Origin of the sequence: Dysgonomonas sp. 520 (assembly GCF_010501095.1) — a bacterium.
Taxonomy (GTDB): domain Bacteria; phylum Bacteroidota; class Bacteroidia; order Bacteroidales; family Dysgonomonadaceae; genus QVMP01.
This window is the reverse complement of record NZ_QVMP01000005.1, coordinates 1-57,671: the sequence shown is the minus strand read 5'-3', so window position 1 is coordinate 57,671 and position 57,671 is coordinate 1. Positions and strand designations below refer to the sequence as shown.

The 57,671-nt window shown below is 40.3% G+C and carries 52 protein-coding genes (1 of these 52 running past the window's edge); 29 read left to right on the top strand and 23 right to left on the bottom strand.

What is annotated here, in order from left to right; genetic code table 11:
• A protein-coding gene (locus D0T56_RS03960) for a sulfatase-like hydrolase/transferase (protein ID WP_163318838.1) crosses the window boundary here: on the bottom strand, positions 1-511 show its 5' portion. It extends 1,109 nt beyond the left edge of the window; the window shows 511 of its 1,620 coding nt (coding positions 1-511); the start codon lies at positions 509-511; the stop codon falls past the left edge of the window.
• Positions 512-888: 377 nt separating this feature from the next.
• Here D0T56_RS03960 and pta point away from each other — a divergent pair, with 377 nt between their 5' ends.
• The 8 genes from pta to D0T56_RS03920 all read left to right on the top strand — a co-directional run bounded on the left by pta (position 889) and on the right by D0T56_RS03920 (position 9,063).
• Positions 889-1,899, top strand: a complete 1,011-nt coding sequence (pta, locus tag D0T56_RS03955; RefSeq protein WP_163318837.1) for a phosphate acetyltransferase — start codon at positions 889-891, stop codon at positions 1,897-1,899.
• Positions 1,900-1,911: 12 nt separating this feature from the next.
• Positions 1,912-2,877, top strand: a complete 966-nt coding sequence (locus D0T56_RS03950; RefSeq protein WP_163318836.1) for a 3-hydroxyacyl-CoA dehydrogenase family protein — start codon at positions 1,912-1,914, stop codon at positions 2,875-2,877.
• A gap of 4 nt (positions 2,878-2,881) precedes the next feature.
• Positions 2,882-4,084 (top strand): acetate kinase, encoded by a 1,203-nt coding sequence (locus D0T56_RS03945; protein ID WP_163318835.1) that lies wholly within the window; start codon positions 2,882-2,884, stop codon positions 4,082-4,084.
• 410 nt (positions 4,085-4,494) lie between these two features.
• On the top strand, positions 4,495-5,145 hold the full coding sequence (locus D0T56_RS03940) for a DUF47 domain-containing protein (RefSeq protein WP_163318834.1): 651 nt from the start codon (positions 4,495-4,497) through the stop codon (positions 5,143-5,145).
• Between the two features lie 11 nt (positions 5,146-5,156).
• Positions 5,157-6,188: an inorganic phosphate transporter gene (locus D0T56_RS03935; RefSeq protein WP_163318833.1), complete on the top strand. Its 1,032-nt coding sequence runs from the start codon at positions 5,157-5,159 to the stop codon at positions 6,186-6,188.
• A 227-nt stretch (positions 6,189-6,415) separates the two neighbouring features.
• Positions 6,416-6,856 carry a type II 3-dehydroquinate dehydratase gene (gene aroQ / locus D0T56_RS03930; RefSeq protein WP_163318832.1) on the top strand — a complete coding sequence of 147 codons (441 nt, stop codon included), beginning with the start codon at positions 6,416-6,418 and terminating at the stop codon, positions 6,854-6,856.
• An 11-nt stretch (positions 6,857-6,867) separates the two neighbouring features.
• Entirely contained in the window at positions 6,868-8,334 is a 1,467-nt protein-coding gene (pyk, locus tag D0T56_RS03925; protein WP_163318831.1) for a pyruvate kinase, read from the top strand.
• Positions 8,335-8,418: 84 nt separating this feature from the next.
• Positions 8,419-9,063 (top strand): O-methyltransferase, encoded by a 645-nt coding sequence (locus tag D0T56_RS03920; protein WP_163318830.1) that lies wholly within the window; start codon positions 8,419-8,421, stop codon positions 9,061-9,063.
• Positions 9,064-9,300: 237 nt separating this feature from the next.
• Here the strand turns inward: D0T56_RS03920 and D0T56_RS03915 are convergent, their stop codons facing one another.
• The gene (locus D0T56_RS03915; RefSeq protein ID WP_163318829.1) at positions 9,301-10,143 is read right to left on the bottom strand and encodes a helix-turn-helix domain-containing protein; all 843 of its coding nucleotides are present in this window, start codon (positions 10,141-10,143) and stop codon (positions 9,301-9,303) included.
• A gap of 375 nt (positions 10,144-10,518) precedes the next feature.
• Between D0T56_RS03915 and D0T56_RS03910 the strand changes: the two genes are divergently transcribed.
• From D0T56_RS03910 to D0T56_RS03900, 3 genes are read left to right on the top strand one after another with little or no spacing between them, the layout of a single operon-like run.
• Positions 10,519-11,301, top strand: coding sequence for a hypothetical protein (locus tag D0T56_RS03910; protein ID WP_163318828.1), 783 nt, complete (start codon positions 10,519-10,521; stop codon positions 11,299-11,301).
• A gap of 10 nt (positions 11,302-11,311) precedes the next feature.
• A complete protein-coding gene (locus tag D0T56_RS03905; RefSeq protein ID WP_163318827.1) occupies positions 11,312-12,070 on the top strand; it encodes a hypothetical protein in 759 nt (252 codons plus the stop codon).
• 10 nt (positions 12,071-12,080) lie between these two features.
• Positions 12,081-12,839 carry a hypothetical protein gene (locus D0T56_RS03900; protein WP_163318826.1) on the top strand — a complete coding sequence of 253 codons (759 nt, stop codon included), beginning with the start codon at positions 12,081-12,083 and terminating at the stop codon, positions 12,837-12,839.
• 116 nt (positions 12,840-12,955) lie between these two features.
• On the opposite strand, the gene D0T56_RS03895 is transcribed toward D0T56_RS03900, so the two are convergent.
• Together D0T56_RS03895 and mutS are read right to left on the bottom strand one after the other, a co-directional pair.
• Positions 12,956-13,420 (bottom strand): hypothetical protein, encoded by a 465-nt coding sequence (locus D0T56_RS03895; RefSeq protein WP_163318825.1) that lies wholly within the window; start codon positions 13,418-13,420, stop codon positions 12,956-12,958.
• 101 nt (positions 13,421-13,521) lie between these two features.
• The gene (gene mutS / locus D0T56_RS03890) at positions 13,522-16,104 is read right to left on the bottom strand and encodes a DNA mismatch repair protein MutS (RefSeq protein ID WP_163318903.1); all 2,583 of its coding nucleotides are present in this window, start codon (positions 16,102-16,104) and stop codon (positions 13,522-13,524) included.
• A gap of 302 nt (positions 16,105-16,406) precedes the next feature.
• Between mutS and D0T56_RS03885 the strand changes: the two genes are divergently transcribed.
• Positions 16,407-17,375 (top strand): hypothetical protein, encoded by a 969-nt coding sequence (locus D0T56_RS03885; protein ID WP_163318824.1) that lies wholly within the window; start codon positions 16,407-16,409, stop codon positions 17,373-17,375.
• 80 nt (positions 17,376-17,455) lie between these two features.
• Here the strand turns inward: D0T56_RS03885 and D0T56_RS03880 are convergent, their stop codons facing one another.
• The 9 genes from D0T56_RS03880 to rpoN form a co-directional block, all read right to left on the bottom strand.
• Positions 17,456-18,673: a DUF6051 family protein gene (locus D0T56_RS03880; protein WP_163318823.1), complete on the bottom strand. Its 1,218-nt coding sequence runs from the start codon at positions 18,671-18,673 to the stop codon at positions 17,456-17,458.
• A gap of 13 nt (positions 18,674-18,686) precedes the next feature.
• A complete protein-coding gene (locus tag D0T56_RS03875; protein WP_163318822.1) occupies positions 18,687-19,952 on the bottom strand; it encodes a DUF2851 family protein in 1,266 nt (421 codons plus the stop codon).
• Positions 19,953-20,026: 74 nt separating this feature from the next.
• Positions 20,027-20,635, bottom strand: coding sequence for a hypothetical protein (locus D0T56_RS03870; protein WP_163318821.1), 609 nt, complete (start codon positions 20,633-20,635; stop codon positions 20,027-20,029).
• A 40-nt stretch (positions 20,636-20,675) separates the two neighbouring features.
• Positions 20,676-21,539, bottom strand: coding sequence for an META domain-containing protein (locus D0T56_RS03865; RefSeq protein WP_163318820.1), 864 nt, complete (start codon positions 21,537-21,539; stop codon positions 20,676-20,678).
• Positions 21,540-21,661: 122 nt separating this feature from the next.
• Positions 21,662-22,267 (bottom strand): SIS domain-containing protein, encoded by a 606-nt coding sequence (locus D0T56_RS03860; RefSeq protein WP_163318819.1) that lies wholly within the window; start codon positions 22,265-22,267, stop codon positions 21,662-21,664.
• Positions 22,268-22,291: 24 nt separating this feature from the next.
• The gene (gene purE / locus D0T56_RS03855; RefSeq protein ID WP_163318818.1) at positions 22,292-22,798 is read right to left on the bottom strand and encodes a 5-(carboxyamino)imidazole ribonucleotide mutase; all 507 of its coding nucleotides are present in this window, start codon (positions 22,796-22,798) and stop codon (positions 22,292-22,294) included.
• A gap of 15 nt (positions 22,799-22,813) precedes the next feature.
• Entirely contained in the window at positions 22,814-23,194 is a 381-nt protein-coding gene (gene gcvH, locus D0T56_RS03850) for a glycine cleavage system protein GcvH (RefSeq protein ID WP_163318817.1), read from the bottom strand.
• Positions 23,195-23,219: 25 nt separating this feature from the next.
• Positions 23,220-23,942, bottom strand: a complete 723-nt coding sequence (locus D0T56_RS03845; RefSeq protein WP_163318816.1) for a hypothetical protein — start codon at positions 23,940-23,942, stop codon at positions 23,220-23,222.
• Between the two features lie 14 nt (positions 23,943-23,956).
• Entirely contained in the window at positions 23,957-25,411 is a 1,455-nt protein-coding gene (rpoN, locus tag D0T56_RS03840) for an RNA polymerase factor sigma-54 (RefSeq protein WP_163318815.1), read from the bottom strand.
• 134 nt (positions 25,412-25,545) lie between these two features.
• On the opposite strand from rpoN, the gene D0T56_RS03835 reads away from it, so the two are divergent.
• Positions 25,546-27,168, top strand: a complete 1,623-nt coding sequence (locus D0T56_RS03835; protein ID WP_163318814.1) for a S8 family serine peptidase — start codon at positions 25,546-25,548, stop codon at positions 27,166-27,168.
• Between the two features lie 2 nt (positions 27,169-27,170).
• Positions 27,171-28,409, top strand: coding sequence for an exodeoxyribonuclease VII large subunit (gene xseA / locus D0T56_RS03830; RefSeq protein WP_163318813.1), 1,239 nt, complete (start codon positions 27,171-27,173; stop codon positions 28,407-28,409).
• Positions 28,410-28,418: 9 nt separating this feature from the next.
• Here xseA and D0T56_RS03825 read toward each other — a convergent pair whose 3' ends face one another.
• From D0T56_RS03825 to prmC, 4 genes are all read right to left on the bottom strand, one after another.
• Positions 28,419-28,781: an MGMT family protein gene (locus tag D0T56_RS03825; protein WP_163318812.1), complete on the bottom strand. Its 363-nt coding sequence runs from the start codon at positions 28,779-28,781 to the stop codon at positions 28,419-28,421.
• A 115-nt stretch (positions 28,782-28,896) separates the two neighbouring features.
• The gene (locus D0T56_RS03820; protein ID WP_163318811.1) at positions 28,897-29,586 is read right to left on the bottom strand and encodes a ComF family protein; all 690 of its coding nucleotides are present in this window, start codon (positions 29,584-29,586) and stop codon (positions 28,897-28,899) included.
• Positions 29,570-30,052 carry a regulatory protein RecX gene (locus D0T56_RS03815; protein WP_163318810.1) on the bottom strand — a complete coding sequence of 161 codons (483 nt, stop codon included), beginning with the start codon at positions 30,050-30,052 and terminating at the stop codon, positions 29,570-29,572. Before D0T56_RS03815 ends, D0T56_RS03820 begins: the two co-directional genes overlap by 17 nt.
• Before the next feature lie 8 nt (positions 30,053-30,060).
• A complete protein-coding gene (gene prmC / locus D0T56_RS03810; protein ID WP_163318809.1) occupies positions 30,061-30,903 on the bottom strand; it encodes a peptide chain release factor N(5)-glutamine methyltransferase in 843 nt (280 codons plus the stop codon).
• A 25-nt stretch (positions 30,904-30,928) separates the two neighbouring features.
• On the opposite strand from prmC, the gene ribD reads away from it, so the two are divergent.
• The 10 genes from ribD (at position 30,929) to D0T56_RS03760 (ending at position 42,338) form a co-directional block, all read left to right on the top strand.
• Entirely contained in the window at positions 30,929-31,996 is a 1,068-nt protein-coding gene (ribD, locus tag D0T56_RS03805; protein ID WP_163318808.1) for a bifunctional diaminohydroxyphosphoribosylaminopyrimidine deaminase/5-amino-6-(5-phosphoribosylamino)uracil reductase RibD, read from the top strand.
• 77 nt (positions 31,997-32,073) lie between these two features.
• Positions 32,074-33,468, top strand: a complete 1,395-nt coding sequence (locus tag D0T56_RS03800; protein WP_163318807.1) for a DUF6242 domain-containing protein — start codon at positions 32,074-32,076, stop codon at positions 33,466-33,468.
• Between the two features lie 81 nt (positions 33,469-33,549).
• Positions 33,550-34,248, top strand: a complete 699-nt coding sequence (locus tag D0T56_RS03795) for a DUF6089 family protein (RefSeq protein WP_163318806.1) — start codon at positions 33,550-33,552, stop codon at positions 34,246-34,248.
• A 22-nt stretch (positions 34,249-34,270) separates the two neighbouring features.
• The gene (locus D0T56_RS03790) at positions 34,271-35,014 is read left to right on the top strand and encodes an isoprenyl transferase (RefSeq protein WP_163318805.1); all 744 of its coding nucleotides are present in this window, start codon (positions 34,271-34,273) and stop codon (positions 35,012-35,014) included.
• A gap of 51 nt (positions 35,015-35,065) precedes the next feature.
• A complete protein-coding gene (locus tag D0T56_RS03785) occupies positions 35,066-37,732 on the top strand; it encodes an outer membrane protein assembly factor (RefSeq protein ID WP_163318804.1) in 2,667 nt (888 codons plus the stop codon).
• 118 nt (positions 37,733-37,850) lie between these two features.
• Positions 37,851-38,366 carry an OmpH family outer membrane protein gene (locus D0T56_RS03780; protein ID WP_163318803.1) on the top strand — a complete coding sequence of 172 codons (516 nt, stop codon included), beginning with the start codon at positions 37,851-37,853 and terminating at the stop codon, positions 38,364-38,366.
• A 49-nt stretch (positions 38,367-38,415) separates the two neighbouring features.
• Entirely contained in the window at positions 38,416-38,913 is a 498-nt protein-coding gene (locus D0T56_RS03775) for an OmpH family outer membrane protein (RefSeq protein ID WP_163318802.1), read from the top strand.
• 86 nt (positions 38,914-38,999) lie between these two features.
• Entirely contained in the window at positions 39,000-40,529 is a 1,530-nt protein-coding gene (locus tag D0T56_RS03770) for a DUF4836 family protein (RefSeq protein WP_163318801.1), read from the top strand.
• A complete protein-coding gene (locus tag D0T56_RS03765) occupies positions 40,522-41,163 on the top strand; it encodes an ATP-binding cassette domain-containing protein (protein ID WP_163318800.1) in 642 nt (213 codons plus the stop codon). Before D0T56_RS03770 ends, D0T56_RS03765 begins: the two co-directional genes overlap by 8 nt.
• The gene (locus tag D0T56_RS03760; protein WP_163318799.1) at positions 41,160-42,338 is read left to right on the top strand and encodes an ABC transporter permease; all 1,179 of its coding nucleotides are present in this window, start codon (positions 41,160-41,162) and stop codon (positions 42,336-42,338) included. The genes D0T56_RS03765 and D0T56_RS03760 overlap by 4 nt, the downstream gene beginning before the upstream one ends.
• Positions 42,339-42,410: 72 nt before the next feature.
• Here the strand turns inward: D0T56_RS03760 and D0T56_RS03755 are convergent, their stop codons facing one another.
• Together D0T56_RS03755 and D0T56_RS03750 are read right to left on the bottom strand one after the other, a co-directional pair.
• Complete coding sequence (locus D0T56_RS03755) at positions 42,411-45,089, bottom strand: outer membrane beta-barrel protein (RefSeq protein ID WP_163318798.1); 2,679 nt, start codon at positions 45,087-45,089, stop codon at positions 42,411-42,413.
• Between the two features lie 39 nt (positions 45,090-45,128).
• Positions 45,129-45,782 carry a response regulator transcription factor gene (locus D0T56_RS03750; protein ID WP_163318797.1) on the bottom strand — a complete coding sequence of 218 codons (654 nt, stop codon included), beginning with the start codon at positions 45,780-45,782 and terminating at the stop codon, positions 45,129-45,131.
• Between the two features lie 805 nt (positions 45,783-46,587).
• On the opposite strand from D0T56_RS03750, the gene D0T56_RS03745 reads away from it, so the two are divergent.
• Genes D0T56_RS03745 through D0T56_RS03735 form a run of 3 tightly spaced genes read left to right on the top strand, consistent with a single transcriptional unit; the run spans position 46,588 to position 48,978 of the window.
• Complete coding sequence (locus D0T56_RS03745) at positions 46,588-47,166, top strand: PspC domain-containing protein (protein ID WP_163318796.1); 579 nt, start codon at positions 46,588-46,590, stop codon at positions 47,164-47,166.
• 12 nt (positions 47,167-47,178) lie between these two features.
• Complete coding sequence (locus D0T56_RS03740; protein WP_163318795.1) at positions 47,179-47,514, top strand: PadR family transcriptional regulator; 336 nt, start codon at positions 47,179-47,181, stop codon at positions 47,512-47,514.
• Between the two features lie 12 nt (positions 47,515-47,526).
• Positions 47,527-48,978 (top strand): PspC domain-containing protein, encoded by a 1,452-nt coding sequence (locus tag D0T56_RS03735; RefSeq protein ID WP_163318794.1) that lies wholly within the window; start codon positions 47,527-47,529, stop codon positions 48,976-48,978.
• A 58-nt stretch (positions 48,979-49,036) separates the two neighbouring features.
• Here D0T56_RS03735 and D0T56_RS03730 read toward each other — a convergent pair whose 3' ends face one another.
• The 3 genes from D0T56_RS03730 to D0T56_RS03720 form a co-directional block, all read right to left on the bottom strand.
• Positions 49,037-49,783 carry a helix-turn-helix domain-containing protein gene (locus tag D0T56_RS03730; protein ID WP_163318793.1) on the bottom strand — a complete coding sequence of 249 codons (747 nt, stop codon included), beginning with the start codon at positions 49,781-49,783 and terminating at the stop codon, positions 49,037-49,039.
• A gap of 10 nt (positions 49,784-49,793) precedes the next feature.
• The gene (locus D0T56_RS03725; RefSeq protein WP_163318792.1) at positions 49,794-51,143 is read right to left on the bottom strand and encodes a peroxiredoxin; all 1,350 of its coding nucleotides are present in this window, start codon (positions 51,141-51,143) and stop codon (positions 49,794-49,796) included.
• 107 nt (positions 51,144-51,250) lie between these two features.
• Positions 51,251-53,338, bottom strand: a complete 2,088-nt coding sequence (locus D0T56_RS03720) for a hypothetical protein (RefSeq protein ID WP_163318791.1) — start codon at positions 53,336-53,338, stop codon at positions 51,251-51,253.
• Positions 53,339-54,751: 1,413 nt separating this feature from the next.
• On the opposite strand from D0T56_RS03720, the gene D0T56_RS03715 reads away from it, so the two are divergent.
• Entirely contained in the window at positions 54,752-56,065 is a 1,314-nt protein-coding gene (locus D0T56_RS03715; RefSeq protein WP_163318790.1) for a YihY/virulence factor BrkB family protein, read from the top strand.
• A 161-nt stretch (positions 56,066-56,226) separates the two neighbouring features.
• On the opposite strand, the gene D0T56_RS03710 is transcribed toward D0T56_RS03715, so the two are convergent.
• On the bottom strand, positions 56,227-57,012 hold the full coding sequence (locus D0T56_RS03710; RefSeq protein ID WP_163318789.1) for an AraC family transcriptional regulator: 786 nt from the start codon (positions 57,010-57,012) through the stop codon (positions 56,227-56,229).
• Positions 57,013-57,324: 312 nt separating this feature from the next.
• On the opposite strand from D0T56_RS03710, the gene D0T56_RS03705 reads away from it, so the two are divergent.
• Positions 57,325-57,671 (top strand): hypothetical protein (locus tag D0T56_RS03705; protein ID WP_221412330.1); only part of this gene is annotated, 347 nt, incomplete at its 3' end.

The window sequence follows — 57,671 nt, the reverse complement described above, 5'->3', positions numbered from 1 at the left end:
ACCCATCGGTTTTGTCGTCCGACTTTAGCTTCACAAATCCAACGAAAGGTATGATAATGATAATGTATATAGATAAGATTAAGGCTGACTTTCTGCGAGAAAGGGCTCTGTTTCTTAATTCCTGTTGCGATTTGAATACAAGAAAAGAAGTAACCATCAAAATCACAACAACACTAATTACGAACAACCCTAGTGTTTCTTTTGCTTCAACAATATCGGTTTCCAACATAGAGCTCAACAAGAATAATGTAATGTAGGTTTGATAATTGAATGCAAAAAAAGCATCAAGACTAATAATAAGGATGAATATGATAGTAAAAGGTAGCGAATAGCGCGTTTTCGCTAAAATATTAACAATGAAGAAAAGAGACAAACTACTTATTCCGGCTACAATTGTGGTCTGACATATCCGTTTTTCCCCAGCCAAAACGGCAATAATACAAAAATAGATCAGCAACAGGATAGTATATTTGTATTTAGTTAGGAAATCCAAAGCCTTTTCTTTCATCATATTTTTCCTTTTTTATTCGACAAAGACAAAATTACTAAAATATGAATAACTTAAAAGAACTATTTTCAATTACCACCTGGTTGAACTAAGTATAAGATAAACAACTTAGTTTCAAATATATTTCTAAGTGTTGTAAATTTATGTAAAAAAGTATTCTTTTTTTCTTAACTTTGCAAACTCAAGATTGCATTTTGCGTATATTTGTGCTATCTATGAAAAATTAGAAAAGGGTTGTTTTGTAAACATTACTCTTTTGTTATTTAAAACATAAGACATTAAGGTCGCAGACCTCTTTATTGCTTTGGTAAGTAAAACAAGCTTAGCAAATTATAACATAGAAATATATCATTAAATTCTATTAACTACTTATTTTAATTATGGATTTGATCAAGGAAATGGTTGCCAGGGCACAAGCCGATAAGCAACGCATCGTATTGCCTGAAGGCACAGAAATAAGAACTATCACCGCGGCAGACAGATTGTTGGCCGATGGTGTCGCAGAAATTATTTTGATAGGCAACCCTACCGAAATAAAAGATCTTGCGAAGTCTTTAGACTTACAAAGCATTGACAAGGCAATTATTATTGACCCTAAAAACCATGCGAAAAAAGATGCGTACATTGACTTGTTAGTTGAATTGCGCAAATCGAAAGGCATGACAACAGAACAGGCTTCCGTTCTTGTAGAAGATCCCCTATATCTGGCATGTTTAATGATCAAGGCAGGAGATGCGGACGGAGAAGTAGCCGGTGCAAAAAACTCGACAGGAAACGTGTTGCGTCCTGCATTGCAACTCATTAAAACATCACCGGGGATAAACGTCGTTTCGGGAGTATTCCTTATGTTCACCAAAAAACAAGAATACGGAAAAGACGGGTTGCTATTTTTTGCTGATTGTGCTGTCACACCCGATCCGTCGGCAGCAGAACTAGCACAGATTGCGGTTTGCACAGGTCAATCGGCACGCACATTTGCACAAGAAGAACCTCGCATTGCAATGTTGAGTTTCTCTACAAAAGGCAGTGCAAAACACCCTATGGCCGACAAAGTGATAGAAGCAACCAAGCTGGCTAAAGAACTTGACCCGACTATGAGCATTGATGGAGAATTGCAAGCGGATGCGGCTCTGGTGCCTTCTGTTGGCTCGAGCAAAGCTCCGGGAAGCGAAGTCGCAGGGAAAGCAAACGTACTCGTATTCCCCAATCTGGAAGTAGGTAATATAGCTTACAAACTGGTTCAACGCCTGGGAGATGCAGACGCAGTAGGTCCAATTCTTCAAGGAATGGCAGCTCCGGTGAACGACCTTTCGAGAGGTTGTTCGATAGATGACGTTTACAAGATGGTGGCTATCACGGCAAATCAGGCAATAGCGGCAAAGAAAAAATAAACAAAAACAGATATGGCTGAAATAAAAGAATCGATAGAAAATTTTGGATTGAGCAAGGGCGAAAAGAAAAGATCCCTGTTCTCGAAAATAGGAGTTGTTGGCTGTGGAAGAGACGGTCGCAACATTGTAAACCATACTGCATTGGCCGGACTTGAAGTTGTCTTCATCGAAATATCGGAAGAAAAAATACAAGAGGCTTTGAGCGAAATAGAACGCAGTTTGGACACTAAAATAGAAAACTGGGGACTCACCCAATCCGAGAAACGCAGCACAATGAATCGCATTGTGGGTTCGTTAGACTACAACGACCTGAAAGATTGCGACTTCGTAATTGAGTGTATCCGCTACGAAACAAATGGAGAACGCAGCACAGAACTGCGCAAAGATGTATTCAAAAATTTAGAATCCATCCTTGCTCCCGACGCTATTATTGCCACCAATGCAACAACGGTTATTATCAGTGAACTAGCAGCCGATTTGGTTCATAAAGAAAGATGCGTCAGCCTTCATTTCCCGATAGCACACTCGGATGCCCGTTTGTTGGAGATAGTAAAAGGAACATTCACTTCTCCGGAAGTTCTTCAGCGTGTTTTGCTTTTCTCTAAACTGATCAAATTCACGCCTATCGAAGTACAGGAAAGCAGTGGTTTGGTTAGCTTAAGATTAATGGCTATCATGCTGAACGAAGCATGCCAGATGCTGATGGAAAACCTTACGTCTATGGAAAATATAGACGAAGAATTCCGTGTGATATATGGTATGCGCCATGGCATATTCGAACTGACGGACATCATCGGTATCGAAAAAATGGTGATGCTGATGGAAGATATGTTCAATGAATATGGCGATCGCAAATACAAGAGTTCTCCTATTTTGTGGAGGTTGTACAGATCGAAACAATATGGACTGTCGACAGGAAGAGGATTCTATGTTTATGATGAAGCCGGAAACAAACTTGAAGCTAACAATTTAATTTAACTACATGAAAATATTAGTATTGAACTGTGGAAGTTCGTCAATAAAATACAAACTCTTCGACATGGAGAGCAAAGAGGTTCTGGCACAAGGGGGAATAGAAAAAATAGGACTGAAAGGTTCGTTCCTTAAAATCCCTCTGGCTAACGGAGACAAGGTAATTTTTGAAGGAGAAATACTTGAACACAAGGCCGGAATTGAATATATACTGGGAGTTTTGACAAGCGAAAAATACGGTTGTTTGAAATCCTTGAGCGAAATTGATGCAGTTGGTCACCGTGTTGTGCATGGCGGGGAAAAGTTCAACCAAAGTGTTCTGATTACGGACGATGTGATGGATAAAGTAGTTGACTGCATCGACATTGCGCCGCTTCATAATCCGCCCAATATTGCAGGTATAAACGCCGTAAAAGAACTGATGGGCGACATTCCACAGGTAGCGGTATTTGATACGGCTTTTCATCAAACAATGCCCGCAAAGGCATACATGTATGGCACCCCATATTCTTTGTATGAAAAATACGCCATCCGTCGCTATGGATTTCATGGAACAAGCCATCGTTACGTAACAAAACGCGCGTGCGAATTTTTAGGACTACCCTACGAAGACCAAAAAATAATCTCTGCCCACATTGGCAATGGAGGTTCTTTGGCTGCTGTTGCCAACGGCAAATCAGTAGATACGTCGATGGGTATGACTCCCGTCGAAGGACTGTTGATGGGTACCCGTTCGGGCGATGTGGATGCCGGAGTATTGTCGTTCATAATGGAAAAAGAAAACATCGGGCCACAAACAATATCTACGGTTGTGAACAAGTTCAGCGGACTTCTGGGTGTTTCGGGTGTTTCTTCCGACATGAGGGAGCTAAGAGCTGCGATGAGCGAAGGAGACGAACGTGCCAAGCTGGCATTCAACATGTTCACTTACAGGATAAAAAAATATATCGGCTCGTATGCCGCCGCTCTTGACGGGTTGGATGTCCTTGTATTCACAGGTGGAATAGGAGAAAATGACTCTAATACACGAAGAGTAGCTTGTGCCGGACTTGAATTTATGGGCGTGAAGCTCGATCTGGAAAAAAATGAGGCTATTCATGGCGATGAAGCAGTAATAAGCACACCCGATTCGAGAGTGAAGGTTGTGGTTATTCCTACTGATGAAGAATACATGATCGCCTCCGATACAATGGAAATTGTTTCAGGTAAATAAACTTTCCTCAAAATAAAAACAGAGCAAAGGCTGCCCGTCGGCAGCCTTTCTTGCTGAATGGCGATAAATTTCATTTCGCACCGTCCGTCATCCCGAATCGGCAAAGCATCAACAAATCACAGAAAAAGGACTTTTTCTTTCAGTCTGAAAACGAAATATATACAAGCAGGAGCAAAAAGTAAGTAATCTCCCTCTCGATCCGGCTATATGACTCCCGCACAACCTTCATTCATTTGGGAATCTACCAGTCATGAAGAATGGCAAAAAACATAAAACGAGAACACATTGTGGATAAGTTTATGTTAAAAAATAAGTAATAATTAGGTTTTTATTTTATATTTGCACGACTTAACAAAAACAGGTGAATTTCTTAATGATTTGTTAAAGAATCGAATATCTATATTGAATATATGACAAAGAATAACTTTTTTGAAAGATTTAAACCAAAAGAAGACAAATTTTTCCCCCTCTTAGATCAAATGGCAGATGCCATTATCGCTGCATCAAACCTTATTACAGAATGTGTACAGGCAAAAAGCCACAATGAAGCAGTAGAATACTTCAAGAAGATTAAAGAACAAGAGCGTTTGGCTGATAAACTGCAAAATCAGATTTTCGACGAGCTTAACAATACATTCATCACTCCATTCGACCGCGAAGATATAAACAACCTGTCGAGCACGATGGACGACGTAATAGATTATATCAACAGTTGTGCTAAGAGAATTATGCTGTATAGCCCGAAAGCTATGCCCGAAAGCGCTACTCAACTAGCCCAATTGGTAAGAGAATCGGCATTATGTTTAGATAAAGCTATCGGCGAATTGAACGTACTGAAAAAGAGTCCGCAGAAAATCACGGAATACTCCAACAAACTAGCCGAACTTGAGCACAAGGCAGATGACGTTTACGAGCATTTCCTCATCAATCTTTTCGAGAACGAAACAGATGCCATCGAAGTTATAAAGCTGAAAGACATCCTCCACGAATTGGAACGAGCCACGGATGCAGCGGAAACAGTTGGCAAAATCATCAAAACCATAATAGTTAAATACGCATAAGAGCCTACAAAATGACAGCGTTAATTGTAATTATTGTTTTAGCTATTATCTTCGACTTTATAAATGGATTTCACGACGCCGCAAACTCAGTAGCGACAGTTGTATCCTCAAAAGTACTCACTCCCCGCCAGGCCGTCCTTTGGGCTGCATTCTTCAATTTTGTAGCACTATTTATCGCAAAATATATGTTAGGCGGTTTTGGTATTGCAGATACTGTGGCCAAAACTGTGGAACCGGATTTCATTACATTCCATGTAGTAATAGCGGGACTTGTGGCAGCCATAACATGGAATCTCATCACATGGTGGTTTGGTATCCCTTCCTCTTCTTCGCACACATTGATAGGAGGCTTTGCAGGAGCAGGTATTGCCAGCGCAGGATTTGGTGCAGTTCATTTAGACACAGTAGGAATTATAGTATTGTTTATTTTTGTAGCTCCACTAATTGGTATCATCGGTGGTAATATTATAACCCTGATAACATTACACTTGGCTAAAAATGTGAAACCGGGCAAGGCTGACTATTGGTTCAAACGATTGCAACTGATATCCTCTGCCATGTTGAGCATTGGACATGGATTGAATGATTCTCAGAAAGTTATGGGTATCATAGGTGTTACTCTGATTGCAGCAACGAAAACCATACCGGATCTTCCTCATTTTATGCAAACCACAGATATAAATACCGATATGCACATCTGGGTTCCTGTGGTATGTTTCACGGCAATAGCACTAGGAACTATGGCCGGAGGATTCAAAATAATGAAAACGATGGGAAACCGGATTACAAAGATCACCCCACTCGAAGGTTTTTGCTCTCAGGTTGCAGGATCTATAACACTGTTTATCACAGAAAAGCTGCATGTGCCGGTCAGTACAACTCACGTTATCACGGGTAGTATTATCGGCGTTGGTTCAGTAAAAAGATTAGCAGCAGTACGTTGGGGTGTTACTAAAAATTTATTAGTAGCCTGGGTAATAACAATACCTATCAGTGCATTTTTGGCAGCCTTCGTATTTTGGCTGTTGAGCTTTGTAATGTAAGAAAATAAAGATTTAATTATAACCTTAAAAAAAGCAAGTCATTTCAAAAAGGCTTGCTTTTTTATTGGCTTCATACAGCCTGCAAATAATAATATTTATTTTTTAATACGACCGAAGCATAATTAGTTAATTTTAAACGGTCAACAAGACAAGAAACTATTTCGTCTATTAAAAAAAATGACTATTTTTGTGAACATTTTTCTAAAAGCATTGTCCAAAACTAAGGTATGAAGAAAATAATTATAATGAATGGTCCAAATCTGAATCTGTTAGGCAAACGCGAGCCAACGGTTTACGGGCATACATCATTCGACGATTACTTTACCTCGTTGCAAGAACAATATAAAGGAAAATGCAATTTATACTACTATCAATCTAACCACGAAGGAGCTTTGATAGATAAAATTCATGAAGTTGGATTCGATTTTGATGGTATCGTACTGAACGCCGGAGCCTACACACATACATCAATAGCCTTGCACGATGCAATAAAAGCTGTTGTAACCCCTGTGATTGAAGTACATATATCGAACATCCATGCCCGTGAAGAATTCAGGCACCGGTCTATGATCGCCGCTGCGTGCAAAGGCTCGATAGCAGGTTTAGGATTGGAATCATACAAACTGGCAATAGACTATTTTATCATAACAAATAATACACCTATTTAAAAACTATTTTTATGTTTAAGAAAACAAAGATTGTTGCAACAATTTCGGACATGCGCTGTGATGTTGATTTTATTCGTTCGTTATACAATGAAGGAATGAATGTAGTGAGAATGAACTCGGCTCACATGACAGAGGAAGGATTTGTAAATGTAATCACAAATGTACGTACTGTATCCAACACTATTGGTTTGATGATGGATACAAAAGGTCCTGAAATCCGTACAACAGCCACTGAATCAGGAGAAAAAATTGTTGTTAAAACAGGCGACAAACTGAAAGTGATCGGAGATATCAACGTAAAATCGACACACGAGCAAATTTCAGTTTCTTACCCAAGCATCGTTAAAGATGTTCCTGTGGGTAACGTTCTCCTTATCGACGATGGTGAAACAGCACTTAAGGTGATAGAGAAAACAGACGCTTATCTTCTTTGCGAAGTTCAAAATAACGGAACAATCGGTAGCCGTAAAAGTGTGAACATTCCCGGAGTAAGTGTAAACTTGCCTTCAATCACAGAAAAAGACAAAAAGTGTATTGAAATAGCTATCCGCAACAATGCAGACTTTATTGCGCACTCTTTCGTTCGCAACAAACAAGACGTATTGGACGTTCAGAAAATTCTGGATGAGCACAATAGCAACATCAAGATCATTGCAAAGATAGAAAACCAAGAAGGTGTAGATAATATAGATGAAATTTTCCAAACAGCTTACGGAGTGATGGTTGCTCGTGGAGACTTGGGTATAGAAGTACCACAAGAAAACATACCGGGAATTCAACGTCTGCTTATCCGCAAAGCTGTAGAATATAAAAAACCGGTTATTGTAGCTACTCAAATGTTGCACACAATGATCGAAAACCCACGTCCAACACGCGCCGAAGTTACAGATATTGCCAATGCAGTATATTACGGAACAGACGCAGTGATGTTGAGTGGCGAAACTGCTTACGGTAAATATCCTGTTGAAGCTGTTCGCACAATGGCAGCCGTGGCTCGTGCCGCTGAAATATCTAAACTGGAAGAAAAAGAAATTCCTGTTCCATTCAAAGACGAGGAATACGACACCACTTCTTTCCTTTGCAAACAAGCCGTTAAATCGTGCAATCAGTTGGGCGTGAAAGCAATCATCACAGACAGTGTTACAGGCCGTACTGCCCGCACACTTGCCGCTTTCCGCAGCAAAAGCCCTGTTTATGCGTTTTGCAGCAACGAAGAAGTTGCCCGTCAACTTTCGGTTTGTTACGGTGTAGATGCAAGACATCAATCAGACACAGGCTACACAACAAACAAACATAAAGAATATTTCTTGAAAGCAATGGCAACCCTTGAAGAGCAAGGTTCGGTAGATAAAGAAGATTTGGTTGTTTATCTTAGCGGAACGTTCACTCACGGCAAAGGCGGTTTATCTTTCCTCGAAATTGAAAAAGTAGGACATGTTCTTGAAGCCGGTGACAAATATTTTGTACCTGTTGAGTAAGACTTAAAAATTATTTTATAATATTGCAAATGAGATGATGACCGTGGTTGTTATCTCATTTGTTTTTAGGATATCGGTATTGCTATGGAAAAAGAAAAAGAAGAAGCATTGGAAAATTATATCCTCTCGCACATAGATGAAGAAGGAGACTTACTAAGAAGCTTAAACAGAGATGCCCATGTGAATCTATTGCGCCCACGCATGCTTTCGGGTCATTTGCAAGGAAAAATCCTCAAGATGCTATGCAGGCTTATCCAACCGAAATACATTCTCGAAATCGGCACATATACGGGTTATGCCACCCTCTGCCTGGCTGAAGGAGCTGTGGACGATGCAGAAATCCATACAATTGAGGTGAATGACGAACTGCAAGATTTCATCATGAAACATCTTCACAAATCGAAGCTGAAAGATAAAATCTACCTCCACATAGGAGATGCGATGAAAATTATCCCTAGAATAAATTGCTCATTCGACCTTGTATTCATCGACGCAAACAAGAGGCACTATATTGAATACTACAACATTATTTTTGATAAAGTACGGCAAGGAGGCTTAATCATCGCCGACAATACCCTCTGGGATGGCAAGGTATTGGAAAAGCCTCATCATACCGACAAACAGACAATAGGTATACAGGAATTTAATGATATGTTGGCCAAGGACGATAGAGTAGAAAAAGTGATCCTTCCAATTAGAGATGGCTTGACGCTTATCTGGAAAAAATAAAGAGTTTCCCTACATATTTCAAACAGACCCGCCTATAAACCAACCACTTGACATCAAACCATAATAAATCGGTGTAAATATTGCGAAAAACAAACCGTTTACGTATATTTGTAAACTGATTACGGATAATGACTCACCTCTGTCACTTTGTAAGTGACAGAGGCTTGCTTTTTTCAGAGAAGATTTATGTGGCAAAGTTATACCAAAATAACATTCATATACTTTCTTTTAATGCTCTTAAATTTCAGTATTTTGCTTCCTGCATCTTCTGTTCCTGATTTGCCTTGGCGAGTCTCCCAATATTTTGTGGCAAAATTCATTGAAATGAGATAAAGTATTGAACTTGTTGTCTGTCGATATCTGTTTCAGGCTCTTATCGGTATGATATAGCTCGTAATACACTGCACGGGCACGGCGTTGCCTGAGCCACAAATAAGCAGAAATGCCGAAAACCTTTCGGAAGCGTTTGTTGAAACCGGAATAGCTATAATGCAGTGCCTGAGCCAACTGGCGAGCACTTTGAATATTCTGAGACAAGTTATACACCTGTTTCGAAAAATATAAATCGTTGCTCCGATATAAGCTGAAAAAACGATTTAATTCGTCCGGCGAATAAAATGCTTTCAAAATACACATCAGCTCCTTTATCTTTAGTATATGAAGAGATATATCTCTAATACCGTTATTTTCATACACTTGCAGCGAATGTATGTAATTCAGCAATACATTATCCATATCCAAAAAACATATTCGCTCTTCCTCTTTTTCTCTATTCCGTATTCTTAGGTCGTCAATACGCAGATTGTCGAAATAATTTTCGTCGTTTATGGTCACCAACAATAGCGAACTATCCTCTAAGACCTTGATCGTCAACCCATAATTTGGCGGAAGAAAGAATAACTTAGAGCAAGAAATTGTTGCTTTCCTATCGTAGTCGAAAGAGAGCTCTAGACTGCCTTTTCTTATCAAGACTATCCTGCACAGATGATCTTTTGTTTTCCATTCCGAGTTTTCTTTGAAGGATAAAAACTCTATTAATGGACCCTGTTTTTCAAAATCGAGCTTGTCATTTAAATTCATATTTTCTGTTGTTTAAGTATTTGTTTAAGAGCGTGTTTAACTAAAAGAACACAAACACTCTATAAAGTGCTATTTCTGATATTCTGTAAATGGTTCATTAATGTATTTATATCCAGATTTTTAATTGCATAGTCAATAGAGATTATCGTAGAACTTATTTGCTGTATCAATTTGTGTATAACTTTTCGTTAAACACGGCACTCGTAAAACATTGATAATCGGAACAATAATACATCGAATACAACATTTCCGTCACTTACAAAGTGACAGAATTATTACAGACTGATATTCAACAGATTAACAAAAACAGGCACAAATAAGAGAATCTTAAAAACGAAGAAAAGACAAACCAAAATACAGAACTAAAGAAAGAATATGAATAAACGGCTATTTTTTTTATTTATAGTGTTCGGCATCATATATGCGAACGCTCAGGTTGGGATAAATACGGAGAATCCGCAAGGGGCACTTCATATTGACCCCAAAAAGGACACAAACGGATCGACCGGGACAGGTGATGACGTTATCGTAACCGAGAGTGGCAATGTCGGAATAGGTACAATAACCCCTCAGACAAAGCTGGTGGTGACAGATGGAGCAACATCGACCAAGCCAAAATCGGTGCTGAAAATTGTAGACGGGAATCAGAGCAACGAAAAAGTTTTGACTTCGATCGACAACAACGGAAATGCCAAGTGGCAGGATTTGCCTGACGCATTCACACTTGGGCAAGCATTTGGTTTGACAACCTTTCCTGCACAGAAATTTCCTTATACAGGAGAAGTGATTTCGAATTTTTCGTTTACTGTAACCATACCGGGATATTATGCCTTTGAAATTCGCTGGTGGGCAAAGTATTTAGAAGTAGGATATACGGGCGGAGCCGGTGTAGGACTTTCAACCGCTACACATTTTTATCTTTTAAAGAATGGTGTTATGGTGGATGAATTTGAAGGATACACGAACGTAAATCTGATAGATTCGAATAGCGTGACAATGTTTGTTCCTCTTTATAGCGATGCGGTTGCAGGTGATGTTTTCACTCTGAAAGTGCGTCCCGGCTATTCACCCGAACAGGCTGGCTTTGAGACTAACACAAACAGTTCTACCCCTTGGACAAATGCCAAAGTCCTGATTTTGTTAATGGATTTAAATTAATAATATAGTTATGAAGAGACTGATAATCATTACAATAATACTATCTATGGGATTTTCATCATACCTTTCTGCTCAAGTCGGCATAAAAACAGAAAATCCACAAGCATTACTTCATATAGATGCCCAATCGAAAACAAATCCGGCCACAGGTGCGCCATCCAAAATGCAACAGTCGGATGATATTGTGGTCACATCGGACGGAAAGGTCGGAATCGGTACAATTGCCCCGGCCTCTAAAATGGAAATCAACACGGAGGTTACGAGCGACATCCCGATACAAATAAAAGACGGGACACAAGGCACAGGCAAGTTTCTCGTATCTGACGCAAATGGAGTGGGCACATGGCAAAATGTATCGCCTCCCAGCGGAAGAGTTTATCCGATACAGTGGATAACACCCGGCTCTACATTTGCTACCGGAGTGTCTACACTTGCTCCGGGAAGTGAATTTACCATACCATCCGATGGTTTTTATTCTATGGAGGTAAGGTGGTGGGCAAAACATCTTCCATCTCCTACTTACGTACAACGGACTACAACCATTTTCGAGCTAAGGAAGAACAATGTGGTGATGGACGAATTTCTGTATAGCGTACCCATTTTTAATGGTTCGGTAACAGTTTATGTGCCATTGTATACCAAAGCTAAGGCAGGGGATGTCTTGTCTTTGTGGGTATATCCATTGGAGTCTCCCAGTACTATGACTAATGTAGCGAGTTTAGGTTGGACTTCGTCTAAAGTATTGATTAAGAAAATGCAAATTGATTAAAACTAAACAGATGGTAAAAAATATAATTATAACAGGATTTATTTTAGGTGGATTTTCATTGCTCGGAAATGCACAATCGATAGGTATTAATACACAAAATCCTACGAATACGCTGCATATTGATGCTGCGAAAGACAACAGTGCAACACCAACCGGCACACAATTGCAGAATGATGTTGTGGTGGACAATGAAGGCCGTCTGGGAATAGGCACAACAACTCCTAACGGCAAAGTCTCCATTGTGAGCAATGTGCCGGGAGCTATACAACTTATTGACGGACAACAGCAACAGGGCTTAATACTGACTTCCGATGCCGATGGAAATGCACGCTGGTCTTTACCTATACCTTCTACCGGAAAAATTGAAGCAATTATCGAATTGGGGCCACAAGAAATAGCCACTGTTGCAGGTTTATATGTTCCTGTCCCAACCTCTACCTACACCGTGAAAGCCGATGGGTATCACGTTGTCGAGATCAGGTGGTATGCAACATATTCTGCAGCTTATACTCGTGATCAAATGACATCAACACACATACGCTTGTTGAAAAACAATGAATTGGTGGATGAGTATGAAGCTTATCAGGACATAACACCCAACATAACAGATGCTGTCACCTTTTTCACATCTCTGGCAACTTATGCCAAAGCCGGAGATGTACTAAATCTGGTAGTTCGCCCGGGATTTGCTCCGGGAAACATGATATTAGCGAAGAGCGAAAATCTCAGAACTTCAAAAATGATTATAAAAAGGCTCACAATGAGATAAAAACGATGAGCCTGCTTTCGTCGGCTTAAACTTATCTTTTATAAACTACCAAAAAAAGAGGCTATCAAGATTTTTCTCCCGATAGCCTCTTTCGATATTTTTTGTATCAGATACAATTATACACAATAAGGAATTACGTAGGTAATTGTTTTCTCTGTACCGTTGGCATCAGTCACAACAATTTTCACAGACACTTCGTCATCGTTACTCATGGTTTCGAGGATTTCTATTGAGCAAACGCCATCCTTTTCAACAAATTTTCCTAGTTTAACACTTCCTTTATCAGTGTTTTTAGCTTCCACTTTGTAAGGTTTTGCTTTGTCTTCAAAAGGCTTCCCTCCTTTGATGTGAAGATATTCTTTCTGAGAACCCGGTCCGCAAGGATCTTTTGACAAAGTGAACGACAATGCGATTTCTTCAACAGGTTCTTCTTTAACCTCAGGTTCGGGAGTTGTAGTAGTGGCAGAAACATTAGTTGTATCTTTTGTTTCTTCCGAAGTTGTTTTTGTTTCTTTATTTCCGCAAGAGAACAGAAGCACCGAAACAAGTGCAAAACCAGCTAAAAATTTAAGTTTTTTCATAACAGTTTAATTTTTTGAGACATATATTAATTTAGAACAGTAGCAAATTTAAAATAAAAAGTCTTAAATACAAAGCAATAGGATGGATATAGACCATACTTTCACTTTCCCTTTACAATTTTTTTTATGTCATTTAACTTATTCAGTGCTTCCATCGGGGTGAGATTGTTCACATCAAGAGACAGAATCTCGTCTCTCACCTGACTCAGCACTGGGTCGTCCAACTGAAAGAAACTCAATTGAAAACCCTCCCTGTTTTCTGTAATGTCCGTTATTGGTTTCGAAATACCTTGTTTGCGGTTGTCTGTTTCCAATTGTTTCAGTATTTCATTCGCTCTTTTTACAATACTCTGAGGCATGCCCGCCATTTTAGCCACATGAATACCAAAGCTGTGCTCACTCCCACCCTTTACCAGTTTGCGTAAGAATATGACTTTGTTGTCGACCTCCTTCACCGAGACATTGAAATTCTTTATCCGCTTGAAGGATTTTTCCATTTCGTTCAACTCGTGATAATGAGTGGCAAACAGAGTTTTGGCTCTAGCCTTAGGATGTTCGTGAATATACTCAACAATTGCCCATGCAATGGAAATGCCATCATAAGTACTTGTTCCACGACCTAGTTCATCAAACAAAATGAGGCTCCTGTCCGATATATTATTCAGTATATCAGCCGCTTCATTCATTTCAACCATAAAAGTAGATTCTCCCAACGAAATATTATCCGAAGCACCTACACGGGTGAATATTTTGTCTACCAAGCCTATTTTTGCCGATTCGGCAGGCACATAACACCCTGCCTGAGCCATAAGGGTGATAAGTGCAGTCTGCCTTAACAGAGCAGACTTACCCGCCATATTAGGTCCTGTGATGATAATAATCTGCTGCGATTTGCTGTCGAGCTTCACATCGTTGGCAACGTAAGACTCCCCTAGGGGCAATTGCTTTTCAATTACGGGGTGGCGACCGTTTTTGATGTCTATAACATCGGAGTCGATCACATTAGGACGAATATATTTATTTTCTTCGGCAGCCTTTGTGAAAGACAACAGGCAATCTGTTTGTGCAATCAGGTTTGCATTTCGTTGTATTGCCTGAATATATTGATCGAGACTTGAAACAAGATCGTTGAAAATAGCCGTCTCCAGGCTCAGTATTTTTTCTTCCGCACCCAGAATTTTCTCTTCATAGTCTTTAAGTTCTTGTGTGATATATCTTTCGGCATTCACTAGAGTCTGCTTTCTTATCCACTCTGCCGGAACCTTGTCTTTGTGCGTATTGCGCACCTCGATATAATACCCGAAAACATTATTGAAACTGATTTTCAACGAAGTAATTCCTGTGGCTTCAATCTCTCGTTGTTGAATCTTCATCAGGTAATCTTTGCCCGAATGGGATATCTCTCTGAGGCTGTCAAGTTCTTGATTTACGCCTGTTTTAATCACATTCCCCTTATTGAGAAGAACAGGCGGATCGTTTTGTATTTCCTTTTCTATCCTGTCTCGCACATCGGCGCAAGGGTTCAGATTGTCGCCAATGGCTTTCAGGCTGATGTCATCGGAATTGAGAAAGGCTTCACGGATTGGTCCGATCGCACTCAAGGCAACCTTCAACTGCACTATTTCGCGGGGAGTAACACGCCCCACGGCAACCTTCGAGATGATTCTTTCCAAATCCCCGATCAAAGAAAGCTGTTCTTCAAGTAGTTGTTTCAGCTCCGGATGCTTGAAAAGATATTCAATCACATTCAGGCGGTCGTTAATCGGCTTTTCATCTTTCAACGGGAAAACCAACCAACGGCGGAGCATACGTGCCCCCATGGGGGAAATGGTTTTATCGAGAATATCCAACAGCGATTTGCCCCCATCATTCATCGTGGAGATTATTTCCAGACTGCGGACTGTAAATTTATCCAACCGCACGTATTTATCTTCTTCGATGCGCGACAGCGACGTTATGTGGCTGATTTGAGTATGTTGTGTAGAATCAAGATAATATAAGATTGTACCCGCAGCAATGACGCCATTGTTCAGGTTGGAGACACCAAAACCTTTCAAATTCTTCGTCTCGAAGTGTTTGAGCAAACGGTCGTTCGCCGCATTTTCGGTAAACATCCAATCGTCTAACTCGAAGGTGAAATAGCGAGAGCCGAAATATTCCTCAAACAGTTTCTTTTTTCCTCTTTCCAGCAAGACCTCTTTCGGGGCAAAGTTTCCCAATAGCTTATCCAGATATTCTTTCGTTCCTTCTGCCACAAGAAATTCGCCTGTTGAAATATCGAGAAGTGATATCCCACAAATATTTTTAGTGAAATGAATGGCGCACAAAAAGTTATTCTCCTTATGATTGAGAATATTATCGTTGATGGAAACCCCCGGAGTAACAAGTTCTGTTATACCCCGCTTCACTATTGTTTTTGTTAATTTAGGGTCTTCCAGCTGATCGCATATCGCAACACGCTTACCCGCCCTCACCAGCTTCGGCAAATAAGTATCCAGCGCATGATGTGGAAATCCGGCCAGTTCAACAGTTTGTGCAGCACCATTAGCCCTTTTGGTCAAAGTGATCCCCAATATTTCGGAAGCATCAATCGCATCCTGAGAAAAAGTCTCGTAAAAGTCGCCCACCCGAAAAAGTAAAATTGCATCGGGATGCTTACTTTTTATCTCCAGATATTGCTTCATTAAAGGGGTTTCGGCTATTTTCTTTGACACAATGCTAATTATTAAATGATTTAAATTATTATTTTCAAGAGCAAACAAAGTTAAAAAAAATATGTCGATTCCGGATATTTTTTATTCCTTTGCAGTCTGAAAGTTTTTATGATTAGTGATATGCAACACAAACACATAGTAAAACTACCCTTAAAAAACTTAATTAAATATCATTTACAACTATTTAGCATCCTATATTAGTTTAATTTACAACTATTTATTACTTTTGTAGACAAATATAATCTTACATATTTTTATTTTAATCCCGAAGAATGTACAAATACACACATAGACTAATACTTACCCTCGCTGCCATTTTTAGTATTACATTTACAATACAAGCCCAACAAAATGGCGGAACAAATACCATTAGCGCAGAAGAAAAAGCTAGACTAGAGAAGAAATTTGATGGGGACGGATTTGGCGTTCGCAACGACGGCACAGTAACTTTTAGTTCTTCCGGAACTAAAAAACAATCCGGATCATCATCACAAAACAATTATTCTTCCAACACTGCAAGCAGAGGTTCCTCAACACCTGTTACAGTTACCAAATCAACAACAACGTCTACGCCTCCTCCGGCAACATCATCGTCCAACTCAGACGGGTTTGTCACAAAAGGTAAAACTACCCCTGTAGTTGTTGATTCCTCAAAAAATGAAACAGAGGTGAAACCTGTAACCGTTTCTAAAAAGACGAAAGATGTTGTAAGCACTTCTAAAGCTAAAAACGCAGAGCCTGCCGAAAACAAAAAAGATTTGGAAGCGTCGAAAAGCAAACCTGAAACAAAAAAAGAAACAACTGCTTCTTCAAATACCCAAACAACCAAAAATACAAACTCGAAGAAGAACGCAACAGCTAAAGAAAGTTCATCTATCAACAATCTGGAAACAGCGATATTGAAAACAGATGAATTGATTGAAAAAATAAAACGCGAATCGGCTTCTTCAACCAGCCTTCCAACAAGGGCGGTGAAGAAGAACAATGATAAAACGACGGTCAACAATGATGTAACAAACAATGACGACCTGAATTTCATGTCCTCGCCTACAACAACTAACACCTCGGTTTCGACTACCAACTTTGGTTATGAACCCAGCTATTTTGTAAATGGGGTTGAAGTTTCTAAAAAAGACTTCTACAAAATAAGCGAGAGAAATGTGAGATCGCGGGAATTTAAAACAAAAAACACCGTTACAGACAATCCTAACGGAGAAATCTGGATTGAAACTTGGAATTGATACAGAACAAATATAAAACCGGAAAAGGCTTACAACGATGATTTGTAAGCCTTTATTTTTTTCAAAAAACCGGGATTTATTTACTTCAGAAACTCTGCAATCGGAGCAAAAGTTCGGCTGAAAGCTTCGTCTACCTCATCGGCTATATTTGCGAGGGCGGGAAACGGATCTTCATGTTTATACTTGTAGGGAAAATCGACAGTCTCCATCCTGATAGGTATATCCCTCTTTGTTCCCAGCAATGTATTTGCCACTTCGTATGGAGGGATAACCGTATCCTGCTCTAAAGCTACGGCAAAAATGCGGTCGGCCATTTCCCTTAATTTTTCTTCACGATGCGATGTAAACACCTTATAGTCGAGCATACTGCGAAAGTTGATTCCTTCGGGATGTTCCTTCCCCAGATAATGCCCTAGCACTACATCCCTTTTCAGGTGACTTTCGATGTGTTCCACTACATAAGAGTAGAGGCTCACATTGGCTTCGCTGTCGAGGATAAACTTCGAAACGGGAGATAACCGGTTAAATACAGCTCCACCACAAAAGGCAACGAATCGGGAGTTACTGAAATAATCGTTCTTATTTGTCATCAATAATATTTCGGCCAACAGGCAACCGATAGAATAAGCAAAGATATCTACCGAAGCATCAGGCGATATTGTGGGATGGTTTCCGCTTTTTATTTCCTCCATCAAGCCGACAGCATCGTAATAAGTCTGCAATCCCGACCAGATAAACCGTTGAGGTTTGTTGTGCAAACGTGTGCTGATAGCAACATTCGACAAACTTGAGCAGATAATATTCGGGTGACGTTCTTTGCGTTGCTGGCTTATCTTATACATCTCGCGGGTGTCGCTCCATGCGGCAGGCGCCCGGTTCATGTGAAATGCAATAGGGAACATGACTATCGTTTTGCCTGTCTTTTCCATTATATATTTAGCCCAGGGAAGATATTTTGTCCACGTTTTCTCGTTGAACCCGTGATACATGAGAATAATGCCTTTGGCTCGGTCCTCACCCTTAGGCGAAAGGGTATGATATCGGAAATTTATATTCTCCATGATTTCCGAATCGGTTTTGTTCAGCATCTCCTGTATTATGTCGGGTTCGTATTCCGACTCTGTGTTTGAGGGGATGAATTCGTAATCGTCGTGATTGTTTTTCCCACCGGGAAGTATAGACTGAGACTTGGACATGAAATTGAAATTCCTCATCACTGTGTTTTCGTCAATCTCAATTTCCTGATCGTTATAGTTTTCCGCACTTTTCAATTTGTTGAATATGTCAATGTACTTCATAACTTATAGTGTTTTATTTTTCAGCTAAAATATGATATCCGATTCTGCAAAACAGACATTTTCTCCGTTCACAATATTCCCTTTTCAGTTGTATCACAGCCTGCGATTCTCCTGCGTTTCGTATTTGTATGCCTCCCGAAGCAAATTCTCTGACTATGGAGTTCGATTCTGCCTTTATTGTTTCGAGGAAAGCAAGCGCCCTCTCGCACAAGTCTTCATTAGCAACATATTTGCCATAAGAGAACAAGATCGGAACAATTGTATTGATGATCAGAACATCTAACGAGGCGTCTCCCACATATTTACTTTTTCTGGGAGATTCTTCTCCAAAGGTATAATGAGTTTGCCAATATTCCGACGCATTCTCATGAAGCATGAGGCGAATACGCCCCACATCAGTGCAACTGATTATTTTAGAGAACAATTTGTCTTCCTTATATAATAACGAAGCAAGTTGGGCAATTCGTATATGCGGTTGGCTTCCGGGGCGAATCCTCAATTTCCGGAACAAGTACGATTCTAACGGAACGAGGGAATATTTGTTTTTCAGCAGATGATATTCATTTTTCAGGCGGAGATAATATTCATCTTCAATGCCGTCTTTTTCGAGCATACCTGCTTGTCCGAGCAGCAATGCCTCTATTTGGCGGATATCGCTCCTTTGTTTCTGTATGTATTTGAGGGGAAGGCTCCGAGCCAGTTGTTCGAATGAATCTGAATTAAGTCCGAACCCGAAACTTCTGGTTAGCAGCACATAAAACACCTCATCCCACGAGTTGTCGTATTTGTTGAGCAATATTTGAATATCGTTCGATTTTCGCTCAAGCCGCTCCATCAGGAGGGTGTTGATCCAGCCACTCAAGTGTATCGACGGTATTGTTTGAATGTAGTTCTTGCAGGGAGTACTCACCTGGGCATACAGCAGATATTCTATATTGTCTTTTACATGCTTGGGATAAGTGATTTCGCACTGCAGCATTTCCTTTCCCGATTCTGTATATACTTTACAATCGGCTTTTTCTACAATGTGGAGAATAACAGAGTTGTAGTTCTTATTGGTGTTGTGAGTATGTTTGTTCCAATCGCTCGACTTCTGATGAATTTCGATATTACCTGCCCAGACTTGCCCCTCTATCTTGATCTTGGCATTGAAAAAGTCTGCCCCTTCATTTGTATTGTGCATGCCCACATCCAATACTTCCAACGGAATGCCATTAGTGGAGACGAGGTTTTTATCGAACAGGCGATGTTTCCATACATAATGTAACAAATCCTCCATATCGAGTATGTCTTAGTTTATAAAGTCAACTCCAAAATTACCATTTTAGAAACTAAAACGATAAGAAACTCCTACTATTTTTCCGTTATTTCTATGAATTTCAGTTGCGGAGAGATTTCATATTCATGATATTCGATACTTTCTTCATAGCCTTCGTCGGCATCCATAAACATGCGGCATTTTATTTTGTTTCCTTTTATCACGGAAGAAACATCGCAGGAGTAGTATGCCGGCACTTGTCCGACCCGTACAAAATCTACATAATTGCCATTCTTATCGTAGCTGATAAGATATTCCGTAATCATGTGGTCTTTCTGGATAACAAAGATGGTTTCTATTTTTCCTGCTTCACCGTCATAAATCCTGTTACCTTTTACTATTTCTCCGGTTTCTACCTTCAATGAGAAAGATTCATTCTTGATACTATCTATTTTCAGCTGCAGTCTATCTTCGTCAGATATACGAGGACTGTTCTGAAACTTCTCGTAGTAGAAGTTATATCTGTTCTCCATCCCGACTTTAATTTCTTCAATATCGACAATTACCGGAGCCTCAACAGCAAGTTCGTCGGTTTCGGTTTTCACATCCGAGCTGTGAGTTTCCGTGCTGTTATTGTCGGACGTTTTATTTCCGCAACCCGACAAACAAAAAAGAACTATGAATAACAAGTAAAAATATTTCATGGGAAATAGAGTTTGTATTTTTGCGGTTTGTTTAAGGCTCTTAGATTCTGCCAAATTCAAGTATGGCCGAACCATCTTTCATTAACTGGAACGTGTTGTCTCCCACAAAGTTGATCAAAGTTGTATCTGCCAGAACATTGATGTAGGCCTGTTCGTTTTCCATGTAAGGACACTCTTCAATTAGCGACGGGTTGGCAATATCTTTCTGTTCGTGCACAAAGGATAGTTCAGGACTTAATATAATCAATGTGTCACCAAACGCCCTGAATTGAGAATGATAGTGGTTACATCCTGCAAAACCCGTAACCCGGTTTGTTTTAAAATCGAAGTTCAGTGTTGGAGTTTCTTCAACAAAAACGATAGAAGCATCTGCCCCGTTCAGCTTTTCAAGAGTCCAGCCACCCGACAGCAAGGCTTGCAGTTCGTTGTCTCTCGAAAAGGAAGTTTTACGCATCGACTGATCTCCTTTTGTGAAGACCAGAACTACTTTATCTTTGCATGTGAATATCAACTCTTCACCTTCTACCGACAGGGTATTCTCATTTATCAGATTCTGCAAAAAGTCTTTTTCGGCATTCGGTTCGAGGCACATTTTTTCGGTATTCACCATATTGGAAATACTCAGCGTATTGTTTTCCAGTTTGAACCTTCCATGATAGCTATTGCAGCTGCATGATCCGAAAACATTGCCATCGGAAAAATCGAATTCGATAGTAGGTATTGCTCCTTGAAAAAGTTCATTGGCATCCTTTTCGTTTATAGATTTCAATACCCAATATCCATTCAACTCTTCCGGAGTCAAGTGGACTTTGTTGCTACAACTATTGAGAAACAACCCTACAAAACACAGTAACATGAAAGAAACAGAAAGTTTCTTTCTACCTTTTACGCCAATCTTTTCCATCTCTTGATATATCAATTTAGTTACGGATTACGAAGCAGACAATTTGCAGGTTTAGCTGTGCAAACACACTCGCTTACCTGCAGTTGCCCGAAACACGAAGTAACATGTAACTATGTAAGTAATTATTTAATCAAGTTTCTCGACTTGTCGCCCAAATATCCGCCATGATGCCGCACAGCATAATCGGAAGGTTTGAAGCCTATTTTTTTCATTGTGTTCACAACCAACAAATCGCCGATAACAGTCATCATTGTGGTCGAAGTGGTTGGAGTAAGCCCTAATGCACACACTTCATCAGGGTTTCCGGTCAGAAGACAAATATTGGCTTGCTTAGCTAAAGTGCTTTCACCATCACTCGTTATCACGATGAATTTGACATCAGGGTTCAGGTTTCTTGCCAAACTGAGCAATTCTATTATCTCCCTCGTTTTTCCCGAGTTGGAGATGACCAACATCAAGTCGTCCTCCTGCAAAACGCCCAAGTCGCCATGTTGCGCCTCGCTCGGATGCAAAAATATGGCTGATGTGCCTGTCGAGCTGAATGTTGTTGCAATGTTTTGTGCTATTTGTCCTGCTTTTCCCATACCGCTTGTCACAAGTTTACCTTTTCTCTTGTGTATATACTCAACAATCAGTTCGGTTGCCTGATTGTATGCGTCGGATATAGGGATATTCAGTATTGCTGCGGCTTCAGCCCGCAGAATATCTGTCATTTCTTGTTTTTCCATTTTTTCTGCTTGCAAGAACCCGCCCTAGTTCGTTTTAAATTTGTAGCTAACCTTTGTCAGGTCTTCGTTTGCCTTTACGATTTTATCTTTCAGGCTTTCTTTGTATTTTGCCAGCTTTCCTTGCAAATCGCTATCGCTTATAGACATCATCTGCAATGAAAGTATGGCAGCGTTGAGTGCGCCATTTATTCCAACTGTGGCAACAGGTATTCCCGGAGGCATTTGCACTATTGCGAGCAAGGCATCCATGCCGTCCAAAGATGAGTCTATTGGCACTCCTATTACCGGCAAAGTGGTCATGGAAGCAATAACACCGGGAAGGTGTGCAGCCATGCCGGCGGCGGCAATTATAACTTTTATGCCCCTCGATTGGGCTCCTTTTGCAAAAAATTCAACTTCGGCGGGAGTCCTGTGTGCTGATAAAGCATTCATCTCGAAAGGAATCTCCATCTCGTCGAAAAACTTCGCGGCTTTTTCCATAACGGGCAGGTCTGACGTACTGCCCATTATTATACTTACAACTGGTTTCATCTAATATTTTATAATTTACATCCCGATCAATTTCTTGTATTCTTCGGCAGAAAGCAATTGATCTAACTCACCTGCATCGTCAACGGATATTTTTACGACCCATCCTTTATCGTAAGGCGATTCATTCACCAACTGGGGAGCATCTTCCAATTCGGGATTAACCTCCAATACAGTTCCCGCCACAGGCAGAAGCAAATCCGACACTGTTTTAACGGCTTCTATGCTACCGAACACTTCTCCTTTAGCCAAGGCCTCACCTTCGGTGGTTATGTCAACATAAACAATTTCACCTAACTCACGTTGAGCGTATTCCGTAATGCCAACATAAGCTGTTTCTCCTTCAAGACGAATCCACTCGTGATCGTTTGAATACTTTAAATTTTCGGGAAAATTCATGATCTTATATTTTATAAATTAACAGTCAAATATACATAATATTCTGAATACTCAACCAAACTACGAAATAAGAAGCGACAAATCCTATCACAAATCCTACATGTACCTGTGCCGAAGAGCGTTGCACCAGATACAAACGGGATGTGCCAAGGCATCCGGCCAAAATGAACATCAGCATGAACAGGGGAAACGGGTTTGATTTGAATACCAGATAGCTGATTGCCATTGTGATACCTGTCACGGCTCCTATACCCAGCATGTGTGCGCTGATTTTCCAGAATGCGTTTATTATAGCGCCCAATATCAGAACAAGAATGGGTGCCGACAACATTCCGATGAACCACGAATGAAAGTTCGAATCGTAGAAGTAATACACCATACTCATGTTCGAAAAGCAAGAGAGCCCGTATGGCAGGAAACGGTCTTTTTTGTCAGTGAGGTTTATGTCCTTCACCACGCCAAAACTTTTCAATACAAAAACGAAAAGCGAAGGAAGCACTAAGGTGAATATGGCTATTATCCCTACAATTTGCCAAACAAAACCTTTATATATGTAAAAGAAATTGGTGTATGCCGATAACAACAAGACTCCATAAACAGGCATCAGAAAAGGATTCAAAACAATAGAAAATAGTTTTGCTAAAAATTTTGCCAGTTTGCCGGAGTTTCTATTCTCTGATCTGTCGGATTGGGGCGTAACTACGCTGTTGGCAGATGACAAAAGGTCTGTTATATCGTCTACATTCATTTATTTGTCTGTTTTCAAATTTCTTTTCTTAGTCGGGCAACGCGAATGTCCAGTTGTTCCCTGTATTTGGCTACTGTTCGCCGTGCTATCAGATAACCTTTTTCTTTCATCACATCTGTCAATTCGCTGTCGGTAAGAGGCTTTCTTTTATCTTCGTTCTCAATCAACTCTTTCAGAACGGCTTTTATCTGACGAGATGATATATCCTCTCCTTCTTCATTTTTCATCGATTCGGAGAAAAAATATTTCAACGGATATACTCCGAAATTGGTCTGCACATATTTACTGTTGCTCACACGCGAAACGGTCGAAATATCATACCCTGAGCGTTCTGCCACATCTTTCAATATCATCGGGCGCAGGCGTGTTTCGTCTCCTGTCAGGAAAAAATCGTATTGAATTTCTACAATCGCCTCCATTGTTCGTTGAAGTGTTTCCTGGCGTTGCCTGATTGCTTCGATAAACCAACGGGCCGAGTCTAACTTCTGCTTAACGAACAAAACGGCGTTTTTGGTATCGGAAGATACACTCTTTTTATTTTCGGTATACCCCTGAAGCATATCGGCATATTCGCGACTGACCTTCAGTTCGGGTATATTACGATTATTCATCGACAAAATGACCTCTCCGTTCGATGTTTCCACGATAAAGTCCGGAATCACGGTACTGGTAGCTTGGGCAAAAGAATCTTCCCAAACGTTTCCGGGTTTGGGGTTCAGTGTTGTGATCAGGTGGATGATATTTTTCATCATCTCATCATCTATTGCCAGGCTTTTTTGTATTTTATCGAAATGCCTTTTCGAAAACTCATCGAAATGATTAGTCAATATTTTGGTTGCCAGTTGCACTTCCTGAGTCTGGCTCATTCGTCTCAATTGAAGCAAAAGACATTCTTGCAAATTTCGGGCGGCTATTCCCGCCGGTTCAAATTGCTGGATGATATGAAGCACCTCTTCCAGCTGCGGAACAGTTGCGTCTATATTTTGCTGAAACAGAAGATCGTCCGATATGGCACTCAGCTCCCTGTCCAGATACCCTTTTTCGTCTATACTGCCAATAATGTATTCGGCTATTGTTTCTTTTTCGGGGTCAAGATCAGACAAATGAAGCTGGTCGATAAGCGATTCGTTCAGCGATTCGGCTATCGAAAACGGAATATCCACTATGCGGTCATCAGCCGAACGGTTGTTGCTCGACAATCTGTAATCGGGAATTTCTTCTTCGTTCAGGTAATCACCCAATGTGATATCTTCTTCCGAAATACTTCCTCCATCTTCGTCAAAAGAATCTATTTCATCCGACTGGCTGTCATCATCCCGCCCTTCTTCCAAAGCCGGATTTTCTTCCAGTTCCTGTTTGATGCGATCTTCAAACTCCAAATAAGGAAGTTCTGTCAGCTTTATCACCTGCATTTGCAGAGGCGACAGTTTTTGTTGTTGTTTGAGTTGCAATTGCTGTTTCAGAGCCATATAAATTCGAATCAATTTTTACAGGTTACACAAAGGTAATAATAGTTTGCGAATGTATAATTAAGAATGATAAAGTTTGCACTTGTAACAAATCATCCATAAATTTGTTTCATTGACAAATAATGATGCCAAATATGCGTAAACTTTTAATATCCTTTCTTTTGTTTTTCTTGTTTTCCACCTCCAATCTGACAGGGCAGGAATACAAGTTCCGACTTTTTTTGTCGGATAAGGGAGCCTCGTCTTATAATGTAAACAATCCGGAAGCCTTTTTGTCGCAACGGGCTATAAAAAGAAGACAAAAGCAAAACATCAACATTGATGAAACAGATTTGCCCATTTCGGAAGATTACATCCGCCAAATAACAGATTTAGGCTGCATAGTCGTGGCTAAAAGCAAATGGCTGAAAACCGTGGTTGTACATTGCCCCGACTCGGCTTTGGTCGAAGGCCTGAAAGCACTTCCTTTTGTTGATGATGCCAAAATCGTTTGGGCGGGAGATTTGACCAAAATACGCTACAAAGCAGAATTTCGCAGAAAACGCAAAAAATCTGATATCCCCATCACTCCATACGGGCAAGGACATGCACAAATCGCATTGAACAATGGGATTGAATTGCATAATGCAGGATACAAAGGGAAAGGGATGCACATAGCCGTGATTGATGCCGGATTTTCGGGTTTCAAATCAATCTCCCATTTCAATAATGTAGATACCCTTGGCAGCCGAGACTTTGTATACAAGGGTATGAATATGTTCGATAGCAGCAATCACGGAACACACGTTCTGTCGTGTATGGCGGCAAACACAGAGTTTGAGTTTGTCGGCACGGCTCCGCAGGCCAGCTATTGGCTTCTGAAAACGGAAGATTCTGCATCAGAGTTTCCTGTCGAGGAAGATTACTGGGTGGCTGCAGCCGAATTTGCCGATAGTGTAGGGGTCGACCTGATCAACACATCGCTTGGCTATTCTCGTTTCGATGCTCCTGCCGTAAGCTATACCTATGCCGACATGGACGGAGAAAAGGCATTTATCAGCAGAGGGGCAACAATGGCTGCAAGCAAAGGTATAATGCTTGTTGGAAGTGCCGGAAATGAAGGAAATAAAAGTTTTGGAAAAATTACCGCTCCGGGCGACGCCAGGAATGTATTGACAGTCGGAGCCGTGAAAAAAGATTCTATACATAGCAATTTTTCGTCTCTCGGACTATCTTTCGACGGGCGCATCAAACCGGATGTGATGGCAATGGGAACTGCTACCACCGTAATCGATTCTTATGGTGATATTATCCAATCGAACGGAACTTCTTATTCTTCTCCTGTTATGTGTGGAATGGTTGCTTGTTTGTGGGAGGCATATCCTAAGTTGACAAACACACAACTGATTGATGTGCTTCAACGGTCTTCCGACAGGTATAACAAACCCGATTCCATCTATGGTTACGGCATACCCGACATGAAAAAGGCTATGGAATTGGCTGCCGAATATTACTCACACGTAGACGATGAAATCCTGACCGAAAAAGATCGTAATTTTGTTTATCGTGCCGATAGCGGGCAAGTATTCATTCGAGTTAAAAACCCGGCCGATAAAAAAACTTACACGGTAACTATAACCAATCTTCGGGGACAAATTCTTCGAGCAGGGACTTTCTCCGGCGAAAAAGCCTTCGATCTGAAATCGACACGCAGAGATGTCTATATCATCAACATCAGGGGGAAGAAAGTAAATGAATCAGTTACATTAATTTTTTAATAATGGATAGTGGTCGGGCAATATCGCTCTATGAGTTGAACAACCGGGTTAGGGGTGTTTTAAAGGATGGGCTGCCTCCTTATTTTTGGATAGTTGCTGAAACGAGCGATGTCCGTGAAAATCAAAACGGACATTGTTATCTTGAATTTATAGAAAAAGACAGTTCCAACCGGAATATAATAGCCAAGTCGAGAGCCAGCATTTGGGCGAATAATTATAAATTATTGAAAGCCTTTTTTGAACACGAAACAGGACAGCGATTTGTTTCGGGTTTGAAAGTTATGGTGCAGGTGAGTGTAGAGTTTCACGAACTTTACGGATATAGTTTGAATGTTCAGAACATCGACCCAAGTTATACGCTTGGCGATCAGGCACGAAACCGTGCATTAATAATTCAGCAACTGCAAGAAGATGGAGTCTTGTATCTGAACAAGGAACTTGAGTTGCCCGAACTGTTGAACAAGATTGCTATAATTTCGTCACCTACGGCGGCAGGCTATGAAGATTTTTGTAATCAGATAGAGAATAATCCACAAGGGTATGTTTTTTATACCAAACTTTTCCCTGCTGTGATGCAGGGCGAAAGGACCGAAAACTCCATTATTGACGCATTGGAGCGGATATATCAATATCAGGATTTTTTTGATGCGGTGGTTATTATTCGGGGAGGAGGTGCTACCTCAGAACTTAGCTATTTCGATTCTTACCTTTTGGCGGCAAGTTGTGCGCAGTTCCCGCTGCCTATTATAACGGGGATCGGGCACGAACGGGATGATACCGTATTGGACGTTGTTGCCCATACCAGAGCCAAAACACCGACGGCTGTAGCCGAATTTCTTATCACCAAAATGGATGAAACGGCCGACGAGTTGCTGTATCTGCAACAAGAGATAATGAGCCTTGTTTCTCAAAGAATTGTAGATGAATATGCTTATCTGAATGGTGTGGCTACTCACTTATCGTATCAGTTGAAAGAAAAAATAAAGGATAAACTAAATTCGGTCGATTCAATTTCGGAAAGATTGAAACATGCGACAAACAGCCTGATAAAAGAAAAGAAACATTATCTGGAAATCAAGGAACAACACCTTAAACTTATTTCGCCCGAAAATATTCTAAAAAAAGGTTATACCCTGACGTTAAAAGACAACAAGATAGTAAAACATGCTGAAGAGTTGAAAGCGGGAGATACCATAACAACAATGTTTGCCGATGGACGGAAAGGCTCGGTGGTGAAATAGGTTTTCCGGTCATTCTATTTCTTTCGCCATTTCGTCAAGAGGATTCCAGAAGATGGTTTTCCAGTTTTTTATACGGTCGTTTACGACTGCAACACCCTCTGCCTCCAGCAATTCCGGCATTTCCCCGGCATTTCCGAAAGCAGCCTTAGCCGAAAGTGCACCTTGGCTGTTCACCACCCGATGAGCAGGGATGCCAGTCTTTGTCGAATCACATTCGCCCATCACCCGCCCTACCATTCTCGAAAGGTGCGGATAACCGATAGCCCTCGCTATTGCTCCGTAACTGCTGGCTCTACCTTCGGGAATCGTTTTCACTATATCGTAAATGGCACATCGAAATGCGTCCTTATCAACAACCTTGTCTTTCTTCATTTTGCAAAAATACCGAAAAACTTAATAAAAACATCCTCAGACCCTCTTTCTGATTTGCCTTGGCGATGCACCGAGTTCCCTGCTGAAAACAGGAAAAATAGAATGTAGTATTTCGCTATTTTGCACAGCCAAGGGTGAATATACTGATTTTTGATTCGGGAATCTGCAATATTGTTTTTGCACATTCTTCTAAGGTTGCGCCGGTGGTTAGCAAATCGTCAACCAGAAGAAAATGTTTTCCAACGAGGCCTGCTGTCTCTTTCAGGGAAAAGATTCCGGAGACGTTTTCAATCCTTTCGGTCTTCGATTTTGATGTTTGTGATTTGTTATTTACAATTCTTTCAATCGCCTGATCATTAATTGGAATCCCAGTTTGAGAGGATAACCCCTGCGAAAGCAGAAAACTCTGGTTATATCCCCGTTTTCGTTCTCTTTTAGGATGAAGGGGTACGGGGACGATATAGTCTATTGTTTTCAGGAACAGAGTGTTTTGCAAATCCTTTCCGCACAATTTACCTAGCCAAATGCCCAAATCAGGATTGCTTTTATATTTAAGTTCGTGGACAATAGGTTGCAACATGCCTCCTTTTTCAAAATATATGTGGGAGGCAATTCGGATGAAAGGGACTCTACCCGCCAAAAGTTGTTCTACGGAATTGTCGGCTTGTTTATAGAAGTTTGTCTTGGGTAGTTTTTCGAGGCAGTTGAGGCACAAGAACTTCTCTCCATCAGAAAGATACTTCTCGCAAGCCACACACATTGGAGGGAAAAACAGATTGAGCAAGCTATTAAAAATATTCTTCATCCGTGTTGCCTATTATTCCCGTTAAGGTTTTCAGGACTTGATCCATCGAAAAACCTCTGCTAAGAGCGAAGCGTATCAGTTTGGTTTTCCTCTCGTAGTCGTTTTGCGCTTTTATAGACTTGTTTTTGGTTTCGAGTATTTTTCTTAATGACTCGTCCAACTCAGACTCATCCAATTCGCCCAGACATTCGTTGATGATGTCGGCAGGAATTTTTTTCTTTCTAAGTTCAAACGATATTTTTGCTTTCCCCCATTTGTTGAAGCGAATTTTATCTTTCACAAAACTTTGAACAAATCGTCTTTCGTCCAGAAATTTCTCTTTCCTCAACCTTTCAATTATGCGTTGTTGCTCCTCCTCCGTCAACTCCCACCCCAAGAGCTTCTTGCGAACATCATATTCGCACCTCTCGGCTTTTGAGCAATAGGCTGCAACTCTGGCTAATGCGTTCGATTCGGTCAGTTTCATACGTATTTTTATTGTATTAAGGATGCGTGAACCATTCTGTCGTTTCCCGACAAGTCTTTCGATAAGGTGACATCGGAGAACCCTTTTTCTTTCAACATATCCATTGTTTCCTGACCTTTTAAATAATGAATCTCAAAATACAACTTCCCCGAAGGATTTAATAATTTTTTTGCCACATCTGCAATCCGTTCATAAAACATCAAGGCTTTATCGTCAGGAACAAATAATGCCAAATGAGGCTCATGGTCGAGTACGTTTTTGTCCATCCCCGATTTATCCGATTCGAGCACATAGGGCGGATTGCTGACAATTATATCGAATTTCTTGTCCGTTGGATAATCACCTAAAACGTCAACCCGATTGAAGTTGACATTCACCGTGTTCATTTTTGCATTCTCCTTGGCTACAATCAGAGCATCTTCCGACACATCCCATGCCGAGATATTCGCTTCGCTCATCAACTTGGCTAAAGACACGGCAATGCACCCGCTACCTGTTCCTATATCGAGAATGGAAAGGTTTTCGGCATTGTTTTGCCTGATAATTATTTCCACAAGTTCTTCTGTTTCGGGACGTGGTATCAGAACATTCTGATTTACGACGAAAGGTAGTCCGCAAAACTCGGTTCTACCCAGAATATACTGAATAGGCTCACTTTTTTTTAATCTACTCAGAATATCTTCAATTTTTGTAAACTCTTCGCTTGTAATTTTCCTATTTTTGTCCGATAGAATTGCGTGATAAGGAATATTCAGTATATCTTCGATCACGATACGGGTTACCCCGTTGATCTCGGATTCCGGATAAAATTCGGAGAGAGTTTTTTTTATGTAATTGATAGTATTTGTCATAGAGAGCAAAATTACAAAAAAGTAAATGAATATCGACGAAAAATATATGCGGCGATGCCTGCAACTGGCATCGAAAGGCAGGGGATATGTTAGTCCCAATCCTATGGTGGGAGCAGTCATTGTTCACGACGGAAAGATTATAGGCGAAGGATATCATCGCAAATACGGCGAACCTCATGCCGAAGTGAATGCCGTGAACAGTGTCAAGAGAAAGGATTTGCTGACAGAATCGGTGATGTATGTCTCTTTGGAGCCTTGTTCTCATTATGGGAAGACGCCACCTTGTGCAAAACTCATTATCGACATGCAAATACCCAAGGTAGTGATTGCCGTTACAGACCCTTTTCCTCAGGTTGACGGTGGCGGCATAAAAATGCTTGTGGATGCCGGAGTAGAGGTTGTGATTGGTGTTCTGGAACAAGAATCGAAAGAACTGAATAAAGAGTTTTTTTCACGGCAGGTCAGGCAGCGACCTTATATCTACCTGAAATGGGCACAAAGCCGGGATGGCTTTATAGACAAGATAAGGCAAGACGATGAACCCCGAATACCTACCCCTATATCAAACAGCTTCACTAAAATGCTGGTACATAAGAAGCGGGCAGAAATGTCTGCCATAATGATCGGGACAAATACCGCATTAAATGATAATCCGTCGTTGACAACAAGGCTCTGGTATGGAAAAAATCCGGTCAGGGTTGTTCTCGATCGCAATTTGAAGATTCCCGAAACCAATAATATTTACGACAATTCGGCGCAAACTCTGATTTTTACCGAATCGGTAGATAAAATAACAGAAAAGAAGAATACCACACTTATACCTGTCGTGTTCGATGACAGCCTGCTTCCGAACCTGTTGTCTGCGTTAAATAATTATAAAATAGATTCTCTGTTGGTAGAGGGTGGCAGGCAGGTTTTGGAAAGTTTTATCGTTTGCGGCTTGTGGGATGAGGCTTTTGTTGAAATTGCCGAACTTTATTTTAAACAAGGGATTTCCGCACCGGACATAAATGGCAGCGTTATCTCCGACGAAACGCAATATGGCGCAAGATTGATACATCTAAGGAACTTTGAAAACCATAATTTTTTATAAATCTCCGTTTATTTCGACATTTAGTTGAAAATCTTTCTAATTTTGCAACTTGATGACGTAAAATAAGTTGAAAAAAAATGAATGTTAAATACATCGTCCAATTACTGCTGACAACTCTTATAGCCATCTTTACCGTATCGTGTGGAGATGATAGTTCGGAAATTGTAATAGATACATTTTATCCGAAGGATGCGCAGATATACAGTTTTTCCCTCACTCAAAAAAACAACACAAGTATAGAAGACTCTCTTGCCAGAGCAAAAGATTCGACCGATTGTGTGCAATTGGGAAAAACAAACTTTGCAATAGACCAGAAAAGAAATCTTATATACAATCCCGGATCATTGCCTTATGCAATGGATTTCAGGACAATGAAGGTTGACCTGTCTGTAAATTCAACTTATGGTGCGGCGGCTATTATTGTAGAAACGCCCGACAGCACGTACAGATGGAATAGCAGCGACTCTATAAGTTTTGCAAAACTGCCGGTTTATATATCGATCAAGGCGGCGGCAGACACGACAGTCGTGAAAAGGTATGAAATTCAACTGAACAGATACCTGACAGATCCGGATAGTATTCATTGGAAAACGCAGGCATACATGCCACAGGCAGGCGAGCAGAAAACCCTGCTGAAAGGAGACACGTTCTACTCTTTGTCAAGAGGTGGGGCAGATGCTCTGTCTTTGTTCACCCTGCAAAAAGACGCATCAACGTGGGATGTTGCATCCGTAACAGGACTGCCCGATGAAGCCAAAACAAGTAATTTTACTCTTTACAACAATACATTTTACATTACCGACAAGTCCGGAGCATCTTATTCATCAAGTGATGGTAAGGATTGGTCTTCGTTGAGCAATGGCGAGAATGTGGTTACTATTTATGGCGTTTTACCGGGAGACAGTGCGGAAAATGATGTATTGCTGATGGTGGTTGCCGATGGTGAAGATTTTTATCTGGCCACATCAAAAGATTTGAAGTCGATAGAAAGAGGACAGAAACTAACATTCGGAAGTTATTCGGTTCCCGACTTTCCATTGAGTGGTTTTGCATCAACAAGCATTTTCAGCAGAGATAAGAGAACCAACAAAATGGTTGTTTACGGAGGCTTTAACATGAAGAATGAGATAATGTCTTCTACATGGCAAATAATGAACACCGCATCAGGCATAGAGATGACAGTGTATAAAGGTTTTTCCCTATTGACTCGGGAAAATTTATCATTGGCTTATTACAACGACAAATTGTACCTGCTTTCGAACAGAAAATTCTATACAAGTTCCGATTGGGGTAACAACTGGGAAGAGGCATCAGATAAACAAAATTTGCCAACAGCAGCGATAGGAGTAAATGATCGGTCGCTGATTGTAGACGAATCGAACTATATGTGGATTTTCGGAGGAAAATCTTCAAGCGGAATATATACGGAACAGGTTTGGAAAGGAAAGTTGAATATACTGGACCTCAATTAATTTTATGAAAGAATATCACGTATCTGTAATACTTTTTTGGTAATGTATTACGTTTAAAGAGAATAGACAACACAAAAAAGAATGAAAAAAATCAGATTCATATTCATGTTTTTCATTGTTGGCGGAATATTCTCTTCAAATACGATTCTTGCACAAGAGTATAAATATGAGATAGGAGGAATGGCAGGAACTTCGTTTTATATGGGCGATGCCAATAAAACAAAATTGTTCCAAAATCCCGGATTCGCAGCCGGAGCCGTTTTCCGTTACAATAAAAATTTCAGGTGGGCTTTCAAAGGCGATTTGCTGATGGGACGGGTATCCGGAGATACTGAAAAATCGGGAAATGTATTTCCCCACGGACAAAATGTTTCTTTCAGCAGAACATTTTTTGAGCTGGGAGGACAAATCGAGTATAATTTTTTCAATTATAGCGATAAGTATGAATTTCTGGGAACAAAAAAAATGTCGCCTTATCTCTTCACCGGATTGGGTTTGACGTTGGCTCCCGGCGATGAATTTTTCGGAGCCTTGAATATTCCTTTGGGATTGGGACTGAAATATAAATGGAAAGACAGGCTGAATGTCGGTTTTGAATTGTCAGTCAGAAAACTGTTCGGAGATTCTTTCGATAGTCCGAAAAAAGATGGCTTGAGCCTGAACGACCCTTACAATATTGAAAGTAGTTTCTTTAAAAACAAAGATTGGTATTGCCTGGCTATGTTTTCTGTAACATGGGATTTTGGCTTGAGAACAAGGTCGTGCCTGAACATAGATTAGATATAATAAAAACAATAAGAAGATGTCTTTATTGGATAAAATAAACAGAGAATCGTTGCCCCAGCATGTTGCTATCATTATGGATGGAAACGGGCGTTGGGCTAAACAGCAAGGCAAGGAAAGGTTTGAAGGGCATGCTGCGGGAGTAAGCTCGGTGAGGCTTATTGTTGAGGCGGCTACGGAACTTAAAATTTCTCACCTCACAATGTATACTTTCTCTACCGAAAACTGGAACAGGCCGGAGGAAGAGATAAAAGCATTGATGTCTTTGCTTGTACAGGCAATAGCGAAAGAAACTGCCGATTTGATAAAGAACAATGTTCGTTTGAAAACAATCGGCGACTTGTCCCGATTGCCGGATGAAGCAAGAAAAGTGTTGGAACAATGTATCGAAGACACTTCCGCCTCAACAGGGGTTACGCTCGTTTTGGCATTAAGCTACTCGGCACGTTGGGAAATAACGGAAGCCGCCAAGAAAATATCAAGCCGGGTATTGGCTAACGAATTACAGATAGGCGATATTACGGAAAAAACTATTTCGGATAATTTATCCACGGCAGGGATTCCCGACCCCGATTTGTTAATACGCACGGGAGGAGAATGCCGTATCAGCAACTACCTGTTGTGGCAGGTGGCATACTCAGAACTGTATTTTACAGATACCTTGTGGCCCGACTTTGGCAAAGAAGAGCTGTATGCGGCTATATTGGACTATCAGAACAGGGAACGCCGTTTTGGAAAAACAAGTGAACAGGTAAAAAAATAGGAAAAAACAAGAAATAAAAAGGTCTAATCAGCCTGACCTAAAAATCACGATATGCGCAGAAAAATTTTTACTGTATTTCTTTTTTTAATTTGTACGTTTCAGACATTGTTATTTGCTCAATCGGACACAACGACAAACAAAACTGATGTAGTTGTGGCAACGCAAGGAGACACACAAGACCCGCCTCCTGTTATCTCTTACTCGGTTGCTGCACGAAAATGCGAAATAGCTGATATAAAGATATCAGGACTTGTAAATTCTATGTATGAGGACTTTGTTCTTGTTGGTTTTTCCGGACTGTCGGTCGGACAGATGATCGAGGTTCCGGGTAGTGACATCACCAATGCCGTGAAACGGTTCTGGAAACAAGGACTTTTTTCGGATGTGGCTATTGCCGTTACAAAACTGGAAGGAAATAAGGTTTGGCTCGAAATCAGACTGAAAGACCGTCCCCGTATTACGGACATCAACTACTACGGGATGAAAAACAGCGAACGTAAAGATATTGAGGCCCGTATCGGATTCATCAGAGGTAATCAGATCACACCCAACCAATTGGACAGGGCAAAGGATTTGATAAAAAAATACTACGATGAAAAAGGGTTTAACGATGCATTGGTCGACATTACACAAACAGACGATTTGTCGAAAGAAAACCATGTATACCTGAACATAAATGTCAACAAGAAAACAAAGATCAAAGTACACGATATCATTATAGAAGGAAATGAACTTGTTTCTGCATCAACACTGGAGCGGTCTATGAAGAAAACCCGCCACAAATCGAACTTCAAGTCGTTTTTCAGAAACTTCCTTCGATCGACCAACTATGTACCCGAAAGTTACGAAGAAGACAAGGAAAACCTGATTAAAAAATACAATGAATTGGGTTATCGTGATGCACAGATACTTGAAGACACGGTTACCAAATACAACGATAAAAAAGTAGATATCCATATTAAGGTAGAAGAAGGACAAAAGTACTTTATTCGCGATATAACATGGATTGGAAATACAGAGTATGCCACGGATGTATTGCAGGCTCAGTTGGCAATTAAGCCGGGCGATGTTTACAATCAATCGAAAATCTCTCAGAGATTGACCGAAGATGAAGATGCCGTAGGTAACCTGTTCTACTACAACAAAGGTTATGTCTTCTACCATGCCGATCCGGTGGAAGCCAATATAGAAAAAGACTCGGTAGACTTGGAAATACGTATTACGGAAGGTCCTCAGGCGAAAATCAGGAAAGTGACCATCAGCGGAAACGACCGTCTGTATGAAGATGTGGTTCGTCGCGAATTGAGGACAAAACCCGGAGCATTGTTCAGCCGTGAAGATTTGATGAGGTCGTATCGGGAAATTGCTCAGATGGGACATTTCGACCCCGAAAACATCAAGCCCAACCCTGTGCCCGATCCTGAAACAGGAACAATTGATATAGGCTGGGATTTGGCATCGAAAGCCAACGACCAGGTCGAATTTTCGGCAGGATGGGGACAAACGGGTATCATTGGTAAGTTGAGCCTTAAATTCTCAAACTTCTCTTTGAAAAACCTGTTCAACAAGGGATCTTACAAAGGATTCCTGCCTCAAGGTGAAGGACAAACATTGACTTTGAGTGCGCAGACTAATGCCGACTACTATCAATCGTACTCCATATCGTTTATGGACCCGTGGTTTGGAGGCAAAAGGCCAAACTCTTTGTCGGTAGGAGCATATTACTCTGTGATGACAGGTGTCAACTACGACTATTATAACAACAGCCTTTACAATTCGCTTTATGGTTACGGTTACGGCTATGGAAACGATAACGCATACCAAAGTTCGTTAGACCCAGACAAATCGATGAAAACTTTAGGACTTTCGGTTGCATACGGAAAACGTTTGAAATGGCCGGATGACTATTTCTACGCTCAGGCCGAGCTGTCGTATCAAAGATACTCGATGAAAAACTGGACTTACCAGACACTTATCAGAGACGGGGTGTCGAACAACCTAAGTATAAACCTGACTTTGGCTCGTAACTCGACAGATAATCCGGTGTTTACACGTACAGGGTCGCAGTTTACTTTGACAGCGCAATTAACTCCGCCATTCTCGCTGCTCGATGGTAAAGATTACGCAAATATGCCAAAAGACGAGGAGGGATATGAAACTGAAAAGAAATTCAAATGGGTTGAATATCATAAATGGAAATTTAAGGCAAAAACATTTACGTCTTTAGTTCCATCTATTACTAAAACTCCTGTATTGATGACCCGTACCGAGTTTGGTATGGTAGGATACTACAACAAACACAAAAAATCTCCGTTCGAGACTTTCTATGTGGGAGGGGATGGTATGACAGGATCTTATTCAAGTTATGCTACCGAGACTGTTGCATTGCGTGGTTACGAGAACGGTTCGTTGGGTTATCAGGCCAGTGCTTATGCCCGTCTGGGACTGGAACTGAGATATCCTATTATTCTTGAGCCAACATCCACAATCTATATATTGTCTTTCCTTGAAGCCGGAAATGCGTGGAGCGACATCAACAAGATCAATCCGTTCGACCTGAAACGTTCGGCCGGAGTGGGAGTCAGAGTTATGCTGCCGATGATCGGATTGTTGGGTATAGACTGGGCCTATGGTTTCGACGCACTTCAAATGGGTTCCGGAAAAAGTCGGGAATATAGCGGTAGCCAGCTACACTTTATCATTGGACAAGAATTTTAAGAAAAAAGGGAAGATTAACATTATTTATCAGATGTGGAGTAAACTAAAAGCCGTATTTTTACATCTAATAGACATGTGGTGTTATATTTGAATTTTTGAAATTAAAAACAAGATTAATATGAAAAAGCTAACCCTAATATTCGGTTTATTGATCGCATTCACCTTAAGCGCAAATGCTCAGAAATTTGCCCTTATCGACATGGAATATATCCTTAAAAATATAGCCAGTTACGAAACTGCGAACGAACAAATAGAATCTTTATCGAAAAGATGGCAGTCGGAAATAGACAAGTCTCGTCAGGAAATACAAAACCTATATAAGACATACCAATCCGAATCTGTGTTTTTGTCTGCCGACCAGAAGAAAAAGAAAGAAGACGAAATTGTGGCAAAAGAAAAGGCGCTTCAGGAACTGAACAAAAAATATTTCGGACCCGAAGGCGAACTTTACAAACAGCGTGAAGCACTCATAAATCCGATACAGGACGACATCTACAATGCCGTGAAGGAAATATCCAATGCAAAAGGCTATCAGCTTGTGCTGGACAGGGCTTCGGCATCCAGTGTCATTTTTGCTTCGCCACGGATAGATATAAGCAATGAAGTTCTGGCTAAGCTAGGATATTCAAAATAAAAAGTTTACTTTTGCGAAAGAAATTGAAATTAATAAAAACTAAATCAATATGTTGAAAAAACTTATTATTTTATCGTTGGCATTTGCTCCACTTGCAGCATTTGCTCAAGACAAGCTAGCCTATATCAATAGCCAGGAGATATATTATCAAATGCCGGAAATAGGTGGCGTGGAGTCTAAGATAACAGCAAAACAAGAAGAAATAAGAAAAACTCTTACAGGGCTGGAAACTGAGTACACAAGAAAACAAGAAGAATTCAGAGCTGATACTGCAAGCCTGACTCAAAGCGTTTTGTTGGACAGACAAAAACAATTGGAGCAACTTCAGGAAAGATATGAGACTTATGCTCAAAACAGCCAGAAAGAGTTGCAAGAGTTGAGCCAACAATTGCAAGCACCTCTTTTCGAAAAACTTCAAAAAGCAATTCAGGAAGTAGGACAAGAACAGGGTTACACCTATATCTTCGAGAAAAACGTGGCGCCATATATCAGTTCATCGGCTGTTGATGCAAGCAAATTTGTAAAGCCTAAATTAGGAATAAAATAAACTTTACTCAAAACGTAGAGAAAGGATAAGGAAACTTATCCTTTTTTTGATTAAATTGCACAACTTATTATAAAATACACTCTTAAATGAAAAAATTCGCACTATTTTTTCTGGCTTTATTCTTATTAGTTCTATCCTCGTGCAGCGAAGGTGACAAATATCTTCCGGAGCTTATACCACAAGATGTAACATATCTGGTGAAAATTGAAGGTGGACAATTGATGCGAAAAATGGAATACAAGGATGAAAAAGATCAACCGGTAAAGAATTCTTTCTATTTGTTGCAGAAAATTATTGTACAAGACAAACAGATGCTAGCCGAGCTGGATACAATATTCAGAAGCATAGATTCTTATGGCATTGATTTGGGTAAAAGTTTTTTTGCATTTGAATCGCCAACTATTCATGGACTGGCATTTAAAGTGGCTGACAGCGACAGGCTGAAAGACCGATTGATATCGGCCGGCTTTGTGACAGACAATAAAATTCAGCGAAAAAACGGAATCGGCAGTTTCATGTATAATAAAAGCATCTATTTTGCATGGAACAAATATCAATTATTGATTGTAAAATATATTTCGGATGAAGAAATTGACCTGAATGCCACAGTCAGGAGCTTTTTCAGGCAGAAAAAGGAAAGAAGCATAACATCTAACAATGCCGTTCGGAATTTATTGTCGAATGGTTCGGATGTAGCCATCTACAATACGGATGTATTAATAAATAAGTTGTTGAAATCAAATTCGAAAGATGAGATAAACTTTGAAAGTGTTTTGGTTGGCTGTACTCCTTTAACATATATTTCTTTCGAAAAAGGAGAGGTAAAAATAGAAATCGATCTTATTTTTGGAGACGAAGAAAAGAGAACATATACGAAGAAGTCCTTTGAAAGTATATTTAAAAATAGCACAGGTGCTCACCTAGCCTATTTCGACAAAATGCCTAATGCTTTCCAGACTACCAATATAAACGGAGACAGTTTAAAGATGCAACTCAATCGGGATGGATTGTCGAAGCAAATAGGTGCTATACCGTTCATCAACATAAACGATATAGTATCTAACCTGAATGGAGATATCACACTTGTTCAGACTATCGATTCGACAGGCAATGAGATCAAATATACCTTTATGATCGACCTGAAAGATCGCAATGCGATGGATAATACACTGAATCAATATTCAAATCCCCCTACCCGTTTTCTGAAAAAGACAGGTGCCAATCATTTCGAACTGCCAAATTCGGACTATTATCTGGGAATAAAAGACAATATGCTTTACATGACCACCGACAATTCGTTCGAACATAATCACTTGGATAAGGCGTATAAACTGAAAGATTCTCTATTGGTGACACAAATGAAGGATAACAGGGTATTGTTTTACGGCGATTCCCTATCGGTGTCGTCGATGGCGCAATCGTATGTAAACGCAATGGCTCCGGCAAATAAAATGACGGGCATGCTAGACCTGATAAAATCTTATTCGGTTGTGATGGACGACAACTTCAGGGTGAGCATCGACATACAATTTTCGGATAAGAAGAAAAATAGTTTGGCCTCTGTTTGTGAATTTATGAACAGGAGGAATTTATACTCAGCTTTATCCAATGAATAAAATAAGTTTCCATAATTTATTGCCGGATGTCTTCAAAGACGAGACTATCTTGTCCGACATTTGGCAAAAAGACATAAGTCTGCAAAAAGGAGAAAATTACCTTGTGAAATCGGTTTCGGGCAAAGGTAAAAGTTCGCTTTGCAGTTTCCTTTTTGGTTACAGGACAGATTATTCAGGTAAAATTTGCTTCGATGATAAAGAAACAAAACGAATGACTCCGGTTCAGTGGGATAAGATTCGAAAAGATGAGTTGAGCCTTTTGTTTCAGGAGTTGCGCCTGTTTCCCGAACTCACGGTTTTGGAGAATATACAGATAAAAAACAACCTGACAGGTTTTAAAACAGAACAACAGATCAGGGTGATGCTGCAATATCTTGGAATAGAAAATAAGGTGAATGAGAAGATAGCGAAAATGTCGTGGGGACAACAGCAGCGTGTAGCCATAATACGCTCCCTTTGCCAACCATTCAACTTTCTGGTGCTGGACGAACCGATAAGCCATCTGGATGATGAAAATGCCCTGCTGATTGCAAAATTGGTGCAGGACGAGGCTAAGGCGCAGGGCGCAGGCGTTGTTGTTACATCCATAGGAAAAAATTTGCCCTTAACGTATACACAAACTTTTGCGCTATGAAACTTATCTGGAAACTCTTAAAACAAAATATAAGTAAACCTCAACTTGTGGGCTTCTTCTTTGCCAACCTGATAGGGATGTCTATCATCCTGTTGTCGTTGCAGTTCTATTTTGATGTGAACCCGGTATTTACGGAAGAAGATACCCTTTTCAAGAAGGATTATTTTACAGTGACAAAAAAATTGGGATTGCTAAGTCCTTTGGCTTCCAAGAAATCGGTGTTTTCAAGTAAAGAGGTTGAAGACCTGAAACAGCAGGATTTTGTAAAAGACATAGGCTCGTTCATTCCCAGTCAGTTTTATGTGAAAGCGGGAATAACTACACCCGATCAGGGAGGGTTCAGCACAGAAATGTTTTTTGAATCTGTGCCGCAACAGTTTATAGATGTGAAGTCGGAAGATTGGCGATTTTCGCCTGTGGATGATGTATTACCCATCATTTTGCCGAAAAACTACCTCGATCTCTACAATTTCGGATATGCCGAAGCCCGTGCCATGCCAAAAATAAACGAGGGATTGATAAAGATGGTTACTTTTGATATCTATATTCAGGGTAACGGAGACTTTAAAAAGCTAAAAGGAAATATAGTCGGTTTCTCCACAAGGATTAATACGATACTTGTACCCGAGTCTTTTATGCTTTGGGCAAACAAAAAATACGGAGGAAAGGAAGACGTGTCTCCTTCCCGTCTCATCATAGAGGTGAATGATATAACCAATCCTCAGATAGCAACCTATTTCAAGTCGAAAGGATATGATATAGATCAGGGAAATACTGCAGCGAGCAGAATATCAATGTTTCTGAAAATTATTGTTACTATCGTTATCATCATCGGGGTTATAATCTGCGCATTGTCGTTCTTTATCCTCATGTTGAGCATTTACCTGCTTTTGGAGAAGAATATGCAGAAGATGATCACTCTCAGGCTGCTAGGATACAGTAAGAATATTGTGACGAAACCTTATATTTTGCTGACTTTCGTAGTCAATCTGGCTTCCCTTGTTCTGGCCTCCATCGTGATAATTGTAGTACAATCTTTGTACAATCCTGTTATGGAGAATGTGTTTATGTCTTACGAGCCGTCGGGCATATTGCTGACCATCGGGATAGGCTTGGTTATTTCCTTGTTGCTAAGTTCAATAAACTCGTGGGTCATCAGAAGTAAGATAGAATAAAGTTGCCTCAGACTCTAGTTTTTTTACTTGTTTACTCGTCAACTATTTTAAAAATCAGATGACTTCTCACAATCAATAATCATACATATAGTCCACATCATTATCCTGATTTGATCCGCCTCCTTTAAAGATGTTGAATTTGTATATGAAACTCAGCATGCAATAGCGGTTGATAGTATTGGTGCGGTTGTCTGTTATGCCACTACCCGTAACGCTGCGCATCACATTGTTGCGATCGTCGAGAATATCGTATACCGAGAACTTTAAAGTTCCCTTTTTCTTCCGAAGAAATAGTTTGCTCAAAGTGGCATTCCATACGAGACTGGTTTTCTTGAAATCGGAAGAATAGCCGTCGTTGTATGAGAACGAAACATCACTGCTTAGTTTGAAATCGAGAGGCAGAGTCCAAGAGAAAGACCCGTTCATATTTACCCCCGTGGATGATATATTTTTCTGGCTTGTGAGGTTGTTCGTTGCTACGGAATAGCTGACAGACGGGGTTACGTAGAAGTTGAACTTATCGGAGCTGAAAGATAAATTAAGCGATTCGCCTATCGTCAGATTATTGGTAACAGTTTCTTCTCCGTTGGTGAAGCCATTGTTCCGATAAAAATTTCCGTATGTTGACGTGCTGAAATTAAATTTCTTGTTGCGGAATGGTGTACTGTACATCACATTAAGATTCGCCGACAGATTTCCATTCACATTGCTGTATGTGGTTGTGGTATTGCCCACACTGTCAATAACCGAATTGTTCACGATATTGTTAAACATGAAACCGAAATTGGCCGAAATGTTCAGGTAGGTTTGTTTCTCGAAATCGGATTTCATGTAATATACGTTTATGCTGTTGTTGTAGCTGGGTTTCAGGTTCGGGTTTCCCACAGTTTTGTTTTGTGCATTTACGATGACCGTATCTGCCGACAACTGACTCAGCGAAGGACGGGTGGTGTAGCCATTGTAATCGATATTGAAGGACGATTTGTCCGTCGGCGTGTAGCTGAATCTCAGGTTGGGCGAATAGTTGACTACCGATTGGCTAACTTTCTCGATAAGCGAATCTTTGAACCAGATGTTGCTGGCAGAATAAGACGGGTTCACCGAAAAACCGATGGTATAGTTATACTTCTCTCGTCTCGACTGGAAACTGAGGTTGACATTCTGTCCTGTAAATTCATTTTTTGTATATCGGGTGTAGGCTGTATCTATTTCGGAATACTCTCCGAACTGATCTTCTCTTAAAGTATTCCTGTCTCTTTCCGATATATTCCGGTTGATGTTGTAGCGAGCCTGCAAAAAGTTGTTTTTGCCTATTGGCTCTACGTATGAGACAGACAATCCATAAATTAAAGAGTTGCTGTTAGAATTTTGTATCTGATCTCTGGTATCATCCGGAGAGCCGTTGCCATATATGGTTTTATACCAATTTGTTCCGTCTGTGTTGCTGTCTCTAAAAGATGTATTCAGCGATAAGTTTATGGAACGCCCTTTCTTGTTCAGTTTGCGCCCGATGGTAAGCGACGAACTGATATTGTCTTCCGTGGTCTTGTTGAAGTTATTTCTCCACCCGTTTGTAGTGTCTTTGTCAACGACATAAGATTGAGAGGTGGAATTGTTATTGTTCTCGGATAAAGAATTTCGATAATCGATGCGGAAATAAATATTGGTCATCGAGTCGGGTTTCCAAGTCACATAACTGTTGGCATTGAATGAGTTTTGAGTATTCACAGACCTGCTCTTTTGTGTGTTGAACCGGTCGCCAGACGTAAGGAAAGTTTGACTGTTGGAAAAACTTTCGTCTTCGTTTTTATTGTACCTGTAAAACACGCTGCTGTTTATAGAAAATTTTTCTGATTTCTGGATATTCAGCCGTCCCCCGACATTGCGGTTTGTTTCAAGTCCGTTCATGGATAAATAAGATTCAGCCGGAACGTTGGCGGCCTCGCCGAGAATAGAAAATTGATTCTCGCCTTTCATGTAGTTGGCAATTCCGGAAGTGTTGTACCTGTCTTCGGTGCCATATCCGGCTTCGACATTCCCGAAAATGCTTTGCTTGATTTCCTCTTTTACCAGCAAGTTAAGCACCTGTTCTTCTTCCCCGTCTTTGAAACCGGTGAGTTTCGACATTTCCGATTCTTCCTTGTAGAGTTGCAGTTTTTCTATCATTTCCACAGGGAGATTCTCCAAAGCTATCCTTATATCGTCGCTGAAAAACTCTTTTCCATCCACAAGTATTTTGCTGATCGGTTTACCATTGGCCGACAAATTGCCTTTCGAGTCGATCTCCAATCCCGGTATTTTCTTTATCAGGTCTTGCAATACCGATCCCTCATCCACTTTATACCCACCTGCGTTATACTCAATAGTATCGCCCTTGACCACAATGTCGGGAACTTGTGCCGTGATCACCGTTTCCTCTAGTTCAATGCTTCTTGTTTTCAGGTAGATAGTACCCAAATCGTGAACCGGAGCGTCTTTCGATACGTTGATGTCGGCTATGTAGTTTTCGTATCCCATGAAGGATATGTCGAGAATATACTTCCCTCTGTTAACCGAAAGTTCGAAATTGCCCTTAACCGGTAGAACAGAACCCGTTACCATCGTACTATCCTTTGCCCGAAGAATTTTTACAGCGGCAAATTCTACAGGTTTCTTATCCGCTTCACTCAGTACAATTCCTTTTATAGTTCCTGTTTGCGCAAGGCATACAGAAGTCAAGGTAAGGAACAATATGGCGAGCAATGATTTCATTGTTGTTTCATTTTTTGATAATAAAAAGACCTGCGACTTTTAGATGTAATAGTCAGCCGCATCTATCAATCCGGCACGTATGGCATACTTGGTTGCTTCATGAAGGTTGTTGACATTCAGTTTGCGGAAAATATTTTTCCGGTGTGTGGTAACCGTATGAAAGCTCGAATTGCGCTCGTAAGCTATCTCTTTGGTTGTTTTCCCTTGAGCCATACTTCTTAATATATCTTTTTCGGTAGAAGTAAGCGGCTCGGCACGGAGAAACTCTTCGAGCGAATCTTTCGAATTGACAAGCATATCAGTTATCTGATTGCACAAATATCTGTCGTTTTGCAAAGCTGCGGTGAATGCCATTTTTATTTCTTTCGTACTGCACGATTTCAGGATAATGCAGAATGAACTGTTACTGAACACAAGGGTTTTGATGAATGAATTGCTCAGTTCTTCCGAGAAAATTATCCATCGAGATTGTGGAAACCTTTGCTGCATGATGAGCAACTCGTTAGCAGATGCAAAATCGAACAGCACATAATCCAAAATGATTATCGACTCAGAATTATTCATCAGATATTTTACTATTTCCTTTTTGTTCCTTGCCACATGTATAGAAGATATGGCATCGAAAGTAACGGCCAGGGTTTTCAATCCTATCCGTGAAATATCCTGATTGTCGGCTAAAATTAAATCTTTCATTACCTTTCTTTATTAGTTATGCGAATCAGTAGTTGAAATAGTTGGTCAAAATTCGATGTTAATTATATTTTGCAGGGGTTAAAATTTTTCACCTTGATATTCGGAGGTATTCCAAAAGTAAGATTACACTATCAAAGTGTTACTCATCTTTATCATTGAGTCGCCTTCGCTCCTCGAACGTTGTCATTCTGAGTGTAACGAAGAATCTCTATTCTTAAAAACAGATCCTTCACTCTGTTCAGGATGACAAAAAGATACCAAAATTTACTTTTGAGACACCTCCCTCTCTTTTGGAGAGGTGTAGGGGTGGGGTTTTACTCCACCCGAAAAGCGTCGAATTTAAAAGAGCATTTTTTTTATAATAAAACCAACTACTGATTGACATTAGTTACAAGTGTTCGCTTCTGTTCGATAAACTATGATTTACATCTCTGCTTTTTTCTAAGAGAGAGAAATCCGGTGCGAAATCCATAAAAGCAAGAACCAAAATTACGTAAAAACTTTATCTTTCACTGTCTAAATAAGGCAGCATCTGTATTTATATGATACAAATAGAGTTTAAATGACGTGAATCCGACACCGGAATGTGTTGGTCATATCTTTCTATGTTATAATCATTAGTTACAAAATGTTAAATATTCATCTTGACACCTAACACAATCAATTAACTATCAACAGCATACCATTTTTCAAGCATTAATCTTCGTAAAAATATAGTATTATGCATTACATAGTACTAAAATATTTATATATATTTGTATTACCAAATTCATTGTATTGGATAATTCTATAAAAAATAAAGTATATGAAAAAAGTTATTGATATCAATATTGGCGGTATAAACTTTTCGATGGACGACGATGCATACTTTATGCTGAAAACCTATTTGAGCAAGTTTGAGGCAACTATTTCGAACCCCGAAGATGTGAAAGAAGTGATGGAAGATATAGAATATCGCATTGCCGAGATTTTCCAGAAAGAAATTAAAGGTACGTTTCAGGTGGTGAACGAGAGCATGGTAAAAAAGATTATTGATATGTTAGGCGAAGTAAACGACACAGAATCTCAAAAGCAAAACACATGGGATTCAAGAAACTCTACATTTTCGCCCGGTGGTTCAACCAAAAGGCTATACCGAGATGTAGACAACAAAAGCATTGCAGGTGTATGTAGCGGTATAGCTGTTTACTTCGATATTGACATCACTCTTGTCAGGATAATATTTCTTGTCGGGCTCATTTGCTTCAGTTCCACATTCTGGATTTACCTCATCTTGTGGATTGCCCTGCCCAAAGCCCTTTCCATTTCCCAAAAACTTGAAATGAGAGGTATTCCCGTAACAGCCGAAAACATAAAGAAATATTCTTATAAAACGAAAAATTAAGAACAAGAAGATATGGAAGTAGTAAATGTAGATAATATAAAAGCGCAAATGAGGAAAGGAATACTTGAGTATTGCATCCTCAGCATTTTGTCGGACAGCGATGCTTATGCCTCGGAAATAATCAACGAGCTGAAAGACTCGGAAATGATTGTTGTTGAAGGAACTTTATATCCACTGCTCACTCGCCAAAAGAACCAAGGCTTGTTGGCATATCGTTGGGAAGAATCGCAACAAGGACCACCCCGCAAGTATTATTCAATAACGGACAAGGGCAAGATGGTATTGGAAGAACTGGACAAGGCTTGGGCGGATCTGGTTGCGGTGATAGACAAAATAAGGAACAAATAAAGGTCACACATTATGAAAGAAACATTAAGAGCGAGCATCGGTGGCATTGCTTTCACCATAGACCAAGAGGCCTACCTGTTGATTGACGAATATTTGGCAAACTTGAATAGATACTACAAGAACCGTCCGGAAGGTTCGGAAATTGTTGCCGATGTGGAAGCCCGCATGAGCGAACTTTTGCAGATGAAGCTAAACTCGCCTCAAAGCATTGTTACTTTGCCCGAAATAAAGGAAATAATTTCCATATTGGGCAATCCTTCTGAATTTGGTGATGAAGAAGACAGTAGGGAAACAGTTGAAAATGAAACAAAACCGGACAACACCCCTTTCTACAAGAAAAAATTGTTCCGTGACCCTGCCCATAAAATTATTGGAGGTGTTTGCAGTGGACTGGGATTCTTTTTCAGGATAGATCCCGTATTCATCCGTTTGATATTTATCGGTATATTCCTGCTGCTCAACTTCTTCTCGCATCGCAATGCCTTGTTTGTGTTATTGGCGTATTTAATCTTGTGGGTTGTGACTCCCGAAGCCAGAACCTTAAAAGAGAAAGTTTCGATGGTAGGTAAAGACCCTTCGCTGGAAGGTTTGAAAAACTCTGAGAAAAATGTAAACTCTTATGGTGACAACCGTACTCCATTAGGATCAACTATCTTGAAAGTAATAAAAATAATAATTTCCGTGTTTATGATACTCATCGGATTATCTCTATTCATATCTGCAATTACAGGATTCATTTATTTTGTCAACTTCGACTATCCTGTTTCATTGAACGAACTTTTAGATGTATTCAGCCTCGATACTTTGGATGTAAAATTATCGCTCGGAGCGGTTATTTTTATCCCGGTTATAGCCATCCTGTATTACGCAGTCAGGCTACTGCAAGGAATGAATGTCAGAGATTTGGTAGTTGGTATTGTAAGTTTCATTGTATGGATTGGCGCAGCTACTTATATCGGAGTCAACATATCAAAAGTAGCGGTGAACTATGCCAACAACAGCAAATCGCACGAATCGGCGGAAATAGAAACGGCTTCGAACACTTTATATATTAAACTCGACAATCGCTTTTCCGACGCAATGCCCATTGTCGTAAATTCGAAAAATTTCAATATATATAAATTCGAAAATGAAAAACATAGCAGCTATGCTTTGACGCCTCCTGTAAATATTGAAATTGTGGAAGATACGACTATCATAAATTATAAGCTTGAAATATCGAAAATGGCATTTGCCCGAAGTGAAACGCAAGCCTATAAACATGCCGAAGAATCGAAACTACCCTACTCTGTCAGTGATTCTCTCGTGGTCATCAATCCTGTTGAATTCACTAAGGAAAAAGATTTTGACCGGGTATTATTTAAGCTGAATATAAAGGTTCCGGCAAACAAAAAAGTAATAATAGACCCATTGTTGGAAAATACATGGGACAGGAAAAACCGTCGGTTTAGAATGAATTTTTAGTTTCAGACAACAAAAAACAGGAAATGCTACGTCTTAACATTTCCTGTTTTTTTTATCCTCAGACCCTCTTTCTGATCTGTCTTGGCGATGCACCGAGTTCCCTGTGGCAAAACTCGTTGAAGTGAGACAAGTTGCTGAAACGGTTGTCCGTCGATATCTGCTTCAGACTCTTGTTGGTGTAGCAAATCTCGTGGTAAATCAGCTTCGCACTCTCCTGCTTCAACCATTGATAAGCAGGCATTCCGAACTCCCTGCGAAACCGTTTATTGAAACCCGAATAACTATAACTCATCCGCATGGCTAACTGCTTCGCATTGCGGATTTCACGAGAAAGACTCACTACCTGAGCATAAAATTCCGAGCTTTCTGCACTTTGATTTCCTAAAAAGGCGTGCAATTGCTTCTCTGTGTAGGTGCTTTTCAGCAGGAAGGTAAACTCTTTGAGCTTGAGTTGCATAAGGTAATCGTCTTTCAAATAGAGATTCCGGTAGGTTTCAAGCAATTCTATGTAAGCCACCATCACATCGTTCAGCATCAGCTTGGTAAACTTACCTTCTTTCGTGCCTCCTTGCGAAAACGATATAACTACTATACGACTGTCATCCAAAGGCTTGACTATTACCTCGCCAACTGGGAAATAAACCATGCTCTGCTGATTCATCCGCACGGAAGAATCGGATTTCATACTGACATCAATCCGTCCCTGACTGAGAATCAATATCTTGCCTTGCTCTTGTTTTAGGCTCATTTCCATCCCTTCGCTGAGTGAATAGAAACGAACCGGTGATTGTTCTCTATTTCTCATTACTTTTTACTTATAACTCATTACTACTCAACACTCCTGTATCAGCCAGTCTGGCATACCTACCTTGTATAATGCCGTTGTCTATGATGTAGAAAGTCGGAGTTCCGATCACACCGTAAGACCTGAAGTCGTCTCCTTTGAACCCCTTGAAGTCGCAAAACTTCCCCTGCCAAGGGTATGTCTGCGCCGTATTCCTGAATATCTGCTCGTCCGTATCGGCTGAGATGGAGATCACCTCATAGCCTTTTTCTTTCAGTATCGGATAATTGTTGCCAAGTTGCTGCATCTCATTCTCGCAAGGTCCGCAACCCGATTCGTAGAAGACAAGCAAGACCTTACCATCTGCAAAATCGCCGAATGACAATTTGGGTGCTTGGTTTCCCTTTTTCAACTTGAACAAGGTCATCAGTTGAAGGAGCTTTCCCGTGGGTTCTTTTATCCGTCCGTCATTGATCAGGAAATAGGCGAGTTGTTCCTCCAGATCGTTCCAACCCATAGTCTCACAAATAGCAAACAGGTTCTCGGAAAGGGTATGGTAAATTCTGTCGGAATCTGACCTTTTCAGCAGAAGAGACATGTCGGTGATGAAATCTTTGTGATAGGACGTTTTGTTGTCATACAAAGCCAGCGAACCGTTCAACACATTGAACCACAAGCCGGAAGTGAACAGGCTGTTCAAATCGAGACTGTCGGTGAGGTATTTTCGAGTCCTTGCCATTCGGAGGCTATCGCCATAAACTAGCATCGAGACTTCACGGGACAGGAAATTGTGCAGTTCCAGAAATCGGGAGGCGTATAATTTGTTTGATTTCAATTCTTTTTCAAACGACTGCTGCTCTGCCTCCAACGACTTCTTTTCCTTTTCCAGAACAGGAAATAGTGCATCTTCCGTCTTATAAACCCTCTCCATTTGAGAGAGTAAGCCTATTTTCTGCTGGCGGACGGCTTGATCCATAAACGAACGTTGTAGAAATTCATTCTCAGGAGAATTGATGAAAACAGCATTGCCCCCGTGAATAAATTCTTCATGGCAACGGATAGTCAAGTTTTCGCCCTCGGCAACGATGAAATCGAGAGTACTTTGCCCTGTTTTGAGGCTTGCCATACCTCGATACGAGGCATATTCTTTTGGCAATGTGACTTTTGCCTTACCCTGATCGTCCAGTCTGCCTTGATAGATGGTATCGTTGGTTGTGCCGAATTTCAGGCAGAGGGAAACATCCTTATCCGCATGTTTGGCAAAATCGAGCGAAACTGTTTGTGCGTTTAGTCCAACGGCGCACGAAAATAGGATCGCAAGGAGGTATAATTGTTGTTTGGTCATATATTGGTCATATAATAATATTATAAGGTTTGTCATTGAGTCGCCTTATTTGTTTGTGTAGGGGTGAAAATTTTATGCCCCTACATTGTTCCCTGCGGCAAAACCAATCACCGCAGGGTAAAGTGTTTATTGTTAATTATATTTTAATTGTCTTCCACGCAGCGAACGGTGTAGCCTGATGAAAATCCCATACCACCAGTGCTGACACCTAACGATGATTCTCCCGCTCCAAATTGAGAAGCATATGATGTATAAGCCGTATTATTCCAAACGGCATCAGATCCCCAATAACTTAATCCTTCACCTTGTAGTTGTAGGGTTCCTGAAATATTTGCTACGAGATGACCTGCCGCAGGTAAATATAACGTTTCATTAACAAGATATCCTTTGCCTGTCCATTTCCAAGTGTTAACGATTACATCTTCAGGTGCTACAGAGAAACTTTTATTAACTTCGCCCTTATTTGGTGTCTCACACCCTAAAATGGAAGCCCATTGTTTAATACTTGGTACTTTCCATCCTGTAGGACAAGGATCATTTGGTCCTTTAGTCTGGTTTTCATCCCAACTGCCATCACCCCAAGCTGTAACACTAGTTGCTCCTCCACCTACTGTATATCCTGATTTTTTCAACCCCCACTGATAAAAACTTCCATACAAAGCATCGCTATGTGTAAATGGATCGAGGGTTTCATCTACACCTAAGTTATGACACCTAAATGCCAACCATCCTCCATCAACAGTTTGGGCTCCACAGCAAGCACAATCCTGCAATCTTGCAGTCAGTTTAACAGATTTATCCATTCCTGTCCCATCGGGAGAATCGTTGTAGACTGCATAAATTTCCACTGTATATGCGTTTAGAGTAGTTAATCCTTTCAAATCTTCATTCAGGCTCTCTTTATAATAAACCGTTACCTTACATTCAGCTCCCGACATGATAGCTCCCGAATAGTCTGCCTTTGGAATCATATAATCAATAGATTCTCCATTCGTATGCTTATAACCAAAACGCACATTGCTAACATTTCCACTTGGCTTGAATGTATATACCTGCACTCCTGTATATGGACGAAGTGTGGCATTATTCCCAATAGGATCTTGAGGAACCCTCAAAATGAAATTAGTTTTCTGCGATTCGCGTGAAGTTAACGCAGCACAGCCATTTTCTTTATCGTTGCTGAAAGCAATATCGAAACAGGCTTTTCCAGTAAATATTCCTGTACCCCTTGTTATAGTTGATGGGTCGGTGGCGGATGTTACATTTATTTCACAACTAGCTCCACCTACTGAAATAGGTATAGATATTGTACCCAGATTCATAGGTGTTCCTGTAATTTTTATATTGATATTTCCACTTGCAGCCGACAGGGTTTGCGCACCATCAACCAATATACTAAGACCATCAACGGGACCACCTAAGATTTGTCCATCTGTCAAGCTAATATCTCCTCCCGTTTTACCAGAATATGGCAATTTACGTCCGACGATGTTAACGGAAGTACCCCATATTACATTTGTATAAACAGATGCACAATCCAATGAGAATCCTCCCGGTGTTCCTGAACCGGCACTTGATGTAATGGCAATGGCACAAGTCTGACCACCAACGGTTATGGGAAGATAAATTATGCCCGAAGTTGTAGCCGTTCCTACCACCTTGATGGCGATATTTCCGCTGGCGGCAGTCAGGGTTTGATTGCCGTCGATCAGGACACTCAAGCCGCTCTGGCTTCCCAGAACTGCATTTCCCAACAATGCGACATTGTCACTACTGGTCTTGGTGTAAGGTAGCGACAAGCCTGTCAGGCTAGCCTCAACGCCTTCTGTTACAGATGGCACGGGCGATACCTTGTCGCAACCAATCGTAGCCAATGCGGGCGAATTACTGTTACCGCTTCCATCCGAACATAGGCTGATCCATTTCGTACTGTTCCAATATTCGATACAGTTGCTTGTTGTGTTGTAGATAGTCAGACCCTTGCCTTTGCCCACAATTTCGGTCTGAAACTGAGTGGAAGCCTGCAAAGCATCCCTCTGACCGGCAGTCAGGTGAGGCAGGCGAAGACCTCCTTTTTCGTTCGAAACAATTTCGAGGATAGAAAAATCCTGCGGGGGTGTTCCGTCCCCGATAGTCACCTGCGCCTTAAGGTTGGCACTCAATGACAATAAAACCGCTAGCATCGCCAAAAGGTGATGGCGACAGGGTTTTGTAAAGATTGTTGTTTTCATTTTTCTGTTTATTTATTGTTATTAAAGTGTTGTATTAATTTTACGGGAGCACGGGTTTACAAATCCCATGAGGCGAAGAATGACAATGAAAAGTTTCGCATTAAGAATAAAAAAGTTTTTTTCATAATCTTTTGTTGTTTGTTGTGTTGATATTTTATTCTATTTCTGAGGTTTAGAGATTAGCAAGAATCAACAATCGATTAATTATCAATCGTTTATCTGCCCGTCACTTCCTAAGTGACAGAGGAATAACAGGTAGGACTTAATAACCTGATAGCATGCGCGTTACAATAGGCTGATATTCTATGATAAATGTCTTTTAAACATTTGTAAAACGGAAAATGGGAGGGGCGACAACCAAATCGGAAGATGTGCTTTTTATGTTGCTGATATTTAAATCGTTAAGTAAAATACACTTTCCGGGAAAGTATTAGTTCCGGAAGAAAAAAAACGTAAACATTTGTGCAACAGATATTAGTTCTCTGATTGTCAATGTTATAAATGCGAAGATTATAGAAAATATAACTCCCTGCTGAAAACAGGAAAAATGTGTATCGACAAATAAGCGTGTTTCTACCAGGAAATGGGATGTAAAGTAACCATAAAAAAACAGGGTTCTGTCACTTAGGAAGTGACGGAACCCGCTCTGTTTATTACAATTAAGCTACAAATGTAGGAAAAATATTTTGGTTATGAAAGCACCTTTGAAAAGAAAAAATTTCTTAACGAATAATGCCAATCTGTAGTTGGATTTATTATAACAAAATGTTCTTTTAAATTCAACAACATGCTGCGCGTAATCAAAGATTACTTGCATTCCTTTTGACCAAATCCTCAAAAGGAATCAAAAAGGCTTTCTGTGACCGAGGCTTCTTGCCGACCCACTATACAGCTTATAAGCGGAACAAAAAATAACTCGTACCAAAAAACAGCTAAAAACAGAATGTCCCGACTATGCTCAAACAGCTTTTTGTTCTGGTCGCTTATCTGCGCTGTGTGGGTACCCCGTCAATCAGCCAAATGTCACGTTTACACCCGTCAGGCGAAACGGCATCTGCTTCGTAGGCGGGGACACGTTAAGCGAAACAAGGCGTAAAATTGAAAGCTGTTTGAGCGAAGCGAGTTTTTTCAATTTAGCCTGTGAGCTTCTAACGGGTCGCAGAGAAGCTAAGCCTTGACTTTTTGGTTCGTTTTGTGTCAAGACAAAATGAACGGAGGCAAGTCTCTGCAAGAGACGCGGCAGCAAAAAAACGTCGAATAAAAAAGAACCTAATTTCAACCACTGAATTACATGAATAATTAAAATATACAACATCCGAGTTTTTTTGTTGTTATAATTTTAAATACCTTTTTGTTAATAACTAAAAGGAAATAATATCTTTGTTCTATCAGTTCGACAAATAATTTTATGTTATGATTAATAAAATAAAATGGCTAATAAGAAGAATAATTCATTTTCTGACATACGAAATATGGAATGTTGATACCAATGGCATCGGATTTCTCAGGAAAATATTATATAACATCCTGAAAGCATTTGTGTTGACATACCGCAAAATAAACTTCGGAAAGATAAACGACCGTGCTGCAGCACTCACCTACCGTACGCTGCTAGCCATTGTGCCACTGTTGGCGGTTTTGTTTGCCATAGCCAGAGGATTCGGATTTCAGAATATTGTGCAAGGAGAATTGTTCGGCTACTTTGCAGGGCAGCGTGAGGTGTTGACTAAAGCCATGACGTTCGTAGACAAATCGCTCGAATATGCCAAAAGCGGTGTTTTTGTAGGCGTAGGTGTTATCATGCTATTGTATACCGTTGTGAGTTTGTTGGGAAACATAGAAGACAATTTCAACAAAGTGTGGAAGGTGAAGGAAGGGCGGTCCTACTATCGCCAATTTACCGATTATGTGGCATTAATACTCATTGCCCCCGTTTTTATGGTCTGTAACGCCGGGTTATCCTTGTTCATCAACGCCGTGTCGGATTTGAACATCATCGGGATAGTTGTCAGTCCCGTACTGAAAATCACACCGTTTGCCATAACCATATTGCTATTCACGTTCTTATACATATACATACCCAATACCCGCATCAAGTTTTCGAGCGGACTGTTTGCCGGAATAGTAGCGGGAACTGCCTTTCAAATCTTTCAGGGATTATACATCGGCGGACAGATATGGATATCGAAATATAACGCCATTTATGGTAGTTTTGCAGCACTCCCCCTCTTGCTATTATGGATGCAACTGTCATGGTACATCTGCCTGATAGGGGTAGAACTGTCATTTTCTTATCAGAACGTTAAAAAATTTAATTTTGAAAGGGACACAAAAGACATAAGCCGACGATATAAAGACCTTGTCATATTATCTATCATGACTCTGATAACAAAGCGTTTCCGCAATGGGGAAAAACCTTTCACGGCTGATGAACTTTCCGGGACATATAAGATACCGACTCAGCTGACTTCCGATATCATCTATCTGCTGATTCAGGCAGGTTTGATTGTGGAAACCCCTAGCGAAGACCATCGGATTCAGGCGTATGTTCCGGCTTTGGATATCAATATCATTACGGTGGCTTATGTGTTCGATAAGATAGATAAATTTGGAACGGAAGACTACAACATCAACGAAAATGATGAGTTTAAGGAAGAATGGAATATTATAGAAAATATCCGCAAACAAATGAAAGAAAACTATTCTATATTGGTTTGCGACCTGTGAACAGAAAAGAGACTGATAAGAGGTAGTGTTATAGTAATGAGATAACAAATCCTATTTTTCGTCTACATTTATTTCTTTTCTTATAATTTTTCTTATCTTTGTATGCTGATAATGAGACAATGAGGATCTCTGTCACTTGCACAGTGACAGAGGTTCTTTTTTTATATATATTGTTTTGTTCTGTTTTTTCTTCTGATTTCGGAAGGAGAATTTCCCAGATTTTTGTGGCAAAATTCGTTGAAATGAGACAAGGTGGCAAACTTATGATTCGTGCTGATTTCTTTCAGGCTTTTACTTGTTTGGCAAATGTCCTGATAGACCTGCTTTGCCCTCTGGTTTCTCATCCAACTGTATGCCGACATATTGAACACTCGCCTGAAACGCTTGTTGAAACCCGAATAGCTATAATTCATTCTTTCAGCCAGTTGACGAACTGAACGCACACTCAGGCTGAGGCTGTATACTTCTTCCGTGAATAGCGAATCGTTACCGGGAAGAGCCTTGAAAAAGTTTTGCAACTGTTCTTCCGAATAGAAATGCTTGAGGATATAACCAAATTCTTTCAGTTTCAATTCCGATAGAAATTCACTGTCGATTCCTCTTTTAATGTATTTTTCAAGCGTATGAATATAATTGAATATCACGCTCTTAACAGGCAGCGTAGTAGGGTTGTCTTCTTTCTGGTCGAAAGATGTAATGACATTGCACAAATTCAATTGATTGGAGAAACGGAACAAAACTACTTTCGAATCTCTTACACTCTTTATAATCACCTTATCCTGAGAAGGATAGAAAAACATATTGGAAGCTGAAACTTGAGTGAACAGACCGACCTGTATTTTCCCCTCCATCACCAGAATTATTTTGTTTTCTCCCGATTCTAAGTCCCAAGACTGACCATCGTTCAGCTGCAGGAATTCTATTGGATTGTCATTTTCCGTTTTCATTATTTTTGTTGTTTAAGTGCTGTATATTAGTTTGTTAAACGAATGTTTTTCAAAGAAAAATATCTGATTGCAATTTTCGTATTACACAAAAAACAGATTATCAATCAATTATCATCTACACGCCGTCTTCCTTCTCCTTGATGTTTAACGAGCGTTGAACTAATGGCTTCTTTTGCCTTTTTCTTAAATCTGAAAATCGTTGATAATAAGGGTATTGCGGATTGGTGCTTCAATCCTCTGTCACTGTGCAAGTGACAGATATGTTAAACACACGAATAAAAACAGATAATAATTAATGCAAACAACAATCTTATGAAGAAGAAAATTTTATTTTTGACAGCCATCGCATTTTCATTAACGGCAATGGCACAAGTAGGTGTAAACACGGAAAATCCCCAAGGAATTTTCCATATCGACGCTGCGCGCAACACAAACGGAAACACCAATATCTCGGACGATGTGGTGGTAGATAACAATGGAAATGTAGGAGTAGGCACAAACGCTCCGCAAACAAAAGTGGATATCCGCAGTTCAACTATAAACAAGGGATTTCGCTTGCAAGATGGCTCGGAAGATAGCGGTAAGGTCTTAACCTCCGATGCTTCGGGAAATGCGACATGGCAAGTAAATGTGGGTAATCAGAATTCTTTATATCGGAA

What these genes read in the sequence shown, in the direction of transcription:
- pta (WP_163318837.1), top strand. Translation starts at nt 889, where the DNA reads ATGGATTTGATCAAGGAAATGGTTGCCAGGGCACAAGCCGATAAGCAA.
- D0T56_RS03950 (WP_163318836.1), top strand. Translation starts at nt 1,912, where the DNA reads ATGGCTGAAATAAAAGAATCGATAGAAAATTTTGGATTGAGCAAGGGC.
- D0T56_RS03945 (WP_163318835.1), top strand. Translation starts at nt 2,882, where the DNA reads ATGAAAATATTAGTATTGAACTGTGGAAGTTCGTCAATAAAATACAAA.
- D0T56_RS03940 (WP_163318834.1), top strand. Translation starts at nt 4,495, where the DNA reads ATGACAAAGAATAACTTTTTTGAAAGATTTAAACCAAAAGAAGACAAA.
- D0T56_RS03935 (WP_163318833.1), top strand. Translation starts at nt 5,157, where the DNA reads ATGACAGCGTTAATTGTAATTATTGTTTTAGCTATTATCTTCGACTTT.
- aroQ (WP_163318832.1), top strand. Translation starts at nt 6,416, where the DNA reads ATGAAGAAAATAATTATAATGAATGGTCCAAATCTGAATCTGTTAGGC.
- pyk (WP_163318831.1), top strand. Translation starts at nt 6,868, where the DNA reads ATGTTTAAGAAAACAAAGATTGTTGCAACAATTTCGGACATGCGCTGT.
- D0T56_RS03920 (WP_163318830.1), top strand. Translation starts at nt 8,419, where the DNA reads ATGGAAAAAGAAAAAGAAGAAGCATTGGAAAATTATATCCTCTCGCAC.
- D0T56_RS03915 (WP_163318829.1), bottom strand. Translation starts at nt 10,143, where the DNA reads ATGAATTTAAATGACAAGCTCGATTTTGAAAAACAGGGTCCATTAATA.
- D0T56_RS03910 (WP_163318828.1), top strand. Translation starts at nt 10,519, where the DNA reads ATGAATAAACGGCTATTTTTTTTATTTATAGTGTTCGGCATCATATAT.
- D0T56_RS03905 (WP_163318827.1), top strand. Translation starts at nt 11,312, where the DNA reads ATGAAGAGACTGATAATCATTACAATAATACTATCTATGGGATTTTCA.
- D0T56_RS03900 (WP_163318826.1), top strand. Translation starts at nt 12,081, where the DNA reads ATGGTAAAAAATATAATTATAACAGGATTTATTTTAGGTGGATTTTCA.
- D0T56_RS03895 (WP_163318825.1), bottom strand. Translation starts at nt 13,420, where the DNA reads ATGAAAAAACTTAAATTTTTAGCTGGTTTTGCACTTGTTTCGGTGCTT.
- mutS (WP_163318903.1), bottom strand. Translation starts at nt 16,104, where the DNA reads ATGAAGCAATATCTGGAGATAAAAAGTAAGCATCCCGATGCAATTTTA.
- D0T56_RS03885 (WP_163318824.1), top strand. Translation starts at nt 16,407, where the DNA reads ATGTACAAATACACACATAGACTAATACTTACCCTCGCTGCCATTTTT.
- D0T56_RS03880 (WP_163318823.1), bottom strand. Translation starts at nt 18,673, where the DNA reads ATGAAGTACATTGACATATTCAACAAATTGAAAAGTGCGGAAAACTAT.
- D0T56_RS03875 (WP_163318822.1), bottom strand. Translation starts at nt 19,952, where the DNA reads ATGGAGGATTTGTTACATTATGTATGGAAACATCGCCTGTTCGATAAA.
- D0T56_RS03870 (WP_163318821.1), bottom strand. Translation starts at nt 20,635, where the DNA reads ATGAAATATTTTTACTTGTTATTCATAGTTCTTTTTTGTTTGTCGGGT.
- D0T56_RS03865 (WP_163318820.1), bottom strand. Translation starts at nt 21,539, where the DNA reads ATGGAAAAGATTGGCGTAAAAGGTAGAAAGAAACTTTCTGTTTCTTTC.
- D0T56_RS03860 (WP_163318819.1), bottom strand. Translation starts at nt 22,267, where the DNA reads ATGGAAAAACAAGAAATGACAGATATTCTGCGGGCTGAAGCCGCAGCA.
- purE (WP_163318818.1), bottom strand. Translation starts at nt 22,798, where the DNA reads ATGAAACCAGTTGTAAGTATAATAATGGGCAGTACGTCAGACCTGCCC.
- gcvH (WP_163318817.1), bottom strand. Translation starts at nt 23,194, where the DNA reads ATGAATTTTCCCGAAAATTTAAAGTATTCAAACGATCACGAGTGGATT.
- D0T56_RS03845 (WP_163318816.1), bottom strand. Translation starts at nt 23,942, where the DNA reads ATGAATGTAGACGATATAACAGACCTTTTGTCATCTGCCAACAGCGTA.
- rpoN (WP_163318815.1), bottom strand. Translation starts at nt 25,411, where the DNA reads ATGGCTCTGAAACAGCAATTGCAACTCAAACAACAACAAAAACTGTCG.
- D0T56_RS03835 (WP_163318814.1), top strand. Translation starts at nt 25,546, where the DNA reads ATGCGTAAACTTTTAATATCCTTTCTTTTGTTTTTCTTGTTTTCCACC.
- xseA (WP_163318813.1), top strand. Translation starts at nt 27,171, where the DNA reads ATGGATAGTGGTCGGGCAATATCGCTCTATGAGTTGAACAACCGGGTT.
- D0T56_RS03825 (WP_163318812.1), bottom strand. Translation starts at nt 28,781, where the DNA reads ATGAAGAAAGACAAGGTTGTTGATAAGGACGCATTTCGATGTGCCATT.
- D0T56_RS03820 (WP_163318811.1), bottom strand. Translation starts at nt 29,586, where the DNA reads ATGAAGAATATTTTTAATAGCTTGCTCAATCTGTTTTTCCCTCCAATG.
- D0T56_RS03815 (WP_163318810.1), bottom strand. Translation starts at nt 30,052, where the DNA reads ATGAAACTGACCGAATCGAACGCATTAGCCAGAGTTGCAGCCTATTGC.
- prmC (WP_163318809.1), bottom strand. Translation starts at nt 30,903, where the DNA reads ATGACAAATACTATCAATTACATAAAAAAAACTCTCTCCGAATTTTAT.
- ribD (WP_163318808.1), top strand. Translation starts at nt 30,929, where the DNA reads ATGAATATCGACGAAAAATATATGCGGCGATGCCTGCAACTGGCATCG.
- D0T56_RS03800 (WP_163318807.1), top strand. Translation starts at nt 32,074, where the DNA reads ATGAATGTTAAATACATCGTCCAATTACTGCTGACAACTCTTATAGCC.
- D0T56_RS03795 (WP_163318806.1), top strand. Translation starts at nt 33,550, where the DNA reads ATGAAAAAAATCAGATTCATATTCATGTTTTTCATTGTTGGCGGAATA.
- D0T56_RS03790 (WP_163318805.1), top strand. Translation starts at nt 34,271, where the DNA reads ATGTCTTTATTGGATAAAATAAACAGAGAATCGTTGCCCCAGCATGTT.
- D0T56_RS03785 (WP_163318804.1), top strand. Translation starts at nt 35,066, where the DNA reads ATGCGCAGAAAAATTTTTACTGTATTTCTTTTTTTAATTTGTACGTTT.
- D0T56_RS03780 (WP_163318803.1), top strand. Translation starts at nt 37,851, where the DNA reads ATGAAAAAGCTAACCCTAATATTCGGTTTATTGATCGCATTCACCTTA.
- D0T56_RS03775 (WP_163318802.1), top strand. Translation starts at nt 38,416, where the DNA reads ATGTTGAAAAAACTTATTATTTTATCGTTGGCATTTGCTCCACTTGCA.
- D0T56_RS03770 (WP_163318801.1), top strand. Translation starts at nt 39,000, where the DNA reads ATGAAAAAATTCGCACTATTTTTTCTGGCTTTATTCTTATTAGTTCTA.
- D0T56_RS03765 (WP_163318800.1), top strand. Translation starts at nt 40,522, where the DNA reads ATGAATAAAATAAGTTTCCATAATTTATTGCCGGATGTCTTCAAAGAC.
- D0T56_RS03760 (WP_163318799.1), top strand. Translation starts at nt 41,160, where the DNA reads ATGAAACTTATCTGGAAACTCTTAAAACAAAATATAAGTAAACCTCAA.
- D0T56_RS03755 (WP_163318798.1), bottom strand. Translation starts at nt 45,089, where the DNA reads ATGAAATCATTGCTCGCCATATTGTTCCTTACCTTGACTTCTGTATGC.
- D0T56_RS03750 (WP_163318797.1), bottom strand. Translation starts at nt 45,782, where the DNA reads ATGAAAGATTTAATTTTAGCCGACAATCAGGATATTTCACGGATAGGA.
- D0T56_RS03745 (WP_163318796.1), top strand. Translation starts at nt 46,588, where the DNA reads ATGAAAAAAGTTATTGATATCAATATTGGCGGTATAAACTTTTCGATG.
- D0T56_RS03740 (WP_163318795.1), top strand. Translation starts at nt 47,179, where the DNA reads ATGGAAGTAGTAAATGTAGATAATATAAAAGCGCAAATGAGGAAAGGA.
- D0T56_RS03735 (WP_163318794.1), top strand. Translation starts at nt 47,527, where the DNA reads ATGAAAGAAACATTAAGAGCGAGCATCGGTGGCATTGCTTTCACCATA.
- D0T56_RS03730 (WP_163318793.1), bottom strand. Translation starts at nt 49,783, where the DNA reads ATGAGAAATAGAGAACAATCACCGGTTCGTTTCTATTCACTCAGCGAA.
- D0T56_RS03725 (WP_163318792.1), bottom strand. Translation starts at nt 51,143, where the DNA reads ATGACAAACCTTATAATATTATTATATGACCAATATATGACCAAACAA.
- D0T56_RS03720 (WP_163318791.1), bottom strand. Translation starts at nt 53,338, where the DNA reads ATGAAAACAACAATCTTTACAAAACCCTGTCGCCATCACCTTTTGGCG.
- D0T56_RS03715 (WP_163318790.1), top strand. Translation starts at nt 54,752, where the DNA reads ATGATTAATAAAATAAAATGGCTAATAAGAAGAATAATTCATTTTCTG.
- D0T56_RS03710 (WP_163318789.1), bottom strand. Translation starts at nt 57,012, where the DNA reads ATGAAAACGGAAAATGACAATCCAATAGAATTCCTGCAGCTGAACGAT.